The 56,254-nt window shown below is 72.9% G+C and carries 51 protein-coding genes (1 of these 51 cut by a window edge); 32 read left to right on the top strand and 19 right to left on the bottom strand.

The features are described from left to right. From ABZW11_RS33165 to ABZW11_RS33130, 8 genes are all read left to right on the top strand, one after another. Nucleotides 1–284, top strand: partial view of a PLP-dependent aminotransferase family protein gene (locus tag ABZW11_RS33165; RefSeq protein ID WP_355425782.1) — the end only. Its footprint begins 1,060 nt before the window's first position; only the last 284 of its 1,344 coding nucleotides appear in the window; its start codon lies beyond the left edge, outside the window; it ends in the stop codon at nt 282–284. A gap of 52 nt (nt 285–336) precedes the next feature. Then, a complete protein-coding gene (dpgA, locus tag ABZW11_RS33160) occupies nt 337–1,479 on the top strand; it encodes a 3,5-dihydroxyphenylacetyl-CoA synthase DpgA (protein WP_355425779.1) in 1,143 nt (380 codons plus the stop codon). A gap of 14 nt (nt 1,480–1,493) precedes the next feature. Next, nucleotides 1,494–2,138: an enoyl-CoA-hydratase DpgB gene (gene dpgB, locus ABZW11_RS33155; RefSeq protein ID WP_355425776.1), complete on the top strand. Its 645-nt coding sequence runs from the start codon at nt 1,494–1,496 to the stop codon at nt 2,136–2,138. Next, nucleotides 2,135–3,448, top strand: coding sequence for a (3,5-dihydroxyphenyl)acetyl-CoA 1,2-dioxygenase DpgC (dpgC, locus tag ABZW11_RS33150; protein ID WP_355425773.1), 1,314 nt, complete (start codon nt 2,135–2,137; stop codon nt 3,446–3,448). The genes dpgB and dpgC overlap by 4 nt, the downstream gene beginning before the upstream one ends. Beyond that, nucleotides 3,445–4,431: a phytanoyl-CoA dioxygenase family protein gene (locus tag ABZW11_RS33145; RefSeq protein WP_355425770.1), complete on the top strand. Its 987-nt coding sequence runs from the start codon at nt 3,445–3,447 to the stop codon at nt 4,429–4,431. The genes dpgC and ABZW11_RS33145 overlap by 4 nt, the downstream gene beginning before the upstream one ends. A 27-nt stretch (nt 4,432–4,458) precedes the next feature. Further along, the gene (dpgD, locus tag ABZW11_RS33140) at nt 4,459–5,271 is read left to right on the top strand and encodes an enoyl-CoA-hydratase DpgD (protein ID WP_355425767.1); all 813 of its coding nucleotides are present in this window, start codon (nt 4,459–4,461) and stop codon (nt 5,269–5,271) included. 340 nt (nt 5,272–5,611) lie between these two features. Continuing rightward, nucleotides 5,612–6,508, top strand: a complete 897-nt coding sequence (locus ABZW11_RS33135; RefSeq protein WP_355425764.1) for a ParB N-terminal domain-containing protein — start codon at nt 5,612–5,614, stop codon at nt 6,506–6,508. A gap of 483 nt (nt 6,509–6,991) precedes the next feature. After that, nucleotides 6,992–9,208 carry a BTAD domain-containing putative transcriptional regulator gene (locus ABZW11_RS33130; protein WP_355425761.1) on the top strand — a complete coding sequence of 739 codons (2,217 nt, stop codon included), beginning with the start codon at nt 6,992–6,994 and terminating at the stop codon, nt 9,206–9,208. 52 nt (nt 9,209–9,260) lie between these two features. Here ABZW11_RS33130 and dgoD read toward each other — a convergent pair whose 3' ends face one another. Genes dgoD through ABZW11_RS33115 form a run of 3 tightly spaced genes read right to left on the bottom strand, consistent with a single transcriptional unit; the run spans nt 9,261 to nt 12,402 of the window. Continuing rightward, nucleotides 9,261–10,406, bottom strand: coding sequence for a galactonate dehydratase (dgoD, locus tag ABZW11_RS33125; protein ID WP_355425758.1), 1,146 nt, complete (start codon nt 10,404–10,406; stop codon nt 9,261–9,263). A gap of 14 nt (nt 10,407–10,420) precedes the next feature. Further along, entirely contained in the window at nt 10,421–11,158 is a 738-nt protein-coding gene (locus ABZW11_RS33120; RefSeq protein WP_355425756.1) for an SDR family NAD(P)-dependent oxidoreductase, read from the bottom strand. Then, on the bottom strand, nt 11,155–12,402 hold the full coding sequence (locus ABZW11_RS33115) for a cellulase-like family protein (RefSeq protein ID WP_355425753.1): 1,248 nt from the start codon (nt 12,400–12,402) through the stop codon (nt 11,155–11,157). Before ABZW11_RS33115 ends, ABZW11_RS33120 begins: the two co-directional genes overlap by 4 nt. Before the next feature lie 180 nt (nt 12,403–12,582). Here ABZW11_RS33115 and ABZW11_RS33110 point away from each other — a divergent pair, with 180 nt between their 5' ends. After that, a complete protein-coding gene (locus tag ABZW11_RS33110; protein ID WP_355425750.1) occupies nt 12,583–13,293 on the top strand; it encodes a FadR/GntR family transcriptional regulator in 711 nt (236 codons plus the stop codon). A gap of 5 nt (nt 13,294–13,298) precedes the next feature. Here the strand turns inward: ABZW11_RS33110 and ABZW11_RS33105 are convergent, their stop codons facing one another. The 5 genes from ABZW11_RS33105 to ABZW11_RS33085 form a co-directional block, all read right to left on the bottom strand. After that, complete coding sequence (locus tag ABZW11_RS33105; protein ID WP_355425747.1) at nt 13,299–13,937, bottom strand: bifunctional 4-hydroxy-2-oxoglutarate aldolase/2-dehydro-3-deoxy-phosphogluconate aldolase; 639 nt, start codon at nt 13,935–13,937, stop codon at nt 13,299–13,301. After that, entirely contained in the window at nt 13,934–16,276 is a 2,343-nt protein-coding gene (locus ABZW11_RS33100) for a beta-galactosidase (protein WP_355425744.1), read from the bottom strand. Before ABZW11_RS33100 ends, ABZW11_RS33105 begins: the two co-directional genes overlap by 4 nt. Nucleotides 16,277–16,342: 66 nt before the next feature. Next, nucleotides 16,343–16,792 carry a hypothetical protein gene (locus ABZW11_RS33095; protein ID WP_355425741.1) on the bottom strand — a complete coding sequence of 150 codons (450 nt, stop codon included), beginning with the start codon at nt 16,790–16,792 and terminating at the stop codon, nt 16,343–16,345. Between the two features lie 48 nt (nt 16,793–16,840). Next, entirely contained in the window at nt 16,841–17,362 is a 522-nt protein-coding gene (locus ABZW11_RS33090) for a GNAT family N-acetyltransferase (protein WP_355425739.1), read from the bottom strand. Nucleotides 17,363–17,392: 30 nt separating this feature from the next. Then, a complete protein-coding gene (locus tag ABZW11_RS33085; RefSeq protein WP_355425804.1) occupies nt 17,393–17,584 on the bottom strand; it encodes a hypothetical protein in 192 nt (63 codons plus the stop codon). Nucleotides 17,585–17,664: 80 nt separating this feature from the next. On the opposite strand from ABZW11_RS33085, the gene ABZW11_RS33080 reads away from it, so the two are divergent. Next, a complete protein-coding gene (locus ABZW11_RS33080; protein ID WP_355425736.1) occupies nt 17,665–17,958 on the top strand; it encodes an SDR family oxidoreductase in 294 nt (97 codons plus the stop codon). 50 nt (nt 17,959–18,008) lie between these two features. Here ABZW11_RS33080 and ABZW11_RS33075 read toward each other — a convergent pair whose 3' ends face one another. The 7 genes from ABZW11_RS33075 to ABZW11_RS33045 all read right to left on the bottom strand — a co-directional run bounded on the left by ABZW11_RS33075 (nt 18,009) and on the right by ABZW11_RS33045 (nt 25,580). Then, nucleotides 18,009–18,887, bottom strand: a complete 879-nt coding sequence (locus ABZW11_RS33075; RefSeq protein ID WP_355425733.1) for an alpha/beta fold hydrolase — start codon at nt 18,885–18,887, stop codon at nt 18,009–18,011. Between the two features lie 3 nt (nt 18,888–18,890). Then, nucleotides 18,891–21,545, bottom strand: coding sequence for an AAA family ATPase (locus tag ABZW11_RS33070; protein ID WP_355425731.1), 2,655 nt, complete (start codon nt 21,543–21,545; stop codon nt 18,891–18,893). A gap of 24 nt (nt 21,546–21,569) precedes the next feature. Continuing rightward, entirely contained in the window at nt 21,570–21,917 is a 348-nt protein-coding gene (locus ABZW11_RS33065; protein WP_355425728.1) for an MBL fold metallo-hydrolase, read from the bottom strand. Nucleotides 21,918–22,067: 150 nt separating this feature from the next. Next, complete coding sequence (locus tag ABZW11_RS33060) at nt 22,068–22,943, bottom strand: hypothetical protein (protein WP_355425725.1); 876 nt, start codon at nt 22,941–22,943, stop codon at nt 22,068–22,070. 76 nt (nt 22,944–23,019) lie between these two features. After that, complete coding sequence (locus ABZW11_RS33055; RefSeq protein WP_355425722.1) at nt 23,020–24,564, bottom strand: PH domain-containing protein; 1,545 nt, start codon at nt 24,562–24,564, stop codon at nt 23,020–23,022. Beyond that, nucleotides 24,561–25,049, bottom strand: coding sequence for a PH domain-containing protein (locus ABZW11_RS33050; protein ID WP_355425719.1), 489 nt, complete (start codon nt 25,047–25,049; stop codon nt 24,561–24,563). Before ABZW11_RS33050 ends, ABZW11_RS33055 begins: the two co-directional genes overlap by 4 nt. 9 nt (nt 25,050–25,058) lie before the next feature. Then, on the bottom strand, nt 25,059–25,580 hold the full coding sequence (locus ABZW11_RS33045) for a hypothetical protein (protein ID WP_355425717.1): 522 nt from the start codon (nt 25,578–25,580) through the stop codon (nt 25,059–25,061). Between the two features lie 148 nt (nt 25,581–25,728). Here ABZW11_RS33045 and ABZW11_RS33040 point away from each other — a divergent pair, with 148 nt between their 5' ends. The 3 genes from ABZW11_RS33040 to ABZW11_RS33030 are packed head-to-tail and all read left to right on the top strand — an operon-like array spanning nt 25,729 to nt 28,622. Continuing rightward, nucleotides 25,729–26,937 (top strand): sensor histidine kinase, encoded by a 1,209-nt coding sequence (locus tag ABZW11_RS33040; RefSeq protein WP_355425714.1) that lies wholly within the window; start codon nt 25,729–25,731, stop codon nt 26,935–26,937. Further along, nucleotides 26,930–27,559, top strand: a complete 630-nt coding sequence (locus tag ABZW11_RS33035; protein ID WP_355425711.1) for a response regulator transcription factor — start codon at nt 26,930–26,932, stop codon at nt 27,557–27,559. Before ABZW11_RS33040 ends, ABZW11_RS33035 begins: the two co-directional genes overlap by 8 nt. Nucleotides 27,560–27,566: 7 nt before the next feature. Further along, nucleotides 27,567–28,622, top strand: coding sequence for a protein kinase family protein (locus ABZW11_RS33030; protein WP_355425708.1), 1,056 nt, complete (start codon nt 27,567–27,569; stop codon nt 28,620–28,622). A 2-nt stretch (nt 28,623–28,624) separates the two neighbouring features. Here ABZW11_RS33030 and ABZW11_RS33025 read toward each other — a convergent pair whose 3' ends face one another. Both ABZW11_RS33025 and ABZW11_RS33020 read right to left on the bottom strand, forming a co-directional pair. Next, nucleotides 28,625–30,010 carry a sulfatase-like hydrolase/transferase gene (locus tag ABZW11_RS33025; protein WP_355425706.1) on the bottom strand — a complete coding sequence of 462 codons (1,386 nt, stop codon included), beginning with the start codon at nt 30,008–30,010 and terminating at the stop codon, nt 28,625–28,627. A 339-nt stretch (nt 30,011–30,349) separates the two neighbouring features. After that, a complete protein-coding gene (locus ABZW11_RS33020; RefSeq protein WP_355425703.1) occupies nt 30,350–30,601 on the bottom strand; it encodes a YciI family protein in 252 nt (83 codons plus the stop codon). A 176-nt stretch (nt 30,602–30,777) separates the two neighbouring features. Between ABZW11_RS33020 and ABZW11_RS33015 the strand changes: the two genes are divergently transcribed. Continuing rightward, nucleotides 30,778–34,302, top strand: a complete 3,525-nt coding sequence (locus ABZW11_RS33015) for a WD40 repeat domain-containing serine/threonine protein kinase (protein WP_355425700.1) — start codon at nt 30,778–30,780, stop codon at nt 34,300–34,302. On the opposite strand, the gene ABZW11_RS33010 is transcribed toward ABZW11_RS33015, so the two are convergent. Then, nucleotides 34,299–35,486 carry a helix-turn-helix domain-containing protein gene (locus ABZW11_RS33010; protein WP_355425697.1) on the bottom strand — a complete coding sequence of 396 codons (1,188 nt, stop codon included), beginning with the start codon at nt 35,484–35,486 and terminating at the stop codon, nt 34,299–34,301. The two genes, ABZW11_RS33015 and ABZW11_RS33010, sit on opposite strands and share 4 nt — an antisense overlap. A 421-nt stretch (nt 35,487–35,907) precedes the next feature. Between ABZW11_RS33010 and ABZW11_RS33005 the strand changes: the two genes are divergently transcribed. The 14 genes from ABZW11_RS33005 (at nt 35,908) to ABZW11_RS32940 (ending at nt 50,707) form a co-directional block, all read left to right on the top strand. Then, nucleotides 35,908–36,945 carry a hypothetical protein gene (locus ABZW11_RS33005; protein WP_355425694.1) on the top strand — a complete coding sequence of 346 codons (1,038 nt, stop codon included), beginning with the start codon at nt 35,908–35,910 and terminating at the stop codon, nt 36,943–36,945. A gap of 15 nt (nt 36,946–36,960) precedes the next feature. Continuing rightward, a complete protein-coding gene (locus ABZW11_RS33000; protein WP_355425691.1) occupies nt 36,961–38,673 on the top strand; it encodes a transcriptional regulator in 1,713 nt (570 codons plus the stop codon). Further along, nucleotides 38,660–39,559, top strand: a complete 900-nt coding sequence (locus ABZW11_RS32995; protein ID WP_355425688.1) for an aminoglycoside phosphotransferase family protein — start codon at nt 38,660–38,662, stop codon at nt 39,557–39,559. The genes ABZW11_RS33000 and ABZW11_RS32995 overlap by 14 nt, the downstream gene beginning before the upstream one ends. 222 nt (nt 39,560–39,781) lie before the next feature. Then, nucleotides 39,782–40,729 (top strand): ABC transporter ATP-binding protein, encoded by a 948-nt coding sequence (locus ABZW11_RS32990; RefSeq protein ID WP_355425685.1) that lies wholly within the window; start codon nt 39,782–39,784, stop codon nt 40,727–40,729. Between the two features lie 2 nt (nt 40,730–40,731). Beyond that, complete coding sequence (locus ABZW11_RS32985) at nt 40,732–41,544, top strand: ABC transporter permease (protein WP_355425682.1); 813 nt, start codon at nt 40,732–40,734, stop codon at nt 41,542–41,544. Between the two features lies 1 nt (nt 41,545). Next, complete coding sequence (locus tag ABZW11_RS32980) at nt 41,546–42,649, top strand: YcaO-like family protein (RefSeq protein WP_355425679.1); 1,104 nt, start codon at nt 41,546–41,548, stop codon at nt 42,647–42,649. Continuing rightward, nucleotides 42,649–43,935: a TfuA domain-containing protein gene (locus ABZW11_RS32975; RefSeq protein ID WP_355425676.1), complete on the top strand. Its 1,287-nt coding sequence runs from the start codon at nt 42,649–42,651 to the stop codon at nt 43,933–43,935. Before ABZW11_RS32980 ends, ABZW11_RS32975 begins: the two co-directional genes overlap by 1 nt. Next, entirely contained in the window at nt 43,932–45,104 is a 1,173-nt protein-coding gene (locus tag ABZW11_RS32970) for a cytochrome P450 (RefSeq protein WP_355425673.1), read from the top strand. Before ABZW11_RS32975 ends, ABZW11_RS32970 begins: the two co-directional genes overlap by 4 nt. 89 nt (nt 45,105–45,193) lie before the next feature. Then, nucleotides 45,194–45,460 carry a StsA-related sactipeptide RiPP gene (locus ABZW11_RS32965; RefSeq protein ID WP_355425671.1) on the top strand — a complete coding sequence of 89 codons (267 nt, stop codon included), beginning with the start codon at nt 45,194–45,196 and terminating at the stop codon, nt 45,458–45,460. Between the two features lie 117 nt (nt 45,461–45,577). Then, on the top strand, nt 45,578–45,847 hold the full coding sequence (locus tag ABZW11_RS32960) for a StsA-related sactipeptide RiPP (RefSeq protein ID WP_355425668.1): 270 nt from the start codon (nt 45,578–45,580) through the stop codon (nt 45,845–45,847). 65 nt (nt 45,848–45,912) lie between these two features. Next, on the top strand, nt 45,913–47,379 hold the full coding sequence (stsB, locus tag ABZW11_RS32955; RefSeq protein WP_355425665.1) for a StsB family radical SAM/SPASM domain sactipeptide maturase: 1,467 nt from the start codon (nt 45,913–45,915) through the stop codon (nt 47,377–47,379). 21 nt (nt 47,380–47,400) lie between these two features. Then, nucleotides 47,401–47,679, top strand: a complete 279-nt coding sequence (locus ABZW11_RS32950) for a PqqD family protein (RefSeq protein ID WP_355425662.1) — start codon at nt 47,401–47,403, stop codon at nt 47,677–47,679. Then, nucleotides 47,676–48,878 carry an FAD-dependent monooxygenase gene (locus ABZW11_RS32945; RefSeq protein ID WP_355425659.1) on the top strand — a complete coding sequence of 401 codons (1,203 nt, stop codon included), beginning with the start codon at nt 47,676–47,678 and terminating at the stop codon, nt 48,876–48,878. The genes ABZW11_RS32950 and ABZW11_RS32945 overlap by 4 nt, the downstream gene beginning before the upstream one ends. Further along, nucleotides 48,875–50,707: a S9 family peptidase gene (locus tag ABZW11_RS32940; RefSeq protein WP_355425656.1), complete on the top strand. Its 1,833-nt coding sequence runs from the start codon at nt 48,875–48,877 to the stop codon at nt 50,705–50,707. The genes ABZW11_RS32945 and ABZW11_RS32940 overlap by 4 nt, the downstream gene beginning before the upstream one ends. A 6-nt stretch (nt 50,708–50,713) precedes the next feature. On the opposite strand, the gene ABZW11_RS32935 is transcribed toward ABZW11_RS32940, so the two are convergent. Further along, the gene (locus tag ABZW11_RS32935) at nt 50,714–50,953 is read right to left on the bottom strand and encodes a LuxR C-terminal-related transcriptional regulator (RefSeq protein ID WP_355425654.1); all 240 of its coding nucleotides are present in this window, start codon (nt 50,951–50,953) and stop codon (nt 50,714–50,716) included. Nucleotides 50,954–51,172: 219 nt separating this feature from the next. Between ABZW11_RS32935 and ABZW11_RS32930 the strand changes: the two genes are divergently transcribed. Genes ABZW11_RS32930 through ABZW11_RS32915 form a run of 4 tightly spaced genes read left to right on the top strand, consistent with a single transcriptional unit; the run spans nt 51,173 to nt 56,088 of the window. Continuing rightward, the gene (locus ABZW11_RS32930; RefSeq protein ID WP_355425651.1) at nt 51,173–51,367 is read left to right on the top strand and encodes an aroma-sacti cluster domain-containing protein; all 195 of its coding nucleotides are present in this window, start codon (nt 51,173–51,175) and stop codon (nt 51,365–51,367) included. Continuing rightward, nucleotides 51,364–54,471 carry an AAA family ATPase gene (locus ABZW11_RS32925; RefSeq protein ID WP_355425648.1) on the top strand — a complete coding sequence of 1,036 codons (3,108 nt, stop codon included), beginning with the start codon at nt 51,364–51,366 and terminating at the stop codon, nt 54,469–54,471. The genes ABZW11_RS32930 and ABZW11_RS32925 overlap by 4 nt, the downstream gene beginning before the upstream one ends. Beyond that, on the top strand, nt 54,468–55,472 hold the full coding sequence (locus tag ABZW11_RS32920) for a S8 family serine peptidase (protein ID WP_355425646.1): 1,005 nt from the start codon (nt 54,468–54,470) through the stop codon (nt 55,470–55,472). Before ABZW11_RS32925 ends, ABZW11_RS32920 begins: the two co-directional genes overlap by 4 nt. Next, complete coding sequence (locus ABZW11_RS32915) at nt 55,459–56,088, top strand: GAF domain-containing protein (RefSeq protein ID WP_355425643.1); 630 nt, start codon at nt 55,459–55,461, stop codon at nt 56,086–56,088. Before ABZW11_RS32920 ends, ABZW11_RS32915 begins: the two co-directional genes overlap by 14 nt. Nucleotides 56,089–56,254: the final 166 nt, after the last annotated feature.

Raw genomic sequence — 56,254 nt, 5'->3', positions numbered from 1 at the left:
AGGCGGAACGCGCCGCGCTCGGCGTGCGCTGGAACCGGCCGGGCGGCGGCTTCTTCCTCGCGATGCGGGTGCCGTTCCACGCCGGCAACGCGGCGCTGGCCCGCTCCGCCGAACACTTCGGCGTCATCTGGACGCCGATGTCCTACTTCTACCCGCTGGGCGGCGGCGACCGGGCACTCCGGCTGTCCATCAGCTACCTCAGCGACACCGAGATCACCGAAGGCGTCGCCAGACTGGCGCGCTTCATCAGGGCCGAGGCGAAGGAAGGGAGAGCGGCATGTTGACCGTCGTGCGACGGATCAGAAGCAAGACCCGCATGTGGGGGTGGACCTACCGATGACCATGACGCTGTCCGAGGCCGTCCTCGCCCCGCCGCGAACGTGGCAGGCGGCGGCCCCCGCCAGGATCGCCGGCGTCGGCACCGCGGTGCCCGCGACGTCGTACACGCAGCGGGAACTGCTCGACCTGCTCCACGTCACCTCGCCGAAGGTGCGCTCGCTCTTCCTCAACAGCGCGATCGAGCGCCGCCACCTCGTCCTGCCCCCGGCCGGGACCGACGGCGAGCGGCGGCCCGAGGCGCAGGGCGAGCTGCTCGCCAAGCACAAGCGCAACGCGCTCGACATGGGCGGCAGGGCCGTGCGGGCGTGCCTCGACGACGCGGGCTTCCGGCTGGATGACGTCGCCTACCTGTGCTGCGTCACCACGACCGGCTTTCTGAGCCCCGGGCTGAGCGCGTACCTCATCGACGCGCTGGGCCTCGACCCCTCCTGCGGCCGGGCGGACATCGTCGGCATGGGCTGCAACGCCGGCCTCAACGGGCTCGGCGCGGTCACCTCCTGGGCCGTGGCCCACCCCGGCAAGCTCGCCGTGATGGTGTGCGCCGAGGCCTGTTCGGCGGCGTACGTCATGGACGCGACCATGCGCACCGCCGTGGTCAACAGCCTCTTCGGCGACGGCGCCGCCGCCATAGCGCTCGTCGCCGACCCCCCAGAAGGAGGGCACGAGAACGGGCAGGGAGATGGGGGCGGGCCCGCGGCGGGGCCGCGGGTGCTGTCGACCGCCAGCCTCCTCATCACCGACGCCATCGCCGCGATGCGCTACGACTGGGACGACGACCAGGGCAGGTTCAGCTTCTACATCGACCCCGACGTGCCGTACGTGGTGGGCGCGCACGCCGAGCAGGTCGTCGACCGCCTGCTCACCCCCGCCGGCCTCCGCCGCGAGGACGTCAGCCACTGGCTGGTGCACTCGGGCGGCAAGAAGGTGATCGACGCGGTCCGCGTCAACCTCGGCCTCACCCGCCACGACGTCCGGCACACCCGCTCGGTCCTGCGCGACTACGGCAACCTGTCCAGCGGGTCGTTCCTGTTCTCCTACGAGCGGCTGCTGCGCGAGGGCGTCGTCAGAGCGGGCGACCACGGCGTGATGATGACCATGGGGCCGGGCTCCACCATCGAGACGGCGCTGATCCAATGGTGAGCCCCGGGCCCGCGATGCTGCGGATAGACGGCGCCAGGCCGCTGACGCCCGACGTGGTCGCCGAGGTCAACGCCGCCTGCGACGCGGCCGTGCAGCACGGGAAGCTCGTCGTGCACGTGACCGGCGCCCCCGGCGACGGCTGGCTGAGCGGCGTCACCGTCGCTCTGGTCAGCAAGTGGGAGCGGGCGCTGCGCGCGCTGGAACGCCTGCCCCTGCCCACCCTCGCGATCGCCCGCGGCGACTGCGGCGGCCTCGCCCTCGACGCCTTCCTGGCCGCCGACCACCGCGTCGCGATCGGCAGGCCGCGCCTCGTCCTGCCCGTGAGCGCGGGAGCGACCTGGCCCGGCATGGCGCTCTACCGGCTCGCCCAGCACGGCGGCGGCGCGGCGGCCGTCCGCCGGGCGGCGCTCTTCGGCACCCCGATCGGCCTGGAGGACGCGCTGGCCGCGCACCTCATCGACGCGGTCGCCGCCGACGAGGAGGAGGCGGTGGCCGTGGCGGGCCGGTACGGCGCCGGCATCGCCGGCCCCGAGCTGGCCATCAGACGCCAGCTGCTCTTCGAGGCCCCCACCGTCGGCTTCGAGGAGGCGCTCGGCGTGCACCTGTCGGCCTGCGAGCGAGCCCTGCGGCGCACGGCCGCGGAAGGGAGCACTTCATGACAGCGGCTCTGGAGGAGGACCGCGCCGCCCTGGCACGGGCCGCCGAGCAGGAGGAACGCGTCCTGTCGGGGCTGCCTGAGCCCGCCGACCGCTCGCCCGAGCAGCGCGCCGCCGCGACTGCGGCCATCGACGGCGCCCGCGACGTCCGCTGCGCCTTCCTCGACGCCCACGCCGAGGAGGTCTACGACGAGCTCACCGCCGGCCGTACCCGCCGCCCGCGGCTGCCCGAGCTGGCCGCGGCCGCCGCGGCCGCCTTCCCCGGGCTGGTGCCCGGCCCTGACCGGCTGGCCCGTGAGCAGGCCAGGCAGCAGCAGGACAAAGAAGGCCACGAGATCGACATCGGCATCTTCTTCAACCGGGTGCTGCACGCGCCGCGCGCCGGCGGCCACCTGCTCGGCACGATGCTGCGGCCCACGCCCCGCGCGCTCGGCCTGCTGGCGGAGTTCACCAGGACCGGCACCGCGGACCTCGGCTCCGTACGCATGGAGCGCAGGGACGGCGTGGCCCGGCTCACCATGTGCCGCGACGACTGCCTGAACGCGGAGGACAACCGGCAGGTCGAGGACATGGAGACGGCGGTGGACCTGGCGCTGCTGGACCCCGGCGTCGAGGCCGGCCTGCTGCGCGGCGGCGAGATGACCCACCACCGCTACCGGGGCAGGCGCGTCTTCAGCGCGGGCATCAACCTCAAGGCCCTGCACAACGGCACGATCTCGCTGGTCGACTTCCTGCTGCGGCGCGAGCTCGGCTACATCCACAAGCTGCTGCGCGGGCTGGTCACCGACGAGGGCCCGGCCTGGCGGGCACAGCCGATCCAGAAGCCGTGGGTGGCCGCCGTGGACACCTTCGCCATCGGCGGCGGCACGCAGCTCCTGCTGGTCTTCGACCACGTGGTCGCCGCGTCGGACGCCTACCTCAGCCTGCCCGCCGCCCAGGAGGGCATCATCCCCGGAGCCTCCGCGCTCCGGCTCACCCGGCACACCGGCCCCCGGCCGGCCCGCCAGATCATCCTGGCCGGGCGGCGCATCCCGGCCGACGAGGCGCAGGCCATGGGCCTGATCGACGAGGTGCACGACACAGACGCCCTCGACCTGGCCATCGAGGGCGCGCTCCAGCGGCTGCGCGGCGCCGCCGTGGTCGCCAACCGCAGGATGCTCAACCTCACCGAGGAGCCGCTCGAGGCGTTCCGCCGCTACATGGCCGACTTCGCCCTGCACCAGGCGCTCCGCCTCTACAGCTCCGACGTGATCACCAAGGTCAGCCGTTTCACCACCGCAAGCTCGCCCACCAGTGAGAGGCCCCAGAGATGATCGAACTGACTCCCAAAGAGTCCCTGGCCAAGAACGGCTTCGCGGGTCCCTTCCCCCGCTTCGCCTCGGAAGAGACGATCACGCAGCTGCGGAGCTTCTTCGCCGCCCTGCTCGACGACGCCCCGCAGCACCCGCTCTACGGTCGCTACTCCGTCCGCGACTGGCACCTCGTGGACGAGACCGTACGCTCCGTCATGAGCGCCCCCGAGCTGGTGCAGACCGTGCAGGAGGTCACCGGCGCCGACTCGCTCATCCTGTGGCGCTCCAAGCTCTTCGAGAAGTTCCCCGGCGACGGCCCCATCGACTGGCACCAGGAGTACGGCTACTTCGACGGCGAGGAGATCGGCGGCCACCGCCCCGCGCTGTTCCCGATGAACCCGGCCGGCGAATGGGACTGGACGGTCTGGATGGCCCTGACCGACGTCTCCGAGGACGACGGCGTCATGGAGTTCGTCAAGGGCTCGCAGCGCAGCTCGTACCCGAAGCGGATGGTCAAGCTGGTCGAGTCCGGCGCGTACGTGAACCCGCGCAACCGCATCAGCACCAAGGAGGAGCTGCTGACCCGCGCGGCCAACAACAGCGTGCTGCTCGACATCGACACCCGCAACGTCTTCAGGGACGTCGACCCCGACAAGTACACCCTCGACGAGCTGTTCGACCGGCTCGACGCCTTCTGCGACGACCTGCTCGCGGTCGTCACCGAGCCGTTCGAGGTGAAGCCGGGCGACACCCAGACGATGCCGATGAAGGCCGGCGAGTACGTCATCTTCAGCGAGCGCTGCATGCACCGCTCGCGCGGCTCCCTGCCTGACGCCACGACCAGGCTCGCGCTCAACGCCCGCTACACGCTGGGCGACACCTGGGTATACCCGCAGCGCGTGACCGGCGACACCTACGACGGGTCGAACCTCGACATCAGCGGCCACCGCTGCGTGCCCGTGGCCGGGACCAGGTTCAACCCGAACAACGTCTACCTCGGATGATCCACCCCCGAAGCGGACGGGACGGTCATGAGCGCCGCAGAGGATGACCGTCCCCGCGTCCGCTACGAGAAGAAGGACCACGTCGCCTACGTCACGCTCGACCGGCCCCACGTGCTCAACGCGATGGACCTGCGCATGCACGAGGAGCTGGCGGCGATCTGGGACGACGTCGAGGCGGATCCGTCCGTCCGCGTGGCGGTGCTCACGGGAGCGGGCGAGCGCGCCTTCTCCGTCGGGCAGGACCTGAAGGAACGGGCCAGGCTGAACGCGGGGGGAGCGCCGCCCACCACCTTCGGCAGCCGCGACCAGCCCGGCTGGCCCCGGCTCACCGAGCGCTTCGCCTTCGCCAAGCCGGTGCTCGCGCGCGTCGACGGGTACGCGCTCGGCGGCGGCTTCGAGCTGGCGCTCGCCTGCGACGTCATCGTCGCATCGGAGCGGGCGGAGTTCGGCCTGCCCGAGGCCAGGCTCGGGCTCGTGCCCGGCGCGGGCGGGGCGTTCCGCCTGGCCAGGCAGCTGCCGCTGAAGCAGGCCATGGGACACCTGCTGACCGGCCGCCGCATGAGCGCGGCCACGGCCGAGCGGTTCGGGCTGGTCAACGAGGTCGTCGCGAGCGAGCGGCTGGACGAGTGCGTCGCCGGGTGGACGCGCGACCTGGCGCGCAGCGCCCCGCTGTCGGTCAGGGCGATCAAGGAGGCGGTGCTCGCCTCGCTCGACATGCCGCTGGAGCGGGCGTTCGCGACGCGCTACGTCTGGGAGGAACGACGGTTGCGCGGCAGGGACCTCGTCGAGGGCCCCAAGGCGTTCGCCGAGAAGCGGGAGCCCGTCTGGAGCGATGACTGACTGATCAACGCCACGCCGGCGCCACGCTCGCGCCACGGCCGTGTATGACCATGAGGACTGACCAGCAGAGGGGCCTCCAGAACCGGCGGGAAGGCGAGGTCAGGCCACATGGCCGGCCGAGCCGTCCGTCATCGCGGGTGTGGACGGGGTGGGGGCGTCCCGATGCCATGCTGCAAACCGGGAGGCATGGGTGGTTCGTGTGAACGCCGCATCGCAAGCGCGGCGGAGGATCAGATCGATCGATGTGCAGACGGAACGACCACGGGTCGTCTCCGTGCCCATCCTGACGTTGCAGCTGGGAGAGTCACCACGCCTGAAAGGCGAGGACAAGGCGCACATCATGCGCCTGGCGGAGACCGAGCAGCCGCTGCCGCCCATCATCGTGGACCGGCACACCATGCGGGTGATCGACGGGGTCCACCGCCTCATGGCCGCCTCCCTGCGCGGCCAGGAGACCATCGACGTCGAGTTCTTCGACGGCAGCCCGGAGGACGCGTTCCTCCTCGCCGTCCAGTCGAACGTGAAGCACGGGCTGCCGCTGTCGCAGGCCGACCGGCGGGCCGCCGCGCTGCGCATCCTCATGACGCATCCGCGCATGTCCGACCGGGCGATCGCGGAGTCGACGGGACTGGGCACCAAGGCGGTGGCGGAGCTGCGGCGCTCGAACGACGCCGTGCCGCAGCTGAACGCCAGGATCGGTAAGGACGGCAAGGTCCGGCCCCTCAGCAGCAGGGAGGGGCGGCTGCGGGTGGCGGCGTTGCTGGCCGAGCATCCCGAGGCGTCCTTACGCCACATCGCCAGAGTGGCCGGTGTGTCCGCCGCGACCGCGATGGACGTCCGCAAGCGGCTGGAGCGCGGTGAGGAGCCCGTCCCGCCCCAGCAGGCCGCCGGCGGTGGCGGGCGCTGGCCCAAGCAGGCCGCGCAGGAGACCGTATGGCCGGGGCCGCCGCCGGGCCTCGCGTTGCAGAAGCTGCTGCGTGACCCCTCGCTGCGGCACAACGAGAAGGGCCGTCAGCTGCTGCGCCTGCTGCAGGAGAACGTCAGCGGCGCGAGCCACATGCACGATGTGGTGGCCGCGGTGCCGTCGCATTGCCTGTCGCTCATCATGCAGGTCGCCTGGCAGAACTCGGAGATGTGGCGGGAGGTGGCCTTGGAGCTGGAGAAACGGTCGAAGGTGACCGACCCGTTCACCAAGCAGAAGGCCGGCGACGCGCCCGAGCGGCGGCTGGCGCAGTAGTCTGGCCAGGCCCGATAACCGGCTCGCAGCGCGGGTGGAGGGGCCCGTGTTTCCGCGAGTCAGGGCCGTGCGGGTCCTCGCCCATATGCGGCCCACATTTTCGCCACACTTTCCGCGTACCCTTTGATTCAATTCTCTACTTCTTTCCCGGGCGGCTCCTGATCGGCGGTGTCCGCTCTCATCCTGGGCTCTTGACACCGCTTCGGCGCTTCTTGCGCAGTTCGCTGTTGCACTCGCCCGCTTCATGGAGTAAGGCCAGAAAACGTCAGAGTGACGATCGGTGGAGTTTCCCTACGGCGCTTTCCGATACGTGAAGAAAACTTGTAGTATCTGCACTTGCAGAACAGCTGACATGTCTTTGCAGCCGCTGTCGTGCGTCCACGGCGACGGTGCGCACGGCGATATCCTCACGGGAGAGCGTCACTGGAGGTCTGCATGCGGTTCGGGGTGCTCGGTCACTTGGAAGTGTCTGTGGACCACGAAGTGATCAAGATACCCTCGGCGCGTCAGCGCATCACCCTGGCCGCGTTGCTGACCAGGCCGAATCAGGTCATCTCCGCCGACGAGCTGGCCGAGATCGTCTGGGACGGCACCCCCTCGGCAGGAGCGCGCACCACCCTGCGCTCCTACGTCATGCGCCTGCGGCGCTCCATCGGGCCCGTCGCGGGCACCCGCATCGGCACCAGAGAGCCCGGCTACTACATCGAGCTCACCGACCACGAGCTCGACCTGCGCCTGTTCGACCAGCACTTCCAGCACGGCCGCCAGGCCGAGCGCATGGGCAGATGGCAGGAGTGCGTCCAGGAGATGTCGGCCGCGCTCGAGCTGTGGCGCGGCGACCCGCTCAGCGACATCCCCGCCCAATCGCTGCTGCGGGCCGAGGTGCCCCGCCTGATGGAGATCCGGCTCCAGGCCCTCGAGTCCCGCATCGACGCGCTGCTCCACCTGGGCCGCCACGACGACGTGATCCACGAGCTGGTCGAGCTGGTCATGGCCAACCCGCTGCGCGAGCACTTCTGCGCCCAGCTCATGCTGGCGCTCTACCGCGCCGGCCGCCAGGCCGAGGCGCTCGACACCTACGGTGCCGCCCGCCAGCGGCTGGTCGCCGAGCTCGGCATCGAACCGTCGGGCGAGGTCCAGGCCCTGCACCAGCGCATCCTCGCCAGCGACCCGCTGCTGATGCCCCCGCCGCAGCCTCTGCGGCTCGACGAAGCAGGGCCCGCGCCGGCCGCCGAGCCGGCCCCCGCGCCTCCGGCCGGCCCCGCGAGCGTGCCCGTCCCGCGCCAGCTCCCGCCCACCATGAGGGACTTCACCGGCCGCGGAAAAGAGCTCGACGAGATCGCCGGCATCCTCAAGTGCGCCGACCGCGCCGCCGTGCCCATCGTGCACGTGCACGGCCCGCCCGGCGTCGGCAAGACCTCGCTCGCCGTGCTGGCCGCGCACCGGGTGGCCGACGCCTTCCCCGACGGGCAGCTCTTCATCCCGGGCACCCGCGAGGACGGCACCGCCCGCGAGCCGGAGGAGACGGTGCACGAGCTGCTGCGGACCCTCGGCGTGGCGCAGGAGGCCATCCCCCACACGCTCAGCGACGGCGCCGCCCTGTTCCGCTCGATCCTGGCGGGCAAGCGCATGCTCGTCCTCATCGACGACGCGCAGGACAGCGAGCAGATCCTGCCCCTGTTACCCGGCGCCTCCGGATGCGTGGCCGTCGTGACGAGCCGCAGGCAGAACATCCACCTGCCCGGCGCCCACCTGTTCGAGCTGCAGCCGTTCGACATGGACGAGTCCCTGCACCTGCTCCGCAAGATCATCGGCGGCGCGCGGGTCGGCGCGGAGCAGCGCGCCGCAGAACGCATCGCCCACGCGTGCGAGGGCATCCCGCTCACCCTGCGGATCATCGGCGACCGCCTCGCGACCCGGGTGACGTGGTCACTGTCCTACGCGGCCGACATGCTGACGCCAAGCTCCACTCTCGTCACCCACGTCGGCCGCGACCCGCACCTGCGCGCCACCGTCGCCGGCAGCTACGCCACGCTCGACCCCGAGCTGCAGCGCGCCTTCCGCTACCTGGCCCTGGCCGGTCCGCACGACTTCTCCGAGTGGACGGCCTGCGTCCTGCTCCGCAGGGTCGGCACCGAGCACCTGGTCGAGGCGCTGCGGGACCGCTCGCTGCTCCAGGACGCGGGCTCGTCGCCGCAGGGCCGGCCCCGCTACCGGATGCTCAACCTGTTCCGCCACTATGCCCTCGACCTGCTGGCCGAGGACCCGGAATACCCCGCCGCGCTGCGGCACGTGCTCACGTTATGGGCCGAACTCGCCGAGCTGGCCCGCTCCCGCCTGCCCGCCGGCACGTACGGCGCCGACGACCGCCCGCCCGCGCCGCCGTCACCGAGCGGCGACCCGGTCGTCCGCGCGATCGCGACGCTGGTGCGCCGCGATCCCGGCGGCTGGCTCGACCGCGAGTGGCCGCTGCTGATGGAGGCCGTCGACCTCGGCATCGGCGGCGGCCTGCCCGACCACGCCGTGCGGCTCGCCGCCCGGCTGCACCCGCACCTGGCGCGGCACCACCCGCAGCAGGCGCGCGAGCTGTGGCGGCGCTTCACCTCCGTGCCCGAACAGCTGATCAGGCAGGAGGCGCTCTTCCACAGCGCCCGCCTGTGGACGTCCCGCGACGCCGACGCGGTCCGGCCGTCGGCGTAGCCCGCCCCGGTCGCCGGCGTACGGACGATCACCTGGCCGCCGGTGCGGGAGATCACCACTCGGCGAACGAGCCGTCGGGGTGGCGCCACAGCGGGCTGCGCCAGCGGTGGCCCTGCAGCGCCGCGCGCTCCACCGCGGCCTCGTCGATCTCGATGCCGAGCCCGGGCCGTTCCGTGCGGGTCGCGTAGCCGCCGGGGAAGGTCAGCGGGGCCGGGTCGACGAGGTAGTCCAGCACGTCGTTGCCCTGGTTGTAGTGGATGCCGACGCTCTGCTCCTGGATGAGGAAGTTGGGCACGGCGAAGGCCAGCTGCAGGCTGGAGGCCAGCGAGATCGGGCCCAGCGGGCAGTGCGGGGCCATGCTGACGTCGTACGTCTCCGCCATCGCGGCGATCCGGCGGACCTCCGAGATCCCGCCGGCGTGGCTCACGTCCGGCTGCGCGACCGCGATGCCGTGCCCGATGACGTCGCGGAAGTCCCACCGGGAGAACAGCCGCTCGCCGGTGGCGAGCGGGATCGACGTGCCGGCGGCCAGCGCGGCGAGGTTGCGCGAATGCTCGGGCAGCACCGCCTCCTCCACGAACAGCGGCAGGTACGGCTCGAGCAGCGGCAGCAGCCGCCTGGCCATCGCCGTGCTGGCCCGGCCGTGCAGGTCCACCACCAGGTCGTGATCGTCGCCGATGGCCTCGCGCACGGCGGCGACCCGCTGCACGACCTCCATCGTGCGGGCCGGGGTGTCGATGGCGGTCAGCTCGCCCGAGCCGTTCATCTTCACGGCGGTGAATCCGGCCTCGATCTGCGCCTTGGCCTGCTCGGCGACCTCGGCGGGCCGGTCGCCGCCGATCCAGGCGTACATGCGGGCCTTCTCGCGCACAGGACCGCCCAGCAGCCGGTGCACGGGCAGCCCGGCGGACTTGCCGGCGATGTCCCACAACGCCTGGTCGATCCCGGCGACCGCGCTGGACAGCACGGGACCGCCCCGGTAGAAGCCGCCCTTGGTGAGGACCTGCCAGTGGTCCTCGATGCGCAGCGGGTCCTGGCCGATCAGGTGGTCGGCCAGCTCGGCGACGGCGGCGCGGACGGTCTCCGCCCGGCCCTCGACGATCGGCTCGCCCCAGCCGGTGATGCCCTCGTCGGTGCGGATCCGCAGGAACAGCCAGCGTGGCGTGACGAGGAAGGTGTCCAGAGAGACGATCTTCATGCAGGTTTCCCGTCCTAGGAGGAAGTGGTGGAGACGCTCCAGCCGCCGTCGACGTTGAGGCAGGCTCCGGTGATGAACGAGGCGTCGGGCGAGGCGAGGAAGGCGACGGCCGCGGCCACCTCGTCCGGCGTGCCGAACCGGCCCGCCGGGGTCTCGGCGATGGTCGCGTCGCGGCCCGCCTGGTCGATGTCGTCCCAGGCGGGGCTCATGATCGGGCCGGGCACGACGGCGTTGACGCGGACGCGGGGCGCGTACTCGACGGCGAGCTGCCTGGTCAGCGACTGCAGCCCGCCCTTGGCGGCGGCGTACGGCGCGCAGCCCGGGATGCCGGTCCGGGCGTGCACCGACGAGGTGATCACCAGCGCGCCCGCGCTCTCCGCCAGCAGCGGGCAGAACGTGCGCGCCGCCAGGTAGGCCGCCTTGAGCGAGACGTCGATCTGCAGGTCCCAGTCCGCCTCGGGCATCTCGTGGGCCGGCCGGGCCGGCACGACCCGGCCCGGCCCGTTGGCGTGCAGCACGTCCAGGCGGCCGAACCGCTCGCGCACCTCCTCAAGGGCGTTCGCCCAGCCGGCGGCGGAGGCCACGTCCAGGTGCAGGAAGGCGGCGCGCTCGCCGATCGACGCGGCCACCTCGCGGCCCCGCTCGTCGGCGACGTCCGCCACCAGCACCCGCGCGCCCTCGGCGGCCAGGCGGCGGGCGGTGGCCGCGCCGATGCCCGACGCGGCGCCGGTGACCAGGGCGGTCCTGCTCATCGTCCCTCCGTGAAGAACCGGTTGGCGGTGACCTGCAGCTCCACGTCGTCCCACATCGGGTGCTGCGGGGCCGCGTTGGAGCAGACCACCGTGCCCCACGCGCCGAGCCGGCGGGCGTGGCGGACCGCCTCCAGGCAGATCTCCGAGCCCACCGGGCCCTCCTCGAACGTGCCGCGCAGCGGGGTGTAGCCGACCCAGCCCTCGCCGAAGACCAGCGGCAGCTCGCGGGCGGCGGCCCAGTCGGCGGCCACCTCCATCCACAGGCGCAGCTTCTCGGCCATGCCGTGACGGTAGGTGGCGTACCGGTCGTACAGCCAGCGGTCGAACAGGGCCGGGTCGCACCAGTCGTGCAGGTACACCTCACGCGGCGGCACCACCGTGGCCGCGCCGCGCCACTCCTCCTCCGGATGCCAGTCCGCGAGGTCGGGCGCGCCGGGGCGGAGCAGCTCGCGGCGGGCGCGCTCCTGCGGGAACGGCACGCTCGGGTCGCGCAGCGCGAACGCCTCGATCAGCTCGTCCAGCACGCCGTAGACGTAGGGGTGGAAGACGGCGACGTCCACGTTGGCGGGGATGCCGCGCATCTCGCCGTGCGGCACGCCCGCGTAGTTCACGGTCGCCGGCACGTCGGGGTGCCGGGACCTGAACACCTCAAGAGCCTTCTCCAGGTACGGCCGCAGCCCGAGCACCGGGGACTCGCCCGGCGCGAGCACCTCGGTGAGCCAGGTGGCCTGGATCTCGTTGTGCAGTTCGACGAACGCGATCTGCTCGGCCAGCCCGTGCCCGGCCACGAAGTCCACCAGGCCGGCGAGCGCCTCGGCCAGCGCGGTCGCCCGCCGCTCGGCCGGCACCGCGCGCAGCGCCTCGTACCAGGCGGGGTCGGCCAGGAAACCGGAGCTCTGCTGGTATTCCCAGGAGGAGACGATCACCCGGCAGCCGTGCCGCCTGGCAGCCTCGAACAACCTCAGCAGGTGGGCGCGGCCGTCCAGGGTGGACGGCTCGCGCACGTCGTACCAGCGGGTGCCGAGGCCGTAGCCGCGGCCGAACGGGGCGAACGTCAGCGCCGAGGTGTCCAGCCCCGACCCGAACAGCAGGTACGGCATCGCGCAGATCCGCACGGTGTCGTACCCGCGCGCCACCGCCTCGTCGAAGGCGCGGTCGAGGTCCTCGAACGGCTCGCCTGGGCCGGTCCTGGCATACCAGGAGAAGTCCCAGAGCGTGATGGTCAAAGTGGACAACTCGCTCATCGTCGACTCCTTCGTGGGGGGTGTGAGGCGCCCGCATGCGGAACTTCGTCTCGCAGGATGCACTCAGACTTCCCTGAAGTCAATAAAAAGTACGATTATTTTTTACACTAGTATGCTTAGAGGCGATATCGGTGATCTTGGGGGCGGTGGCCTGGAGTGCGGGCGTGGCATGATTCCGCCATGACGGAGATCGGGAGGTCCGGCGCCCACGACCGGGTGGTCAGCAGTCTCGGCACGGCCATCGTCAACGGCGAGCTCGTCCCCGACGACGACCTCGACGTGGTGGCGCTGCAGGAGCGGTTCTCGGTGAGCAGGACGGCGGTGCGCGAGGCGCTGCGCGTCCTGGCCGCCAAGGGCCTGGTGGGGGCCAGGCCGCGGCGCGGCACCTTCGTCGCGCCCCGCGAGCAGTGGGCGCTGCTCGACGCCGACGTGCTGCGCTGGCGCTTCGCCGACCGCGTGGACGAGACGTTCCTCGACGAGCTGGGCGAGGTGCGGCTGACCGTCGAGCCCGCCGTGGCCCGCATGGCGGCGCTGCGCCGCACCGACCGCGACCTCGCCGACCTGGAGGACGCGCTGGCGGCCATGCGAGCGGCGGCGGGGCGGCCGGCCGTCGATCACGTCGAGGCCGACCTGGCCTTCCACCACGCCCTCCTGCGGGCCGCGCACAACGAGCTGATGGCCCAGATGGCCACCGCCATCGAGGCGGGCCTGCGGCTGCGCGACCAGTTCGTGCACGCCACGCTCACCAGCGAGTCCGCCGACAAGCACGCCGAGGTCCTGCTCGCCGTACGCAGGCAGCGCGCCAAGGCGGCCGAGACCGCGATGCGCGCCCTCATCGAACGCTCGATCGCCGACGTCGACCTCGCCAAGAAGGTCCACGGTTCAAGGTGACCGGCTCAGCCGTCCGCGCCGCCGCGGGCGATCACGTCGATCAGGCGCTTCGCGCGCGACGCCAGGGCCTCCATGTCGCCGTCGGCGCAGGCGTCGCCGAGCAGCGGGGAGCCCATGCCGACGGCTCGGGCGCCGGCCCGCAGGTAGGCGGGGACGTCGTCGATGCCGATGCCGCCCGTGGGCACCAGGGGGATGTGCGGGAGCGGGGCGCGGACGTCCTTGATGTAGGCGGGGCCGCCCGCCGCGCCCGCCGGGAAGACCTTGACCAGGGCGGCGCCCTGTGACCACGCCTGGACGATCTCCGTCGGCGTGAACGCCCCCGGCAGGACCGGCACGCCGAGCCGCCGTCCTTCGGCGATCACCTCGGGGAGCACGGCGGGCGTGATGAGGTAGCCGGCGCCCGCGTCCACGGCACGGCGCGCCGAGTCCGCGTCGAGGACGGTGCCGGCCCCGACCGCCACCCCCGGCAGCCCGGCCGCCCGCCGGATCGCCGCCTCCGCGCCGGGCGTCGGCATGGTGACCTCCATCGCCCGCACCCCGGCGCCGGCCAGCGTCTCCAGCGCGGCGTCGAGGTGGCGCGCCTCGGCGGCCCTGATGATGGCGATGACGGGCAGCGTGGCCAGCGCATCGTCCAGCTTTGTCATGATTCCTCCTGGGTGAGCACCGTACGAGGCACGGGGACGAGGGTGACCGAGCGCAGTTCCAGCACGGAGCCGCCCGGATACGCGGCAGGCCGCACCTGCGGCGAGACGAACACGGGGGCGTCCGCGCGCAGCGGCAGCAGCCGTACCTCGATGCCGTGCTCGAGCACCTCCTCGCGGAAGCGGCGCAGCCCGATCTCCCACGCGGGTCCGTACCAGAACCGGTCGGCCACCAAACGGCCGCCGACGTAGGCGCGGCCCACGTCGCCGGTCCAGTCGAGCCGCAGCAGCACCTCGTCCTCGCCTGCGAACGCCTCGGCCGGGACGGTGACACGATAGACGGCGGCCTGCTCGAAGTCGGCGTCGGCAGGCGCGGAGGCCCGCCCCGACGCGGGGTCGATCACCGGCTCCCTGGCCGGACCGGCCTGCCGAACCTCCTCCACCTTCACCTCGGGCACCTCGACGGCGGCCACAGCGGGCAGCAGCCCGAACACGCCGTCGGTCCGGGGAGCGCCGTCCGGCGCGGGAAAGACCCGCACGTCCGAGGAGCCCGCGCCGTACACCACCAGCCGGTCGTCCTCGATCACCACCGGCCGCTCGCTCAGCACCAGCCGCCGCGCACCCCAGAGCCGGCCCGCCGCCGCGTCCAGCGCGGTGGCGGCGTCCAGCACCAGGACGGCCGCGCGGTCACCGGAGACGTCCCGGATCCGCAGCAGGCAGCCGGTGCCCGGCGTGAGATCGGTGATAACGAGCCGGTCGCCGTCGCGCGACACCGTCGCGGGCCCCTCGACCTCGGTGACGGTGGCGGCGTCGAAGACCAGCTCCACCGGGATGCCGGCGGTCTGGAAGAACACGTGGACGCCCGCGTCCACCACGCCCATGGGCTGCGCGGTGGCCGTGAGCAGCGTGGCGCCGCCGACCGGCCGGGCGAGCGGCCACACGAAGTGGGCGCCGGACGGCACCGTCACCGGCACACGCGGGACGACGAGCTCACGACCGTCCAGCTCGACCGCGAACTGCACGTCCTCATGGGCGGGCAGCGTCTCGACGGGCTGGTGATCGTTGACGAACAGGAAGCCGGAGCGGCCGTCGGAGCGTACGCACCAGCGCAGGGTGTCCCGGTCTGCCGGGTCATCGGGCGCGTCCTGCGGCATGACCAGCGTCATGGTGGCGAGGCCGGGCCCGTCACTCGCCAGCCACAGGTGCTGCCGCCGCAGGTGCCGGAACGACTCGCGGAACTGGCCGTACTCGCCGAGCGGCGCCTGGAAGTCGTAGCTGACGACCGGGCAGTCGTTCGGGTAGCCGGTGGCGTGCGACTCCTGCAGCGTGGACAGCGCGCCGATCTTCTGGGACGCCCCGTGGTACATGTAGTACCCCTGCCACACCGAGCCGCTGCCCAGCTTGACCAGGCCGAGCGCGGCGATGTCGGCCGCCTCGACGATCGGCCTGCGGTGGTAGGAGGTGTACATGCCGCCGCCCAGCTCGCAGGTGGCGAACGGGTAGCGCGCCAGGTGGCTCTCGTCGGAGCAGGTCACCTCGGTCGTCCGCAGGTCGGCGCCGATGGAGTCGTCGTCGCGGCCCGGCCCGAAGAAGTAGTGGGCCCTGCTCTGCCGCGGCCAGCCGTCGTGCGCGGTGTCCCACGCGGCCTCGGAGTACCCGCCGAACAGCGGGATCAGCTCGTCCGCCGGAAGCTGCGCGTGCCCCCACCCGGTGGCGGTCCACAGCGGCGCGTCGATGCCCGCCTCCCGCGCCATGCGCTTGAGCGTGACGAGATGGCCGGGCTGGTCGTACAGCTCGTTCTCCACCTGCACCGCCACCACCGGCCCGCCGTGCTCGCGGGTCAGCCCGGACAACTGAGCGCCGATCTGCCGGAACAGCGGCCGCACGAGGCCGAGGTAGCGGGGATCATCGGTACGCGGCACGCAGTCGGCCTCCAGCACCCAGTCGGGGAACCCGCCGTTGCGCGACTCGCCGTGCCCCCAGGGCCCGATCCGCACCACCACGTCCAGCTTCAGGCCGGCGCACGTGCGCACGAACCGCCGCAGATCCCGGTCGCCGCTCCAGTCGAAGACGCCGCGCCGCTCCTCGTGCAGGTTCCAGAAGACGTACGTGGAGACCACCGTCACCCCGCCCGCCCGCACCTTCAGCAGCTCCTCCCGCCACTCGGCCGCCGGGTAGCGCCCGTAGTGGAACTCGCCCATAATCGGGAACCACGGCACGCCGCCCCTGCTCAGGTGGCGGGAGTTCACGGTGATCGCGCCGGGCGCACCGGGCGGATCACCCAGCCGCAGATGGCCTTCGAGCGGCGGGGGAGTCTCGCCCGGGACACCGATTCGTCGCACAGCCGCACCTTTCCTCAGGGTCGTACAACCGCCGTACGGTCCCACGACTGAGCGAAAAAAATACTACTAGTCGGGGCGGGCAGGCACGACGCCGGTGCGCGCGACCTCGCCCAGCCAGGCCGGCGACGGCTTCGGCCGGCGGGCGAACGTCTCCCGATCCCACGCCACCAGCCCGAACGTCGGCTCGTAGCTGCCCCGCTCGTAGGTGTCCAGCAGCGACCAGTACAGGCAGCCGCGCACGTCCCTGCACGACATCAAGATCTTCGACAACGACGTGCACGACGTGGCGGGCGACAAGGCGAGGAGACCTACTCCGGCAGCGCCGGCACACCCTGTTCCAGGAGAACGAGGCCGCCGACGGATGGGACGCCGCCAGTAGGCGACGGGTTTGTACGACAGGACGAGCTGGTCGTACGCGCTCAGTCCACCGGCCCGCGCGGCGGCCGGCCCGGAGACGGCCAGGGCTGTCGACATCGCCTTGAGGGCGGCCCAGAGGCCGGAACTCATTCGTCTCATGCGCCCGCACCCTAGGGACCGCCGGTATGGGGTGGTATGCCGTACCGCTCAGGTGGGCAGGTTCTTCGCGTAGATCCAGTCCAGGCCGTCCTCGCCGGGGACGTCGAGGTGTCCGGCGCGGGCCAGGCCGGCGCGCGTCGCCACCCGCTGGGAGGCCGTGTTCGCCGGGCGGACGCGGGCGATGACGGGGAGGTCGGGTACGCGTTCCGTCACCCACTCCACCACCGCTGTCACGGCCTCGCTCGCCACTCCGTGGCCCCACGACGCGGCCTCGAAGCGGTAGAAGAGGTTGAGCACGGCCATGCCGCCGAGCTCCATGAGCTTGGTGCCGCAGAAGCCCAGCGGGTGGTCCGCGTCGCGGCGGCGCACCACCCAGTAGCCGTAGCCGTACCGATGCCAGTGGGCGTCCCAGCGCTTGAAGAGCTCCACCGCCTCAGCGCGCCCGGACAGGGCGTCGGACGGGTTGTGCAGGCAGGTGGCCGGGTCGCTGTGGACGGCGAAGATCGCATCGACGTCGTCCGGCACCGGGGGTCGCAGCGACAGGCGGGCGGTCAGCAATTCCTCGCGCATATGGTGATCGTAGGGGCAGGCTTTGGGGTCCTATGGGGCGGGGGCGTCGTCGCCGAAGACGGCCGCGAGCGCCCTGCCGATAAGGCCGGGCAGGTCGGCACGCCCGTCCTCCTCGGCCCAGCGCACCAGCGCCGTGTGCAGGGCGGCCAGGCAGGCGCCGGCCGCCGCCTGGGCCTGGAACGCCTGGTCGGGGTCGGCGGCCTCGTCGCCCAGGGCGTCGATGATGGCCCGCTGGAGCGCGTACTGGTTGTCCAGGTGCCTGGCCCGCAGCGCGGGCCAACCCCGCGCAGACGTCCTTCGCCATGACCAAGGGCGCGATCGAGACGATGAGCCTGACCCTGGCCAACGAGCTCGGCGCCAGGGGCATCACGGTGAACGCGGTCGCCCCCGGCGCCACCAGAACGCCCGCCAACGGCGCCGTCTTCGAGGCGCCCGGCCTGGCCGACGTCATCGCGGGATCGACGGCGCTCGGCCGTCTCGGCGACGCCGGCGACGTGGCGGACGTGGTCGCGTTCCTCGCCTCCGACGCCGCCCGCTGGATCACCGGCCAGGTCATCGACGCCAGCGGCGGCCTGTTCCTGGGCCCGCGCACCTGACGCGGGCCCGCTCAGCCGCCGCCCTCCCGTTCGCGGCGGCTGGACCCGCGTCACCCGGCCGTGTGGGTGAGGATGGCGGCGGCCAGTTCCTCGTGCATATCGGGCGGCAGGGTGTGGCCCATGCCGGGCACGATCATCAGGCGTGCGCCGGGGATCTGGTCGGCGATGATCGCGCTGTGACCGGGCTTGGCGGGTTCGTGGCTGCCTTCGACGACCAGGGTGCGGGCCTTGATCTGGTGGAGCACGCCCACCGGCTCGAAGTCGGGTTTTGCGGCGGCGGCCAGCCGGTGGTTGACCACGGCGGACAGGTCGCGGGCCCGGTCGTAGATGCGTTCTTGGAGGCGGCGTGCGGCGTCCTCGTCGAAGGGCAGGGCCGTGCCGTGCAGGACGCGCTGTTCGGCGATCATGAGGTCGATCCGCGCGCGCCGGTCGGTGGGCGGTGGGGTGGTGATCAGGGTGCGGAAGAACGCCACGAACTCGGGCGTGGGCTCTGGCAGGCCGCCCTCGGGCTGGGGCTCGCCCATGAGCGCCCGCATGATCACCGTACCTTCGCCGCCGCCGAGCGGGGAGGAGCCGATGACGGTCAGCGAACGCACCCGCTCGGGCGCTTCGACGGCGATGTACTGGCCGAGCAGGCCGCCTGCGGAGTGGCAGACCAGGTGGGCGCTGTCGAGGCCGTGGGCGTCCATCACGCGGTAGACGTCGTCCTTGATGTCGTCCCAGGTGTAGGGCGTCTTCTCGAAGTCGACGGTGTCGGACATGCCGGTGTCGCGGTGGTCGTAGCGGATGACCCGGCGGCCTCCGGCGGTCAGCAGGCCGACGAACTCGTCGGGCCACAGCACGCCCTGCGACATCGAGCCCATGATCAGCAAAATCGGCTCGTCGGTGGCGGCGCCGAACTCTTCACTCCAGATGTTCACGTTCTGCATGACTCACAGCCTGCCGTCGCCGGTGACGGGTGCCTTCCGTAGGACTACTAGCCGCGCGAGGTCAGTACGCGAGCTGATGCCCAGCTTCGGATACATCTTGTACAGGTGGTACTCGACCGTACGCGGGCTCAGGAAGAGCCGGGCGGCGATCTCCTTGCTGGACAACCCTTCGGCGACCAGGCCCGCGATGCGCAGCTCCTGCGGCGTCAGCACGTCGAGCACGTCGGCGGGCGGGGCCTGCCCGCTCTCGCCGGCCGCCCGCAGCTCCTCCTGCGCCCGCCGCGCCCACGGCCGCGCGCCCGCCTGCTCGAAGGTCTCCCACGCCGCCCGCAGATGAGCCCGCGCCTCGCCGGGCCGCTGCGACCTGCGCAGCCGCTCGCCCAGCAGCAGCGCCGTCCTGGCCGACTCGAACGGGTTGGTGTGCAGCCGCAGCGCCTCGGCGAAGGCGTCGGACGACCCCTCGACCAGGCCGCGGCAGCGGGCCAGCAGGGCGTGCGACTCGGGCGTGGCGGCGTTCGCCGACCACCGCTCGTACGCGGCCAGCGTCGCCCGCGCGCCCTCCTCGTCACCCGCGCCCACGGCGGCCTCGATCCGGTCAGGGGTGGACCGCGACACCACGGTGGGATGCCCGGCCCCCGGCCCCGCCGCGACGACGGCCAGGAAGCGGTCGTGCGCCGCCGCGTACCGGCCGAGGCACAGGTCGAGCAGCGCCAGCGCGTACGACGCCACCCCTGCGCGCATCCCCACCCGGTGCGGGATCGCGATGGCCAGCGCCGCGCGGGCCTGCCGCTCGCAGTCCTCCTCCTCGCCGCGCAGCGCCGCCACCGCCGCCAGGTTGGCGAGGTGGGCGGCGACCGTGTTCGTGTACCCGGCCTCGCGCGCCAGCTCAAGGCCCTCCTCGGAGAGCGCCTGGCTGCGCGCCAGCCGGCCGGCGATCCGCTCCGCCGTCGCGACGAACTCCAGCACGACCGGCAGCTGCCCGCTCATCCCCGACACCCTGGCCACCCGCCCGGCCCGCTCGGCCATCTCGGCGGCCAGGTCGTTCTCGCCCAGGTAGCTGGCCGCGGCCGCGGCCCACAGGTGCTCGGCCGCGTCCTCCAGCTCGCCGGCGTGGGACAGCGCCCGCCGCAGCAGGCCAGGGCCCTCGGCGTCGCCGTCCAGCGTGAGGCCGACCCCGGCCACCGTGTCGCGCAGGAACCCCTCGGGGTGCGCCGCCGCCCGCCGGCCCAGCGCGATGATGGCCGCCGTGTCGCCGACGTACGAGGCCGCCTCGGCGGCGTCGGCCAGCATGTCCAGGGTGTCGCCCGCCGCCAGGATGCGTACGGCCTCGGCGGCGTCGCCCGAGTTCAGCTCGAACCGGCCGCGCAGCCGGGCGACCTCCATCGCCAGGCCCACGTCCTCGCCGGCGCGTTCGCGCGCCTCGGCGAGCAGCGACTGCGCCTGGCCAGGGCGTCCGCCGAGCCAGGCGGCGACGGCGGCGTCCTTCAGCCGTACGGCACGGGTCCTGGGCTCGGGGGTCAGCTCGGCGGCCCTGGCCAGGGCCATGGCGGCGGCGCCGTACCCGCCGCGCTCGCGTGCCCGGTCGGCGGCGGCCACCAGCGCGGCGGCGACCTGCTCGTCCTGGCCCAGCGCGGCGCCCGCGAGGTGCCAGGCGCGGCGGTCGTCGGAGGCCAGCTCCGCCAGCACGGCGTGCACCCGGCGGACGTCGGCGGGAGAGGCCGCCTCGTGGATCGCGGAGCGGACGAGCGGATGGCGGAACCGCACGGTCGCGCCCGCCACCTCCGCCAGCCCGGACTCCTCCAGCTCGGCCAGCGCCCGTCCGCCCGCCAGCCGCTCGGCGGCGCTCAGCACCAGGGGAAGATCGGCCTCCACGGCGGCGACCAGGCCGATCAGCCTGGCGGCAGGCGACAGGGACGCGACCTGGTCGCCGAAGAGGCGGGCGCCGCCGGGCAGCGGGTCGGGCAGCGGCTCGTCCCCGGCGCGCTGCGCGGGCGTCAGCCGGGCGACGATCTCGTGCAGGGCGAGCGGGTTCGCGCCGGTCAGCGTCACGAGCTCGCGCCGCACGCGGGCGGACAGCTCAGAGTGGCGGTCCCGCAGCAGCTCGTCCGCGGCGGGCTCGGGCAGCCCCCGTACGTCCAGCGTCCGCGGCACCCCCTTCACCGGCGCGTCGCCGCGTACGGCGAGCAGCATCGCGACGCGTTCCGTCGCCAGCCGCCTGGCGGCGAACAGCAGCGCGTCGGCCGAGGCCCGGTCGATCCACTGGAAGTCGTCGATCACGCAGATCAGCCCGTCGGGCGCGGCCGCCTCCGCCAGCAGCGACAGCACCCCGGCGCCCACCAGGAAGCGGTCGCCGCCGCCCGGCTCAAGCCCCAGGGCCGCGCCGACGGCGAGCCGCTGCGGCTCGGGCAGCGCGCCGAGCGACCCGATCACCGGCCACAGCACCTGGTGCAGCGCCGCGAACGCGAGGTCGGACTCCGACTCGACGCCCGTGGTGCGCAGCACCCGCATCGCGCCGCCGCGCGCGGCCGTCGCGTCGAGCAGGGCGGTCTTGCCCGTCCCCGCCGCGCCCCGGACGACCACCGCGCCGCCTGAGCCGTCGCGCGCCCGCGCGATCACCTCGTCGAGCGCGCTGACCTCCGCCGTTCTTCCGTAGAGCACGGAAGGACACTGTAGAGGCGTCCGTCACGCGGGGGAGAACGCGGCCCACTCGACGATGGCGAAGCCGTCACCGTCCTTGCGCGCCTCGGCGGCGCCGTGCCCCGGCCAGTGCGCGGGGAAGACCAGCTCGTGCCGGTCGGCGGCGCGCTCGAGGTAGGCGCGGCGGGTCTTGGCGGCGAGCGGCGGGTCGTCGCAGAAGCAGCTGTTCCACTGGGGGTTGAGCACCTGGACGGGACTGTGCAGCAGGTCGCCCACGAAGACGGCGCGGTCGCCGCCCGAGCGCAGGGTGAGGACGGACGAGCCGGGGGTGTGCCCCGTCGCGGGCTCCAGCAGCAGGTTGCCGTCGATGCGGTGGCCGCCCTCCCAGAGCACCGCCTGTCCTCCATGCTGATCGCGTCATAGCCGAGCTCCTCAAGCCGCCGCGCCATCGAGACATCGGGCACGCCGGTCGGCGTCATGGGCAAGCCGGTGCTGATCCGCATCATGATCCTCCTGTGCGTCGTCGCGGACCACGCTAGAAGCTCAACGGAGCTTGAGGTCAACCGCCGAGCGGCGCCGATACGTCCCCACCAGCACGGCCAGCAGGGCCAGGCCCGTCGCCATGGCGGTGACGTGCTCGATCAGCGCCACCCCGAGGTGCTCCACCGGCTGGTAGAGGCCGGGCACCAGCAGCCACGCCAGCTTCCACGCCGCCCATGAGAACAGCGACCCCGACGTGATGAAGCCCAGCGTCATGGGCGGCCAGAGCCGGCTGCTCCGGCGGCGCAGCGCCCACAGGCTCCAGCCGGCGCACGCCGCGCCGAGTGCGCTGTTGGCGAGGAGGAGCCGCGCGTTGAGGTCCGGCGTCTGGGCGAGGCCGGCGGTTCCGCCCGCGGCCCAGTAGGCCCACAGCGCCGCGAGCGCCGCCACCGGCGGCAAGATCCACCAGGTACGGCGCTCCGCCGCGTCGCGGCCCACCCGGCCCGTGAACGCCCGGTGCCAGCGTTCGCGCACGTAGAGCGGCAGGCCCACGACCAGGGCCACCGCCATCCCGGTGAACGCCACACCGATGAGCGCCGTCTCGGCCGACGGCTCGTCCGCCGGTTCCGGCGCGCTCGGCACCAGCAGGGCGGCGGCGGCCACGTACGGGAGCATGGACACGAGCAGGCCACCGGCGACCCACACGACCGGCAGCACCAGCCGGCCGGGCAGCCGCATGCCCCAGGGCTGCGCCACCGCCAGCCCCAGCCCGACGCCGGCCAGAGCCATCACCACCGTGACCGCGTTGAGCAGCACCCACTCGGCCGTGCCCCGCACCAGCTCCTGCACGATCCAGCTCACCTTGACCAGCAGGTACGGGCACATCGCCGCCGCGGCGGCGAACCCGGCGGCCCGGCGCACCGTGATTTGTCCACGCATGACCGCGATGCTCCCGGCCCGGTCCCTGCCGATCATCCCCCGGGCGAGCCGGGCGGCTCCCCTCCAAGGGGGAGGCTCACCGAGGTCCTTCGACGAACGGGGCCAGCAGGGCGGGCACGGCGGCGTCCGCCAGCTTCAGGCCCTGGTCGACGGAGACGTCCCTGACCTTGTAGACGCCGTCGCCCGCCGCGGTGGTCGCGCCCAGGGTGAGCAGGCCGTTGCGGCGCTGGAACGGCGAGCGGGTGATCGTCCAGCCGATGATCCCGTCCTGCCGGAGCACGACGGTGCGCCGGGCGAACGTCCCGTACGCCATGACCAGGTGGCGGCCGCGCATCCCGTGGCCGAGCGTGCGGTAGGCGTCCCAGGCGAAGGCCGTCAGCACCGCCGCCAGCGCCAGGCCGGTGATCCAGCCGGCGGTGACGAACGCCTGGCCCAGCCACAGCCCGAGCCCGGCGAGCACCCCGGCCACGAGGGCCGCCGCGATCAGCGCCCGGTTGACCCGCCTGCGCAGCGCCGCACGAGGATGCGACGCCAGCCCCACCCGGCCGAGCAGCCCTTCACCCGCGATCGGCGTCAGCCCTTCGGCCGCGATCGGCCCGGACCGCCCCCCATCCGCGATCGGCGTCAGCCCTTCGGCCGCCAGCACCTGGCCGGCGACCCTGAGGGCCGCCGCGCGGGGGAGTGGTGGGGTCAGGAGGCGGCGCCGGCGGTTCTCGTCCCTGTCGCCCAGGCCGCTGGTGACGGCGTCCAGCTTCGCGCCGCCGGCCCAGCGCAGCGGGATCGGCTCCACCAGCTCCACCCCGCGCAGCCGGCTCTCCTCCATGCTCACCGACCGGGTCGCCAGCAGCCCGCGGCGCACCCGCAGGACGCCGCCCTCCGCGCGCCGCAGCTCGTACCCGCTCCAGTTCTCGATGAAGGTGAGCGTCGAGCAGGCCGCGCCGAGGGCGATGAGGGCGAGCGCGGCCAGCAGGAGGCCATACCAGGGCGGGACGGAGCCGAAGCGGCGCACGAGGTCCTGCACGACGCCCAGCGAGAGCGGGTCGATCTTCATCTGGTGCAGGGTGCGGTAGACGCCGCCCGCCGCGGCGAGGACGGCGCCGACGCCCCAGACGGTGAGCGGCGCGTACCGCAGCCAGGAGCGGTCCAGCTCGCAGAGCAGCCCGTCGTCCGCCGTGACAGGACCCGTCGCGCGCCACCCCAGGATCAGGCGGCGCAGGTCGGCGGCGTCCGCCGCGGTCAGGCCGTCGAGCCGGAGCCCGCGGCCCTGGTCGCCGGTGTCGATCCTGAGCGTGGCCAGGCCGAGCAGGCGCTGCAGGGGGCTCGCGGTCACGTCGACGCTGCGCACCCGGTGCGGCGGTACCGAGTGGCGGCTGCGGAAGAGCAGGCCGGAGCTGAGCTCGAGCCGTTCCGCGGTGAGGTGGTAGCGGGTGGTCAGCAGCCGCGACAGCGCGAACCCGCCGACGACCAGGCAGGTCAGGAACACCGAGCCGAGGGTGATGAGCACCTGGAGGTTCGGCTCACGCACGAGCAGCAACAGGGCGAGCGGCGCGGCCGGCGCGCCCAGGCTGACGACGATCAGCCGGCCGCTCAGCCGCCCGCGCCGGAGCGTGGTGGCGGTCATGCGGCGTCCCCGGGAACGGCGTGGGTGCGGCTCGTCAGATACGCCACCAGTTCGTCGCCCACCTCGCGGTCGAGCCCCTTGATCCGCACGGCCGACGACGAGGCGGTGGTCACGCTCACCCCCGACAGCCCGAACAGCTGTTGCAACGGCCCGCGCAGCGTGTCCACGGTCTGCACCCGTGACAGGGGCACGACCCGCCACTGCTGCCAGAGCCACCCGGAAGCAGAGTAGACGGCCTCACCGGTGACCTCCCACCGGTGCACCCGGTAGCGCCAGTACGGCATCACGGCCACGTACAGCAGGCCAGGCACGAGGGAGACGAGCGTGAACCACAGGAACAGCTCGCGGGTCGGCGGGATGCTCGCCCACAGGATCCCGAACGTGAGCGGCAGCGGAAGGGCGAACACCGCGGCCTGCGCGCTCCACCAGCCGATCGACCGGCGGGCGACGCGGTTGCGCGGCGGCCGGAGCCTGAGGTCGTTCATGACTCTCCTTCAGCGGACGGCGGTCATCGGGGCCGCGTTGAGCCTGCGCGTCTTGGCCAGCAGGACGCCGGTGCGCGCCAGCACCATGGCCAGCGACATGAACACGAACGTGTTGGCGTAGGTGTCGGGCCCGCTGATCCGGTAGTCGATGGAGAAGCGGACGAGCTCCTCGGCGAACCAGTGCTCGGCCCCGTACGCGAACACCACCCGCCCGGCCGACAGCACGATCCACACCAGCGCGTACCCGAGGCCGCCGACGGTGTAGAGCTCGCCGGACCCGCTCCGGTGCGCGGGCAGCAGCGCGGCGGCGGCCAGGCCGCAGATCAGCCCCGTGCCGATCCCCACGAGTTGCAGCGACAGGTCGTTCCCCTGCGTCGGAAAGGAATGGACGAAGATGCCGATGACGACGGCCACGGCGATCACCGAGCGCGCCATCCGCATGACGGTGACGCGGCGTCGGCCCAGGTCGGTGGCCAGAATGATGATCAGGATGGTTCCGCTCGCGATGAGGGCGGCGAGAAACTGACTCATGGGGGTGGATTCTCCGAATCACTGGATTTCTGCGTTTTTCGCGTTTTCAACGCTAGAAATCCGGCGCCGGCGCCGAGACGACCGAACGGCTGGTCCGGATGTCAACCGATCGATGGACACGGACCTGACCCGTGGTACGACTGGTGTGATGCGCGCACAAACCGAGACGAACGAACAGCAGAGCGTGCAGACCGAGCCAAAGGTCGGCTGGTTCGGTCTGTGGGACGCCTTCTTCGCCGTCTCCTACCTGGTCACGTCCATGCTGCTGGTCATCTCGGGCGACGCGGGCCCCGACCAGGCGCTCGCGATCGGCGCGCTGACGCTCATGGTCCCCTGGTACGCCTGGCTCGGCCGCCGCCCGATGATCGACAAGACGTACGGGCCGCGGAACCTGGTGTTCGCGGCCGGGCTGGTGCTGCTGTTCTGCCTCACCACGGCGTTCGGCCTCATCGGCGCGTTCGCGCTGTTCGCCGTGGCGCCGATGCTGATCATGAGCCTGCCGATGGCGTGGGCCGTCGGCCTGCTCGTGGTCGTCAACCTCGTCCCGCTGGTGATCGTCTGGTCCGGCGGCGGCGACGTCTGGGGCGTGGCGGCGTTCCCGCCGCTGAGCTTCGCCCTGTCGGTCCTGCTCGGGGTGTGGATCAAGCGGGTCACCCAGCAGAGCAAGGAACGCGCCCGGCTCATCGAGGAGCTGCGGCGCAGCAGGGAACGCGTGGCCAGGCTGTCGCACGAGGCCGGCATCGCGGCCGAGCGCGAACGCCTGGCCAGGGAGATCCACGACACCCTGGCCCAGGGCCTGACCAGCATCATCAGCCTGATCCAGGCCGCCGAGACCAAGCTGCACGACGAGCCGGGCCAGGCGGCCGGCCACCTGTCGAGGGCCGGGCAGGTGGCCAAGGACTCGCTCGCCGAGGCACGCGACTTCGTCGCCGCCCGCACGCCGCCCACGCTGCGCGGCGGGTCGCTGGTGCAGGCCGTCCGCCGCCACGCCGACGGCCTGGCCACCGAGACCGGCCTCGGCGTGCGCACCTCCGTGCACGGCGAGGAGAGGCCGCTGCCGATGCCGGTCAACGTCGTCCTGCTGCGGGCGGCGCAGGAGGCCATCGCGAACGTCCGCAAGCACGCCGGGCAGGCCCGCTGCGTGGACGTGGCGGTCACGTTCGAGCCGGACGCCGTACGCCTGCTCGTCCGCGACGACGGCGCCGGCTTCGACCCGGGCGGCACCGGCGGCGGCTACGGACTGGACGGCATGCGCGCCCGCGTGGCGGAGATCGGCGGAACGGTGACGATCGGCAGCGGCCCGGGCGCGGGCACCACGGTCGAGGTCACCATCCCCCTGGAGGCGGCGCGTGCCTGACGAACAGCCGATCAAGGTCCTGCTGGCCGACGACCATCCGGTGGTCCGCGAGGGTCTCATGGCGATGCTGGAGTCCGCGGGCGGCATCACCGTCGTCGGCGAGGCCGGGTCGGGGGAGGAGGCGGTCGTCCAGGCGGGCGTGCTGCGTCCCGACGTCATCCTGCTCGACCTGCGCATGGGCGGCATGGACGGCGTGGACGCCACCCGCGAGATCCTGCGCAGGCTGCCGGGCAGCAAGGTCGTCATCGTCACCACGTACGAGGACGACACCGACATCCTCCGCGCGGTGGAGGCGGGCGCGGCCGGCTACCTGCTGAAGGGCAGCTCGCGGCAGGAGCTGATCGGCGCGGTCCAGGGCGCGGCCCGGGGCGAGACCGTGCTCACGCCGTCGCTCGCGGGCAAGCTCTTCCGCGCGCGGACACCCGTGCAGCCGGTGCTGTCGGAGCGCGAGTGCGCGGTGCTGCGGCTGGTCGGGCAGGGGCTGACCAACGCCGAGATCGGCGGGGAGCTGTTCATCAGCGAGGCGACGGTGAAGACGTACCTGCTGCGGTGCTTCAAGAAGCTCGGCGTCTCCGACCGTACGGCGGCGGTCATGACCGCGATGGAACGCGGCCTGCTCTAGGGTGATCATGGTGATGGAATCCCGCCTGGCCCGCCACCGAGACGTCTCGGCCGCCCTGGCCCGTTACGACGACCGGCGGCTCGCCGCGTTACTGGAGCGCGAGGCCGTGCCGCTCGGCACCGGCATCGGCGGGGTGTCCGCACGGCTGGAGGCCGGCGGCACCTCCGTCTTCGTCAAACGCGTCCCCCTCACCGAGCTGGACCTGCGCCATCCGCACTCCACGGCCAACCTGTCCGGGCTGCCGCCCTTCTGCCAGTACGGCATCGGCGGGCCCGGCTTCGGCGCCTGGCGCGAGCTGGCCGCCCACACGATGACCACCGAATGGGTGCTGACCGGCCGCTTCCCCGGCTTCCCGCTGCTGCACCACTGGCGGGTGCTGCCCGACCCCGAGCCGCTCCCGCTGTACGAGGAGCTGGCCGACATCGAGCGCGTCGTCACGTTCTGGGAAGGCGCGCCGGGCGTGCGCCGCCGCCTGGAGGCGCTGGCGGAGGCGCCGGCGCGGCTGACGCTCTTCATGGAGTACTTCCCCTCGAACCTGGACCGCTGGATGGCGGAGCGGGTACGCGCCGGCGACGCCGACCGCGCCGCCGCCGTCGCGGACCGGAGGCTGCGCGAGACCGTGTCGTTCATGAACGCGGCCGGCCTCCTCCACTTCGACGCCCACTTCGAGAACGTCCTCACCGACGGGCACGACTTCTACCTGAGCGACTTCGGGCTGGCCGTGTCGTCCGCGTTCGACCTGTCGGCCGAGGAGCGGGCCTTCTACGAGCGGCACCGCACCTACGACCGCACCTACACGCTGGCGTACCTGGTGAACTGGCTGACCCGCACCATCCACGGCGGCGGCTGGGCGGAAGGGCGCGCGCGGATACGGCGATGGGCGTCGGGGGAGCCGGTGACCGGCGTGCCCGGCGGCGTCGAGGAACTGGTGACACGGGACAGCCCGCTGGTCACCGTCCTCAACGACTTCTACTACGAACTGCAGACCGAGCGCAGGACGACGCCGTACCCGCTGGAGCAGATCCGCCAGGTCGCCGACCGGCTCGCCCTGCCCATCGACTGACGTCAGCCCGTGGGATAGTCCTCCAGCTCGGCGTCGATCGCGTCCCAGGCGGCGCTGAGCTGCGCGAGGAGGTCATGCTCGTGGGCGGCGCGGTTGGCCCGTTCGCGGGGGTCGGCGGTCACGTCGTACAGCAGGTGCCGGGTCTGCTGGTCCTGGACGCGCAGGTACTTCCACTTCCCCCGGCGCAGCGCGCCCGCGCGTCGCATGCGCCAGAACAGGTCACGCTCCGGGGGCTGCGCGCCGTCCAGGAGGTAGGGGATGAGGCTGTGGCCGTCGAGGGGGTAGCGCGCGTCCGGCTCGACGCCGGCGGCCTCCAGGAGCGTCGCCGTCCAGTCCTGCGTGACGACCGGGACGTCGCTCACCTGGCCGCCGCCGATGGCGGCGGGCCAGCGGACGATGGTCGGCACGCGGATGCCGCCCTCGTTGAGCTGCCCCTTCGAGCCGGTCAGCGGCCACAGGTAGGACCAGCGCTCGCCGCCGTTGTCGCTGGAGAAGACGACCAGGGTGTCGTCCTGCCTGCCGCTGTCGGCCAGCGCCCGCAGCACCTGGCCGATGCCGGCGTCCATCGCCTCGACCATCGTCCGGTACGTCCCCAGCGAGCCGCCGTCGTTGTGCGCCAGGATCTGCCCCTGCTCCTGGCCCTCGGTGATGCGGCGGGTGAGGTCGTCGCTGACGGCCCGGTCGTCGGGGCCCTCCCACGGCCAGTGCGGGGCGGTGTAGTTGAGGTTGAGCAGCCACGGGCCTTCGCTGTGGTCCCTGATGAAGGCCGCCGCCCGGTCCGACACCGTCCGCGTGTAGTACTCCAGCGACTCCGCCGGCACCTCGCCTTCGTACAGGTCCGTCTCGCCGTTCCCGCTGATCTTGGAGAAGTAGTCGATGGCGCCGCCCATGTTGCCGAAGAACGTGTCCCAGCCCGACTTGACCGGGCCGTAGTCCGGCAGGAAGCCGCAGTGCCACTTGCCGAACATGGCGGTGGCGTACCCGGCCTGCTTGAGCAGCGAGGCCAGCGTCGGATGATCGACCGGCAGGCCGACGCCCGCGCCGGGGCCGGGAATCGGCTCCAGCAGGCCCGCCTCCAGACGGCCCGGGTAGCGGCCGGTGTAGAGCGCGAGCCGGGTCGGCGAGCAGACCGCCGAGGCGGCGTACCCGTGGGTGAAGCGCACGCCCTGGCCCGCCAGCGCGTCCAGGTGCGGCGTGCGGATCTCCGGCGCGCCGTAACAGCCGAGATCCGCCCAGCCCAGGTCGTCGGCGAAGATGAACAGAATGTTGGGGCGCGAGGGGCGTTCGGGAAGCCGGGCGGCACGGAACGGCCGCTCCCGCACCGCCGCGGGCGCCGCGAACGCCGCCGCCCCCGCCGCCAGAACCCCTCTCCTGCTGAGGCCACGCATGGAACCGTCCTTTCTCCGGGTAACGGTCCCGACTCTGACCCCGACGCTGTTTCCTCGCCGTTACCGCCCCTCCGCCGCGCTGTCCGCCGCGCTGTCCGCCGCGCTGTCCGCCGCGCTGTCCGCCGCGCTGTCCGCCGCGCGGGCGAGCAGGGCGCGGCGTTCCGCGTCGGTGTGGGCGACGGCGGCGGCCTGGCAGCCACCGGTGCACGGCGCTGACCAGCGCCTCCTGCGCGCAGTCCTCGGCCAGCGTCCAGTCGCCGGTGACCCGGATGAGCGTGGCGACGATGCGCGGGTACGCCTCGGCCGCCACGCTCTCCAGGGTCGTCACAGGCCGGGCCGTCACAGGTCCATGAACGGGCGCAGCTCCAGCCGGCCCTCCCTGGCCATCGGATGCGCACGGGCGACCTCGATCGCCTCGTCCAGATCGGCGCATTCGAGCAGGTCGAAGCCCACGATCATCTCCTTGGTCTCGGTGAAGGGCCCGTCGGTGAGAATCAGCTCACCGTCGCGCACCCGGACGGTGGTCGCCGCCGAGTCCGGCGCCAGCGCCGACCCCTGCAGCCGCCGCCCGCGCGCGTCGTTCTCGGCCACCCATGCCTCGATGTCCGGCAGGTTCTCCCTGTCGGTGTCGGGCTGGGGTCGTCGCAGACGAACATCATGTACTTCATCACATGCTCCTCGGATCGTGGTTCACCCTAGTGACGAACGGGATCCGCCTTTCCGGACCACGTCGGAACCATGTCGGCCGGGCGAACATCTAACACGCCGTGGAAACACTCAGCTCCGGGGATCCGCAGCGCATCGGGGACTACTGGATCGCCGGACGGCTCGGCTCGGGGGGCCAGGGCGTCGTCTACGACGCCTACGACGGCGACGGGCGGCGGGTCGCGCTCAAGGTCCTGCACGCCGTCGACAGCCAGGCGAGCCGCGACAGGTTCGCCAAGGAGGCGACGGCGGCGCGGCGGGTGGCGTCGTTCTGCACGGCGCGGGTGCTGGCCTCGGACATGTCGGGCGCGCGGCCGTACATCGTCAGCGAGTACGTCCCCGGCCCGAGCCTGCGCCAGGTGGTCGAGCGGGGCCGCAGGTTCACCGGCGACGACCTGCACAGGCTCGCCACCGCCGTCGCCACCGCGCTCACCGCCGTGCACGAGGCCGGGGTGATCCACCGCGACCTGAAGCCGGACAACGTGCTGATCAGCGCCGACGGCCCGCGCGTGATCGACTTCGGCATCGCGCGTACCCAGGACATGTCGCTCACCAAGACCGGCGAGGTGGCGGGCACGCCCACGTACATGGCGCCCGAGATCTTCACCGGGCAGCGCGCGGGCGCGGCGGCCGACGTGTTCGCGTGGGGCGCGATCATGGTGTTCGCCGCGACGGGCGAGGACCCGTTCAGGGCCGACAACCTCGGCGGCGTCATGCACCGCGTGCTGTCGCACCACCCCGACCTGCGCGCGCTGCCGCCCCGGCTGGCCTCGCTGGTCTCCGCCGCGCTCGACAAGGACCCGGCGGCCCGCCCCGCCGCGCGCGACCTGCTGCTCGCCCTGGTCAGCGGCGGGGCCACGGGCATCGAGGGGCTGCTGAAGGCGGGCAGCAGCGCGGCCAGAGGCGTGCACGTACCCGAGCAGGCCGATCCGGCGCTCGGCACGATCGCCGAGGACGCCTTCGGCGCGCTCACCCCCGACGAGCGGGAGCTGGCCGCCGGGATCTTCCTCCGCCTGGTGACGGTGACCGACGACGGCCACGAGACCGTACGCCAGGCGCTGAAGCAGGACCTGCTCGCCGGCCGCTCGGAACGCGAGGTCAGGGCCATCGAGCACATCCTGCACGCCTTCTCCTACCTGGTGACGCAGCAGGACGACGCCGTACGCCTGTCGCGCCCCGCGCTGCTGCGCGCCTGGCCGCGCCTGCGCCTGTGGGTGGACGGCGACCGCGACGGTCTCGCCGTGCTGGCCCGCATCAGCGACGCCGCCCGCCATTGGGACGACAACGGCCGCAAGGACGGCGACCTGCTCCAGGGCACCCGCCTGGACCAGGCGCTGACCTGGGCCGCCACCGGACGCCGGCACATCACCCTCACCCCGCGCGAACGCGACTTCCTGGCCGCCGGCACCGGCCTGGCCAGGCGGCGGGTGCGCCGCAGGCGGCTGACCACGGCGGCGCTGGCCGGGCTGCTGGTGGTGGCGCTCGCGGCGGGCGGCCTCGCCGTGCTGCAGGGCAGGCTGGTGGCCGAGCAGAGCCGCGTGGTGGCCACGCAGCGCGACCAGGCCGTCGGACGGCAGGTCGCGGCGGAGGCCGACCGGCTGCGCACGACCGACCCTGCCACGGCGATGCTGCTCAGCGTGGCCGGCTGGCGGCTCGCCCCCGGCGCCGGCACGCGGCGCAGCCTGACGTCCTCGCTGACCATGCCGGAGAGCGCCGTCTTCCGCGACCCAGGCGCGAAGGGCGTCTCGGCCACGGCGTCGTCGGCGAGCGGCCGGGTCCGGGCCATCGCGGGTGAGGACGGCGTACGCGTCTATGACGTCCCCACCGAGCGGCAGTCCGCGTTCTGGCGCTGGCCCGGCGGCATGAACGCGCTGCCCACGGCGGCGGCGCTCAGCCCGAGCGGGCGGACGCTGGTCGTCGTCAGCCGGCAGACCGCCTCCGCCTGGGACACCGCGACGGGCAGGAAGCTGCGCGAGCACCGCGTCGGCGAGGGCAGCCCCGGCGTGCACGTCGTCTTCGGCGGGCACGAGAGCCTGGCCGCGATCATGCGCGAGAACACCCTGGAGCTCCTGTGGGACACCAGGACCGGCGCGTCCTCCACGCCGCGGCTGCAGGCCGACCACGCGCCGGCGATCGCGCCGTCCGGCGCCTACATCGCCGGGGTGGAGACGAACCAGGGCGGGCTGAAGGTGATCCGCCTGCCCGGCCTCACCGTGGACACCCGCCTGCCGAAGAGGTGCGGGTCGGTGGTGACGTTCACGCCCGACAGCAGGCGGCTGCTCTGCGCGAACGGCGACGTCGAGGCGTGGGACCTCGCGTCCGGGACCAAGGTGCCGGACGCGGACCGGCCGTTCTGGCAGGCGTCGGCCGCCAAGGACCTGCCGGGAGCCCGCCTGCGCCTCAGCGCCGACGGCCGCCGCCTGCTCGGCGTCGAGGGACGGACCCTGCACCTCTGGGACGCCGCCACCGGCGACGAGCTGGCCGTCTACCACGCCGAGGGCGAGCCCGAGGACGCCTGGCCGGAACGCGACGGCCGCACCGTCCGCTACCTGCTCGACAGCTCGACCATCACCGCCGACCTCGGCTCCCGGCTCTCCTCCGTCCGGCTCCCCGGCGGCCACCAGGTCACCGCCTTCGCCCAGGACGGCCGCCTGGCCGCCACGGCCAGGGACGGGGGAGCGCTCCGCGTCTGGGACACCCGCCGCCTCGGCCCGCCGCTGTCCGGCAGCGAGGGCGCGTCGGGTGCGTTGTTCGACCCGGTGGGAAGAAGGCTGGCCGCCGAAGGCACGGACTCCTCGGCCGCCCTCTGGGACGTCACCACCGGCCGCCGCCTCTGGCGCCACGTGCTGCCCGGCTCGCAGGGCGTCCTGTCCAAGACCTTCACCCCCGACGGCACCCGGCTGGTGCTGTCGCTCACGGAGCAGAGCCAGCGCGACGCCCGCAACGAGCTGGTCGTCCTCGCCGCCGACACCGGCCGCCCGCTGGCCCGCCACCGCCTCGCCACCGCCACGGGCACGATCGTCCCCACCCCGGACGGCACGGCGGTGGTGACGGCCGCGGGCACGGTCTACGACCTCGCCACCGGCAAGCCGGCCGGCCCCGGCTTCAACCGCTCGGGCCAGGTCGTCGCGGTCAGCCCCGCCGCGCCGCTGCTCGCCCTCGGCGCACGGACGGTCGAGCTCTGGGACCTCACCAAGGGCTCAGAGCTGACCCCCGCACTCCGCGTGGCCAGCGACGCCCAGGTGGAGGCGATGCGCTTCAGCCACGACGGCTCCCTGCTGGCCCTGATCGGGAGATCCATCGGCGAGACCTTCAACGACGTCTACACCGTCCAGCTCTGGGACGTCGCCACCCGCGAACGCCTCGCCTCCTTCCCGATCGACATCCTCGACCGGCTCGCCTTCACCAAGGACGACCAGACCCTGTACGTCTCGGGCAACCACTCGGCCACGATCACCCGCATCCCGATCGGACCGGAGGGCGTCGCCCGGGAGGTGTGCGACCGCGCGGGCCGCACGCTGAACCCTCAGGAATGGCAGCGCTACCTGAAGGACGTGCCGTACCGGGACGTCTGCCGCGCCATCTAGGGGCGGTCGTGCCAGGCCTCGGCGAGGATGCGGGTGACGGCGGTGCTCAGGACGCGGACGCCGCGCGTCGAGCCGGGCTCGATGCCGACCAGCTCGCGCACCCGCCGCAGCCGGTAGTCCAGGGTGCGGGGGTGGACGCGGAGGGCCACGGCGGTGCGCATGCGGTTCATGTCGTTGCGGTAGTAGCAGTCGAGCGTGGTCACCAGGTCGGGGCCGCTCGCCAGCCGCCAGGTCAGCTCGCGCAGCCACTGGTCGACCTGCGGCAGCTGGGCCGCCCCCAGCTCCACGAACACGTCGGCCACCCCGTACACCTGGGACGGGATCCGTTCCACCGGCGCCGCCTGGCAGACGCGGCGGGCCAGCGCGACCGGGTCGGCCAGGGCGCGCACCCGGCCCGGGGCCGCCCCGACCGAGCAGGGGCCGCACAGCTCGGCGACGACGCGTGCCACCGACAGCGCCCGTGACCGCGCGGGCGCCTGCCCGTCGATCGGGTCGGCGCCGTCGCACGGCACCAGCGCCACGAACTCGTCCGGCTCGTGCCAGGTCAGCGGCAGGAAGTGGTCGGTCAGCAGGGTCTTGACGACCTCGTCGCGGCACCGCTCTTCTGGCGGGCCCGCGGCGACGCGGGCGACCGTCACCAGGTAGTGGTCGGGTAGCGGCAGGTCGAGCTCGCCGGCCAGCTGCGCGGCGGCGGGCTCACCGGTGACGAGCAGGCCGGCGAGCATCTGGATCCTGGCCGCGACCGGCAGGAAGCGCTCCTGGCCCTTGAGGAAACCGTAGGTGTAGGCGTCCTGCGCGGTGAGGCCGTGGCAGGCGACCCAGCCGAGCATGCACATCACGTCGGAGAGGTCGTTGGGGCCTGCCGCCTCGTGGATCTCGCGCAGCGTCAGGTTGGCGTGCAGGAGCAGGACCTGCCGCTGGGACGCCAGCGAGACGCCCACCTCGCCGCGCGTCGCCCCGACCGAGGACATGTACGCGTGATCCTGCTCGGTGAACGGCTGCTCGTCGGCGGCCAGCTCGATGGTGCGGCGGCGGAGGTTGACCGCGAAGTCGAGCATCGCGGCCGAGCCCCGCGCCTCGGCGGCCACGCTCCGATAGTCGGCGAGCTCGTTCGTGTACAACTCGACCGCCCGTCGCGCGTTGGCGTCCAGACGGCGGCGTAAAGCGTGGAACAGGCTGCCCATTTCTCGCCTTCCTCGACGGCCGACTCAATGGGTTTACTTGACCGGCGGTAATCGCGCAAGATGACAAAGCCCGGAATGGCGTCACGCCGCGTATTTCTGAAGAGACAACAAGTGAATGGCCTTGTCACTTGTGACAAGCCGCTGGGCGGCGGCCAGGCGAGGATCATCACAGCTCACGATGACAGGCGGGCGCCCTGCTGAGAGCCTGTCCGCAGGCGGGCCGCCCGTCCTGACCGCGGTCGGGACGCGTTGTTTGTTACGTCCATTTCACCGCTTTAAGGGCGGTCGTTCGTTGGAGGATGACCGTGGCGCATTCGCCGCAGAAACCGCCGCCGGCATTCACGCTCGGCGGGCGAACAATTACGGGGAGAAAGTGTTAGGCCACGGCGGCGGGCCGCCCTGTTCGGCGCCTCCGGTCACCGTGGACCTGCGAGCGCCGTCGCCCGCCGCCGTCCGGTGGCTGCCGGAGGAGGAGTGCGCGTCGCGGGTCGTGCTCGCCGACCGCGCGGCCAGAGGCGAGTTCGCCGCGCTGCAGGCCGTGCTGCACCGGCTCGGCGTGCCCACCGTACGCTTCGACGCCGCCCAGGCGGACGGCGGGAGGGACCCGCTGACGATCTCCCTCGACGACGGGCTCGTCACCCTCGAAGGGCGCTCCTTCCGTCCGACCGTCGTGTGGGCGCGCGGCCCGATGCCCAGAGCGATCCCGGACGGGTACGCGGGTTCGCTGATCGGCGCCGACTCCTGGTCAGCGCTGGTCGGCCAGCTCGCCGCGCTCGCCCCCGCCGGTCTCCCTGGCGGCGACCGCGCGGGCCGCCTGGCGCAGCTGGCCGGGGCGGCGGCGGCCGGCGTGCGCACGCCGCGCACGATCGTCACCACCGACCCCCGCACCGCCGAGGCGTTGAAAGGGGACAGGCTGGTGGTGAAGGTGCTGGACGAGCACTTCGTCGAGGCCGTGCCCGGCCGCCTGGTGGGCCTGCTCGCCGAGGTCGTCGGCCGCGAGACCCTCATGCGCCGCCGACCGCCCGGTTTCCCGGTGATCGTGCAGGAGTACGTCGAGCACGACCTCGAACTGCGCGTCTACTACCTGGACGGCGACCTCCACGCCTTCGCCGTCACCAAGCCGTCGCCCGACGCGCCCTGGCGGAACCCGGCCGCCGTGTCGGTCCGGGGCATGCCGGTCCCGCCGCGCGCCGCCGAGGTGGTGGAGCGGCTCGCGCGGGGCTGGGGGCTCACGTACGGCGCCTTCGACCTGCTGCTCACCCCGGAGGACGTCGTCTTCCTGGAGGTCAACGCGGACGGCGACTGGCGCTGGTTCGAGACCAAGGCCGGCACCCGCGCGCTCACGAACGCCGCCGCCGCGATGGTCATGACCCTGCACGCGAACGTGCAGCGCGCGGCCGCCCCGCCGCCGATCGGCGACGTGCTCGACTTCCTCGTGCTGGGCAGCGAGACATGGTGACGTCGGGGGAGGCGCATGAGCCTGTACTGCTCGATCCTCGGCCCGCTCCAGGTCCTGGTGGACGGGCACGACGCCGTCATCGGCGCGCGCAAGCAGCGGCTGCTGCTCGCGCTGCTGCTGTGCCGGGCGAACGCGGTCGTCCCGGCCGCCGAACTGATCGACGCGCTGTGGGGAGAGACGCCGCCGCGTACGGCCAGGAAGAACCTGCAGGTCTACGTCTCCGCGTTACGCAAGCTCACCGGTGACCGGATCGGCTTCCACGGCTGGGGGTACCGCTTCAGCGCCACCCCCGGTGAGCTCGACCTGCTGCGCTTCAAGGAGCTGGCCAGAGCGGGACGCGGCGCCATCCACGGCGGGAAGCCGGCGACGGCCGCCGAGCTGCTCGGTGAGGCGGTCGGCCTGTGGCGGGAGCAGCCGCTGACCGAGTTCGCGCACGTGCCCCGGGTGGCGCGGGAGGTGGCCGGGTTCACCGACCTGTTCCTGTCGGTCCACGAGGACTGGGCCGAGCTGGAGATCGAGCTCGGCCACCACGTCGAGGCCCTGGCCGGCCTGGACGTCCTGGCCGCGCGCTTCCCCGCCCGCGAGCGGATCGCCGCGGCGCGGATGACGGCGCTGGCCCGCTGCGGGCGGGCGTCCGAGGCCCTGGCGCACTTCGAGGAGCTGCGCAGGCGCCTCGCGAGCGAGCTGGGCATCGACCCGAGCCCGGTGCTCAAGCGCCTCTACCAGGACATCCTCACCGGTACGGTCGCCCGCCCCGCGCCCGCCGTACGCACGACCGACCAGCTCCCACGGGACATCGGCGACTTCGTCGGCAGGAAACCGGAGATCCACCGCATCCTGCACGAACCCGCCGCCGTCACCCTGATCACCGGCGAACCCGGCATCGGCAAGACCGCGCTCGCCGTCCACGTCGCGCACGCCCTGGCCCCCGGCTACCCCGACGGCGCCCTGATGGTCCCGCTCGGGGGAGGGGGAGCGCACGACGTCCAGCACGAGATCCTCGAGTCCGTGGGGGTGAGCACCGCCGGGGTGCACGACGCGGACGTGCTGGCCTCGGTGTGGCGGTCCTGGCTGGCCGGGCGCCGCGTGCTGCTCGTCCTCGACGACGCCCCCGACGAGCCGAGCGTGCGCAGGCTGCTGCCCGGCTCCGGCGACAGCCGGGTGCTGGTCACCAGCAGGAGCCGGCTGAGCGGGCTGGAGTCGGTGGCGCGCGTCGGGCTGGGCGAGCTCTCGGACGCCGAGGGCCTCGCGTTCCTGGCCGCGCAGCTCGGCCGCGAGCGTACGCTCGCCGGCCGGGCCGCGCTCACCGCCCTCTTCGACAGGTACGGGCGCTCCCCGCTGACGCTGCGCCTGCTCGGGGGCCGGTTCGCGCGGCTGCCGCACGTACCGCTGCGGGTGCTCGCCGAGCGGCTGACGCGGGCCGGGAACGTGCTGGACGAGTTCACCGCCGGTGACGTGTCGCTGCGGGCGCGGTTCGAGGAGTGCTACCGGGGTGCGGCGTTCGCCGCGCTGGGGGCGCTGCACGGGCCGCCGTTCAGCCATGAGGAGCTGGTGGCGGCGCTGGGCGAGCGGGTCATCGAGGCGCTGCTGGAGGCGAACGTGCTGCGGATGCCCGAGATCGACCAGGCGGCGGAGGTCGCCGCGCACGCGCTGACGTACACGATGTCCCCTCTTGCTCATCTTTACGCCGCCGAACTCAGTAGGGTGGCGTCGCATGACCGACGCTGAGATCGAGATCACCGCCGAGCTGGTCCGCGACCTGCTGCGCGACCAGCACCCGGATCTCGCCGGGCTGCCCGTCCGCGAGGTGACGGGCGGGTGGGGCAACCAGATGTGGCGGCTCGGGGACGACCTGGCCGTACGCGTGCAGCGCATGGACACCACCCCGGAGCCCCAGCTCAAGGAACGGCGGTGGCTGCCCGAGCTGGCCCCGGCCCTGCCGCTCCCCATCCCGGTCCCGGTGCGGGCGGGCGAGCCGTCCGAGCGCTTCCCCAAGCACTGGACCGTGATGACGTGGGTGCACGGCGAGCCCCTCGACCTCGGCACGATCACCCGCGGCACCGACGCGGCCGACACGCTGGCCCGCTTCCTCCGTGCCCTGCACGTCCAGGCCCCCGCGGACGCGCCGACCTCGACCGACCGCGGCGCCCACCCCAGAGACTGCACGGGCGGCTTCGAGAGCTGGCTCAAGGAGGCCGACGCGCTCGACGACATCGCCGCCGACGTCCGCGCCGTCTGGGACGACGCCGTCACCGCCGGTGAGTGGACGGGCCCGCCGATGTGGGTGCACGGCGACCTCCACCCGGCGAACGTCGTCGTCGCGGACGGCACGCTCGCCGGCATCGTCGACTTCGGCGACGTGTTCGCCGGTGACCCGGCCTGGGACCTCATCGCCGCCTGGCTGCTGCTCCCCGCCGGCACCGCCGACCGCTTCTTCGACACCTACGCCCGAGCCGACGAGGCGACGATCCGCCGCGCGAGGGGCCTGGCCGCCCTGAAGTCCCTCTTCCTCATCCTCATGGGCCAGAACGGCGACCGCGGCCTCCCCGGCGGCAAACCCCACTGGGGCCCGCTGGGCCACGCGGCACTGGAACGGGTCCTCAAGGGCGTCTGAGCCAGAGCGCGGCGGTCTCGGCCACGCTGACGGTCAAGGCCGACGCCCGGGTCTCAAGGCCGACGCCCGGGTCGCCGGGCCGCGGCGTACGACCGTGGCCCGGCACCGCCTGTCACGCCGACGATCGTGTGAAACGCCCACATTCGTGGGGTTTCTCGCCCGTGCGTAGCGCGCCGATACTCGACACGACAACGCGACCCCAACCAACGAGAGGTGGCGGGTATGGCCGTGTCGGGCGACGTGGTGACGGCCGAGGCGCTGACCAAACGGTATCGGCGCATGGAGACGCCGGCCGTGGACGACGTGTCGTTCGAGATCGCGCGGGGCGAGACGATCGGGCTGCTCGGCCCGAACGGCGCAGGGAAGACGACGCTGATCAAGATGATCTGCGGGGTCACCACGCCCACCTCAGGACGGGTCCAGGTGTTCGACGCCGACCCCGTGCGCCAGCCGGTGGCCGCCAAGAGCGGCATCGGAGCCATGCACCAGACCGCCCCGTTCGACGAGATGCTGCCCGCACTGGACAACCTGCGCATCTCAGCCCGGTTCCGTGGCGTCCGGTGGCGCGACGTACGGCCGTGGGCGCTGGAGCTGGCCGAGTTCCTCGGCGTGGCCAAGGCGCTGCCGCAGCTGTGCTTCCAGCTGTCCGGCGGGCAGCGGCAGCGGCTGCAGCTCGTCCGCGCCCTCATCACGCTGCCCAAGCTGCTCATCCTGGACGAGCCGTCGGCCGGCCTCGACGTGGCGGGCCGCCACCAGATCGAGCGGTTCGTGACCTGGCTGCGCGAGGAGCACGGCGTGACCGTGCTGTGGACCAGCCACCACATCGACGAGCTGGAACGCAACAGCCAGCGGGTGATGGTCATCGACCGGGGGCGGGTGCTGCGCTTCGCCAAGCCGCGCGAGCTGGTGGAGGAGTTCGGCTCGGTGCACCTGCGGGTGACCCTGGCCGACGCCGCGGCGGGCGGCGCCCTGGTGGCGTGGGCGGGCAACGCCGGGCTGACCGCCACGGCCGAGGACACCGAGGTGCGCATCGAGGGCCCGCGCGCCAAGGAGATGCTGCCCGAGCTGACCCGGCACTGCCAGGACCACGACATCGCGATCAGCGGCGTCTCGACCGCGCTGGACTCGCTGGAGACGGTCTTCCTCCGCATGACCGAGAACGAGGGCTGACCATGGCCGCCGACCTCACCTTCACCACCGCGCCGCCCACCGTGGCCCCGAGGGCCGCCGACCTGTTCGCGGTGATCTACCGCGAGTACGCGCTGCTGGCCCGCAACCGCATCAACCTCATCCTCAGCCTGGCGCCGATGCTGGTGTACCTGCTGCTGGTGAACACCTCGCTGAGCAACCTGGTCGGCAGCATCTCCTACCGGGGCGAACAGCTGCCGTTCGCGGTCTTCCTGCTGCCGATGGTGCTGGCGATGTCGATCGTCAGCGCGTCAGGCACCTCGGGGGTGGCGCTGTTCCAGGAGGAGCTGAGCGGGGTGGCGACCCAGCTGTGGTCGTACCCGATGCGCCGTTCCCGGTTCCTGCTCGGCAAGCTGCTGGCCGGGGTGTCGCTGGTGCTGGGCCAGAGCCTGCTGGCGCTGGGCGTCGCGGTCGTCATCTTCGACCTGCCCTTCGGGGCGGAGGGCTGGGCCGGGCTGCTGGTGGCGCTGACGCTGGCCGCGATCGCGTTCAACGGGCTCTACCTGGCCGCGGCCATCACGATCACCGACTTCCAGACGTTCATGGTGGGGTCGAACGTGTCGATCCTGGTGCTGGTGTTCAGCGCGCCGTCGATGTACACGGTCGACCAGATGCCCGTGGTGCTGCAGTGGATCGCGATGGTCAACCCGCTGACGTACGCGATCAACGGGATGCGGGACGCGGCGCTGTTCGGGTTCGCGGACGCGTGGGTGAACCTGCTGGTGCTGGCGGTGATCGCGGTGGTCACGTACGCGGTGGCCGGCCGGGCGCTGCTCAACCGGGCACGGAATCTCTGACATGCTGATATCTGACGCCAAAGTACGGCTCCCCGGCACCGACCGGGCCCGCGACCCGGCGGCCACGCTGGCGATGGCGCGGCGGGCGGCCCGCGCGGTCGGGGTCACCCGGGTCGCCGACATCACCAGGCTCGACACCGTGGGCATCCCGACGTTCCAGGCGATCCGCCCCGCGTCCCGCACGCTCGCCGTCTCCCAGGGCAAGGGGGTCACCCCCGACCTGGCCAGGCTGTCGGCGATCATGGAGTCCATCGAGCTGTGGCACGTCGAACAACCCCTGCCGCCGGACGTCACCGCGCCCCCGCGTGACTGCCGGCTCGGCTACGACGTCCACGCCCTCGTCCCCGCCACGCCGAGCCTGCTGCACGACGGCCTGCCGCTGGACTGGCTGGCGGGCACCTCGCTGGAGGACGGCTCGCCCACGCTGGTGCCGCGCGACGCCGTGGCGCTGACGCTGGAACGCGGCACCGGCTGGAGCCCGCCGCTGTTCCTCGCCTCCAGCAACGGCCTGGCCGGCGGGAACACGCGGACGGAAGCGATTCTGCACGCCCTGTACGAGGTGATCGAGCGGGACGCGGTCACCGCCGCGGGCCCGACCGGCGGGGTCCGCGTCGATCCTGGCACGTCGGGGTCGCCGATCGTGGACGAGCTGTGCGCCACGCTGGCGCGGGCCCGCGTACGGCTGGAGGTCAGGCACCTGCCGTCGCCGACCGGGCTGCCGTGCTTCCTGGCCAGGGTCAGCTGCGACGACTACCCACCGGCGTTCTTCGGGTTCGGCTGCCACCTCAGCTCGGAGATCGCGCTCACCCGGGCGATCACCGAGGCGGCGCAGGCGCGGCTGGCGTACGTGTCAGGCGCCCGTGACGACCTGCGCGCCGACTTCCACGACGGCGTCGCCCGGCGGGAGAGCTCCGAGCCGTCGCACGACGTCCCCCTCATGCGCGCGCACGACACCCTGGCCGAGGACCTGGAGGACGCGGTCAAGCGGGCCGCCGCGGCGTTCGGCCACCCGCCCCTCGTCGTCGACCTGACCCGCGAGGAGATCGGCGTCCCCGTCGTCAAGGTGGTGGCGCCGGGCGCCCGCGTCTCCCCGGAGGTGCTGTGATGAGCCACGTCGTCTACGCGGGCCCGACCATCTCCGCCGGCGAGATCCGCACCGCACTTCCCGGCGCGCGGGTCAGGCCGCCCGTCGCCCGCAACGACCTGTTCGCCGAGACCTGGACGCCGGGGGACACCGCGGTCATCATCGACGGCTACTATCGCGAACGCCTCTCCGTGGGACACAAGGAGATCCTCTGGCTGCTCGGGCAGGGCGTCCGCGTCATCGGCGCGGCCAGCATGGGCGCGCTGCGCGCGGCCGAGCTGAGCCCGTACGGCATGCGCGGCGTCGGCACGGTCTTCCACCTGTACGCGGGCGGCGAGATCGACGGCGACGACGAGGTGGCGGTGCTGCACGGCCCCGCCGAGGCGGGCTACCCGGCGGGCACGGTCGCGATGGTCAACCTGCGGCACGGCTGCCACGAGGGGGCCCGGACCGGCCTGGTCCCCCAGGAGGCGGCCGAGCGGATCCTGGCGGCGGCCAAGGCCCGCCCGTTCACCCATCGGACCTGGCACGAGCTGGCCGAGGACGTACCGGACGATCAGGACGCCCTCCACACGCTCAGAAGCAAGATCGCGGCCGGCGACTGGGACCTCAAGCATCTGGACGCTGTGGAGGCCCTGAACAGAGCCCGCGACGAGGACCCGGCACCCACCCGCCCCGACGACACGGCGCTGACCGGAATCACCCACAACGAGGCGCTGAAGTGGGGATCGCGGCGCGAGTACGCACCAGGACGCTGGATGTCCGACCTCGACGTGCTGACGGCGGCGCGCCTCTTCGACGACGGCTACCCCGCCCTGCACGAGCAGGCACTGACGACCCTGCTGGCCGGCTTCGCCGCCGCGCGCGGCCTGAGCCTGGAGCACCACGCCCGCACCACGCTCGGCGTGGCGGAGGGGCTGCCCGAGGAACTGGCGGCCTGGCTCACCGAGGAGGAACGCGCGGCGCTGCCGTCGAAGGAGCAGCTCAAGCTGGTCATGGTACGGGTCTGGCCGCTCTGGAAATCGGCGGACTGGCGCCCGGCCGTCATGGCGCGGCTCCGCGACACCGGCCGCTGGGACCGATGGACCGACGTGGTCGCACGCGCCGACGAGGTCGCCGAGCAGCACAGGGGACGGCTCGTCGTCCCGCCGCCCGAGCTGTGCGGCCGGCTGTTCCTGCGCCACTGGCCCGGCACTCCGCCCCGGGTCGCGATGGCCCGCCGCGGCTTCCTCGGCGTCGAGGACCTCGGGCACGCGGCCGCCCGCTTCTTCGCCCTGGACGTGAAGACCCCCGGCGGAGCACGGTGACGACCGCGCCGCCGCGGCGACTCGACCCGGCAGCGCACGCCGCGGACCCGCACCCGGCGCTGCACGCGATGCGGGCGCAGGAACCGGTGTACCGGCACGTCGAGCCCGCGACCGGCCGCGTGTTCTGGTACCTGACCAGGTACGACGACGTACGCCGCGCCCTCGCGGACCCGCTGCTGGGCCGCCAGATCGACCGGCTGCCCCCTGAGCCGGCCGCACGGCACCGCGCCTGGGACCGCGACCCGCTGCCGATGGTCCGCAGGAGCGTGGTCAACCTGGACCCGCCCGACCACACCCGGCTGCGCCGCCTGCTGGCGCCCGCGTTCACCGCACGGGCGGTGGCCGCACTCGAACCACGCATCGAACGCCACGTCGCCGACCTGGTCGAGCGCATGAACGGCCACGAGGAGACCGACCTGATCCAGGCGCTGGCCCTGCCCCTGCCCACCCTGATCATGGCCGAGCTGCTCGCCATCCCACGTCGGGACCTCCCCTTGCTGCGCCGCTGGAGCGACGGCATCCTGCGCGGCAGGGATCGGCGGCACGGCATGGAGTACATCGCGTACCTGCAACGGACGCTCACCGAGCGGCGCGCCCACCCCGGCGACGACCTCATCTCGCAGCTCATCGAGGGTGACCTCAGCCGGGCCGAGCTGCTGTCCAGCGTGTTCCAGCTCCTGCTGGCCGGCGACGAGACCACCGCCAACGCGATCGGCAACGGCCTGCTCGCCCTGCTGCGCCACCCCGGCCAGGCGGCGCGGCTGCGTGCCGGCCCGGAGCTGATCGACGCGGCCGTGGAGGAGATGCTGCGCTTCGACGGCCCCGTGGGGCACGCCAGGCCGCTGTACGCGCTGGCCGACGTGGACATCGGCGGCACCACGATCCCGCTCGGCGACACCGTGCTGCCGATGCTCGTGGCGGCGAACCGCGACCCGGAGGTGTTCGAGCGGCCGGACGCGTTCGACGTGGCCCGCGCCCCGAACCGGCACCTGGGTTTCGGCCACGGCATCCATTTCTGTCCCGGCGCCGCGCTGGCCCGCGTGCAATTGCGCGCCGTCGTGTGCGCGTTGTTCCGTCGCCATCCCGGCATCACCTTGTCCGCCACCGATCTGGAATGGACGCCCGACCTTTTCGTCCGCGGCGTCCGCCGGCTGCCCGTACGGCTGTGAACCCACATTCATGGGGTTGCCCGCCCGACATATGACCGGGCGATACTCGACGTGAAAGGCAGTTCTCCCGAAAAGAGAGGTGGAAAGGCATGACCTTCGACGCGAAGGAAGCGTTGCGTACGGCCGGAATTCTGACCGGTTCCGAGGCGCCGGAATTGACGCAGGCATTCAGCGTCCTGTCCCGCGAGGAAGTGGACATGCTGGTGTCGCTCAAGAGTAAGATTCCCGCCGCGCTGCCGGAGGTGCTGGCGCACTCCATCGGCGGCTGGACCACCCCCGAGGCGACGCAGCAGAACTTCGAGCCGGGCATGCTCTGCGCGTGCGGCCTCTGGTCCGGGTCGGGAAAGTCCCACTAGCCGGCCGGCGAGCTCGCAGGCGCGGGCCACCCACATTCATGGGGTTGCCCGCCCGACATATGACCGGGCGATACTCGACGTGAAAGGCAGTTCCCCCGAAAAGAGAGGTGGAAAGGCATGACCTTCGACGCGAAGGAAGCGTTGCGTACGGCCGGAATTCTGACCGGTTCCGAGGCGCCGGAATTGACGCAGGCATTCAGCGTCCTGTCCCGCGAGGAAGTGGACATGCTGGTGTCGCTCAAGGGCAGGGTTCCCGCCGCGCTGCCGGAGGTGCTGGCGCACTCCATCGGCGGCTGGACCACCCCCGAGGCGACGCAGCAGAACTTCGAGCCGGGCATGCTCTGCGCGTGCGGCCTCTGGTCCGGGTCGGGACAGAACGCCCAGTAGCCGGCCGACGAGCTCGCAGGTGCGGGCGGCCGCACCTGCGAGCCGACGCGACACAAGGAGTGGACATGCCCGGGAAGCTGACAGCGAACCGTGCCCTGTTCGAGGTGCCGGACGGGCTGACGTATTTCGCACGCGCCGGAGAATATCTGGTGGTCAATCCACACGCCGGTGGCCGATGCGTGCTCGACGAGCGGGAATTCGGCGTTCTACAGGCCCTGGCCAGAACCGGCGAAGCGCTCGAAACCACCAGGGAGACCGAGCGCACGCTCGCCAAACTGATTCTGAGCTGGGTCGTCTATTACAACGGCAACCATCCGAAGATCAAGCTGACCGAACCCGCGTTGCAGACGGTCTATTACGCCATCACCGACGGCTGCAACCTGCGCTGCCCCTATTGCTACGCCTCTTCGGAGAAATGCCTGCCGGGCGAGCTCGACACCGCCGAATCCCTCGACCTGGTCTCGCGCATCGCCGACGTCGGCACCGGGCTCCTGGTGTTCACCGGCGGCGAGCCGATGCTGCGCAAGGACCTGTTCCAGATCGTGGAGCACGCCAACGACCGTGGCCTGAGGTGCAACATCATCACCAACGCCACGATGATCAGGACGCCGGCGCAGGCCGCCAGGTTCGCCGAGCTGTTCGGCAACGTCACGGTCAGCATGGACGGCGGCACCGCCGAGACCCACGACCGCACCAGGGGCGCGGGAGCGTTCGACAAGACGTACCGGGCACTGAAGCTGCTCAACGACGCCGGCGTGGCGCCGAGCATCAACCACATCGTCACCTCGGAGAACGTGCACCACCTGGAGGACTTCGCGACCTTCATGGAAGGGCTCCAGGTCAACTCGATCCGGCTGATGTACCACAACAACCTGGGCCGCGGCATCACCGACGAGTACGACTTCGGCTGGGCCGACCACCTGCGCATCCAGCAGCTCGTGTGGACCGTGCCGGTCGCGGGGAAACTGCGCCCGCTCGGCCCCAAGCCCATCTCGCCCTGCTCGATCAAGGGCAACTGCGGCATGGGCGGCAGCGAGATCTACATCAACTCCCTGGGCGACGTGTACCCGTGCAAGCTGGTCACCGGCCGCGAGCACTTCGCCGGCAACGTCAGGCGGCAGTCGCTGGAGGACATCTTCGCCACGCCCGTGCTGCGCGGCATGCGGACGAGCACCGTCTTCGGCGGCGAGTACCACGCCGACTGCGAGCGCTGCTACATCAAGGCCACCTGCGGCGGCGGCTGCCGCGCCGCGCACATGGCCGAGTCGGGTGACGCCCGCAGGAACAGCCGCCACCTGTGCCGCATCCTGCGGCACGGCGTCGTCACCCAGATGTGGCAGGAGGCCGGCGTCGACCCCCGCGAGATCGCCGCGCACGACACCGAGATGACCACGCCGCGCCTGGTCGCCACCGGCGAGGTGCACGCGGTGTACGAGGACTGGAAGACGTTCGTCCCCGTCTCGCTGCCCAAGCCCGAGCCGCCCGCGCGGGCCCGGGTCGGCGAGCTGCTCCCGATAACCCCCGTCCGATGACAAGACAGCAGGAGGTGGCGCGTGTCGCTCCGCATCAGTGACGCCGTGGTGTGGCAGGAGACGGGCGAGGGCATCTCGCTCTACCACACCGAGACAGGGGACTTCCGCACCCTGAACGAGACGGGCTCCAAGATCTGGCTCGCCGTCGCGGGCGGCGGCGAGGCCCAGCCGGTCGCCTCGGCCCTGTCCCGCGAGTTCGCCGGCACCGACCCGGCCCTGATCAAGCGCATCGTGGCGGACGTGCACGCCTTCATCGGCACGATGATGGACCAGGGCCTGTTCGAGGAGAGCCCGGCGTGACCCGCGCGGTGGTCCTCGGCGGCGGCTTCGCGGGCGTGCTGGCCGCCGCGGTGCTGGCCCGGCACGCGGACGACGTGCTGCTCGTCGAGGGCGACCGCTACCCGTCAGTCCCGCTGTCCCGGCGCGGGCTGCCGCAGGCGCACCACAGCCACGTGCTGGTCACCGGCGGCGCGCGGGCGCTGGAGGAACTGCTGCCCGGCACGCTCAAGGCCCTGTACGCCCGGGGCGCGCACCGCCGTGACCTGACCGGCGACGCGCTGATCCTCAGCGCCGACGGCTGGTTCGCCCGGCACGACACCGGCGCGTACCTGATCTCGTGCACCCGCGCCCTGCTGGACCACGTCGTACGCCGCCGGGCCCTGCGCGGAATCACCGTGTGGCCGGACACCGTCGCGCTGGGCCTGACCGGCGACGCCGGCCGCGTCACCGGCGTGACCGTCGGCCGCGCGGGCGGCCCGCCGCAGACCGTGGAGGCCGATCTCGTCGTGGACGCGACGGGCCGCCGCTCGAAGGCCCCGAGCTGGCTGGCCGGGCTCGGGGCGCCGCGGATCGAGGAGACGGTGATCGCCTCGGAGCTGGCGTACGCGACCCGCCTCTACCGGGCGCCCGCCGGGCGCGCCGCCGCCACACCGGCGATCATGATCCACCCGCACCCGGACGGCCCCGCGCGGGGGGCCACGCTGTTCCCCATCGAGGACGGCCGCTGGGTCGTCACCCTGACCGGCGACCCGCCCATGAAGGAGCCCGGTTTCACCGCGTTCGCCCGCAACCTGCGCAGCCCGCTCGTCGGGGAGCTGATGGCCGCGGCCACGCCGCTCGGCCGCATCCGCCCGTACCGCGACACCGCCGACAGGCGGCGCTTCTTCGAACGCGCGCCCCTGCCGGAAGGGGTGCTCGCGATCGGCGACGCGGTCGTCGCGGTCAACCCGGTCCACTCCCACGGCATGTCGATCGCCGCGCTCACCGCGCTCCGCCTGGACCGCGAGCTGGCCGGGCACGGCGGCGTCAAACCCTGCCGCACCCCCGAGCTCCAGGCCGCCGTGGCCGAGGTGGCGGACCCGTCGTGGCGGATGGCCGTCGGCCAGGGCGGCGCCCCGCGGCACACCCTGCTGAGCCGGGCCGCGCTGACCAGCCACCAGCTCGCGACCCGGATCTTCCGCGCCCAGACCCTGATCGCCGAGCAGGAGAGCACGCCATGACCCGCCTGATCCCGCGCAGCCTGCTGTTCGGCAACCCCGCCTACCTGGCCCCCGCGCTGTCACCGGACGGCACCAGGCTGCGCTTCCTCGCCCCCGACGACGGCGTGCTCAACGTCTGGGCAGGCCCGGCCGATGCCCCGGACCAGGCCAGGCCCGTCACCAAGGACCGCGGGCGGGGCATCAGGTCGGCCGGGTTCTGCCACGACGACCGCACGCTCTACTACCTGCAGGACCGGGACGGCGACGAGAGCTGGCGGCTCTACCTCGTCGATCTCGACACCGGCGCCGAGCGCTGCGTCACCCCGTTCGAGGGCGTGCAGGCCCGCGTGCTCGCGCACAACGGCTCACGACCCGGCACGATGCTGATCGGCCTGAACAAGGACCGGCCCGAGCTGCACGACGTCTACCGCCTCGACCTGGCGACCGGCGACCTCATCAAGATCGCCGACAATCCCGGGTACCTGAGCTGGGAGATCGACCCCGGCCTGCGCATCCGCGGCGGAACCACCATGAACCAGGACGGCACCCTCACCATCCACCTGACCAGGCCAGGGGTGAACGAGCCCACGCCGTGGCTGGAGGTGCCGCGCGAGGACGCCGTGGGCACCCGCGTCGCCGGCTACTCCCGCGACGGCGAGACCGTCCACCTGCTCTCGTCCATCGGCGCGAACGCCACCCGCCTGTACGCCGTGGACGCCGCCACCGGCCGGCGCACCCTCCTCGCCGCCGACCCCGTCCACGACGCCAAGGCCCTGGAGGTGGACCCGATCCACCGCCGCCCGCAGGCCGTGGTGTTCGGCCGCGACCGCGACGAGCGCCTGTTCCTCGACGACGGCTACGCGCGGGCCGTCACCCGGTTGAGCGAGCGGCTCGCGGAGCTGGGCGTGCACGGCGAGCTCGACATCGACCGCTCCGAGCGCGGCGACCGCACATGGGTCGTGACCGTGGTCGCCTGCGACGCGCCGGTCCGCTACTACGTCTACGACCGGCACGAGGACCGCCTGCGCTTCCTCTTCTCCCACCAGCCCGAGCTGGAGCGCCACCGGCTCGCCGAGATGGAGCCGTTCGTGTTCGACGCCCGCGACGGCGTCGAGGTGCACGGCTACGTGACCTGGCCGCCCGGCGCCGAACGCCGCGCCCTGCCGGCCGTGGTGAACGTGCACGGCGGCCCCTGGTGGCGTAACTCCTGGTGCTTCGACGAGGAGGCCCAGCTGCTCGCCAACCGCGGCTACGCCTGCATCCAGGTGAACTTCCGCGGCTCCGTGGGCTACGGCAAACACTTCCACAACCTGGGCGCCAAGCAGTGGGGCGCGGCGATGCAGACGGACCTGCTGGACGCGGTCTCGTACCTCGCCGCCCGTGGCGCCGTGGACCCGGCCAGGGTCGCGATCATGGGTTGCTCGTACGGCGGATACGCGGCCCTGGCCGGCGCGGCCTTCACTCCCGGCGCGTACGCCTGCGCCATCGACCTGTGCGGCCCGTCCAACCTCATCACCCTCCTGGAGGGCGGCGCCGCCTACCGGCGCACCGTGGACACCTTCATGCACGCCCACGTGGGCGACCCCGCGACCGAGCGCGACCTGCTGTGGGAGCGCTCGCCGCTGTCCAGGGCCGCCGACATCACGATCCCGCTGCTGATCGTGCAGGGCGCGAACGACGTACGGGTGCCCCGCCAGGAGGCCGAGCAGATCGTCGCGGCGCTGCGCGCGAGCGGCGTGCCGCACGAGTACCTGCTGTTCGAGAACGAGGGCCACGGGCTGCTCAGGCCGGAGAACAGGGAGACGTACTACGCCGCCGTCGAACGCTTCCTCGCCGAGCACCTGGCATAGAACCGGTTACGAGCACGCCGGCGGCCAGACGCCGACGTGCAGCAGCTCGTGGGCGTAGCAGTACGCCACCAGCTGGCTGCGGTTGCTGCACGCGAAGCGGTCGAGCAGCTTGCCGATCCGCTCGGCCACGGTGTACCTGCTCAGGCGCATCTCCCGCGCGATCCGCGTCGTCGTGTACCCGGTGGCGAGCATGACGATCAGCTGCCGGTCACGATCATTGATCAGGTCATCGGAAACAAGGGCCATGGAAGTCTCCGGACGGCTCGCATCGACCGCGGGCGCCCCGGACGAGAGCGCCTCCGACCTCGAACGCTAGGAGAGCCCGGTTGCGTACCGGTATGGCCCGGCCATGGCTTCGGTTAGCCGGAACGGCCGCCATGGCGCGGGTATGCCGCCGCCATACCGGCGCGAAACCGGCCGGACATAGCGTGCAGATCAGTGCCCACCTGCCCGGGAGGTTGACCGATGGACAGCGAGAAGCCTTTCGACGCGCTGGCCACGCTGCGTGCCGCAGGACACCCCGTCGACCTGCTGAACGAGCGGCAGCGGCAGGTGTTCGCCGAGCTGGGCAGGCCCGAGGTCGAGCTGCTCAACTCGATCAAGACCCGGCTGGACGCGGCGGCCGGCGAGGTCGAGGGCCAGGACCTCAAGCTCGTATGAGCACGAGGGCCGCCCGCCCCGCCCGCCGGCGCGTGGTCGTCGTGTTCGTCGACCTGGTCGGCTCGACCGAGCTCGCCGAGCGGCTCGACCCCGAGCTGCTGCGCAGCGTACTCGACCGCTACCACCGCGCCTGCACCGCGGGCATCGCCGAGCACGGCGGCGTGGTCGAGAAGTACATCGGCGACGCCATCATGGCCGTGTTCGGGGTCCCGGCCAGCAGAGAGGACGACGCGCTGCGTGCCGTACGCGCCGCGCACGCCGCACTCGGCCGGGTCCGCCGGCTCAGCGACGACCTCGCGCCCACCCACGGCATCCGGCTGGAGGTGCACTGCGGAATCGCGGCGGGGGAGGCGATGGTGATCGACCTGCCCGGCGCCGACCTGCGCGTCACCGGCGACACCGTCAACACCGCCGCCCGGCTGCAGTCGGCGGCCGGCGCCGGCGACATCCTCATGGGGGACGAGGTGGCCCGCATGGTCCGCGCGTACGCCCAGGTGGAGCCGGTACCGCCGCTGCGGCTCAAGGGCAAGCGCGCTCCCGTGCGGGCCTGGCGGCTGCTCTCGCTGGGCGCGCCGGGCGCCGCCCGCGCGGACGACCAGGCGCCGCTGATCGGCCGCGAGGAGGAGGCGCGGCAGCTCAGGCAGGCGTACGGGCGGGCCGCCCGCGACCGCCGGTGCTGCGTGGTCACGCTGCTCGGGCTGCCCGGCATCGGCAAGTCCCGGCTGGTGCGCGACTTCACCGGAGGGCTGCCCGCGCAGACGCCGGTGCTCGTGGGGCGGTGCCCGTCGTACGGGGCCGGCATCACCTACCGGCCCATCGCGGAGATGCTCGAAGCGCTCAACGGCGACTGGCCGCTCGTCGCGCCCGAGCTGGAGCCGGCGAGCGTACGGGCCCTGCACGGCCTCGCCGCCACCGACGGCACCTCGGGGGTGGAGGAGATCGCGCGGGCCGTACGCGGCCTGTTCGAGGCCCTGGCCCGGCGCCGGCCCCTGGTGGTGATCTGGGAGGACCTGCACTGGGCCGAACCCACCCTGCTCGACCTCATCGAGCAACTGGCGGCCCGGCTGATCGACGTGCCCGTGCTGCTCGTCTGCGTGGCCCGGCCCGAACTGCTCGACCTGCGGCCCACCTGGGGCGGCGGGATGGCGTGCGCGTACGCGCTGGAACTCGGCCCCCTCGACCCCGGCGAGATGCGCGCGCTGGTCGCCTGCCTCGCACCGCCTTCTGGTGAGGTGGTCGCCCACGGTGCCGACCCCCTGCTCGACCGGGTGGCGGAGGGCGCCGACGGCAACCCGCTCTTCGCCGAGCTGATGCTGGAGACGCTGGCCGAGGAGGGCGCCGACGCGCCGCTGCCGCCCACCGTCCAGGCGCTCATCGCGGCCCGCCTCGACCGGCTGGGGGACGGGGAGCGCGACGTGCTCGAACGCGCCGCGACCATCGGCCAGGTCTTCACCCGCGACCGCCTCACGGTGTTGCTCCCCGGCTCCTTCGACGCGGACGAGGCGTTGTGGAGCCTGGTGCGACAGCGGATGATCCGCCGCGCGGAGCTGCCCGGCTCCTACCAGTTCACCCAAACTCTGGCCAGGGAAACTGTGTACGCGATGACCCGCAAGGAGCTGAGAGCCACCTGGCACCTCACCCTCGCCGACCACCTGACACCTCATTGCCCGGAGAACCCCTCGCCCGCCTCCGTGCAGGACCGCTCGCCTGCCTCCCTGGAGGACCGGGAGCCGCGCCATCCACCGGCCGGCTCCTTCGACGAGCCGGCGCAAGGGGACCTCGCGCACCACCTGGAGACGGCGTGCCTGCTCAAGCGCGAGGTCCAGCCGGACGACCCGCTGCTGCCCGCGCTCACCGTACGGGCCGCCCGCGCGCTCATCGGGGCGGGCACCCACGCCGCCCACCGCAAGGACCTGCCCGCCGCGCTCGCCCTGCTGGAGCGCGGACGCGAGCTGCTGCCGCCGGGCGACCCCGAGCACCGGCGGCTCGCCGTACGGATCTGCGACGCCGCCCTGGCACGCGGCGACGGCGAGCGGGCGTTCGCGGCGGTCGAAGCCGCCGAGTGGATGCTGCCCGGCGACCGGCGTACCGGCCTGACCTGCGCGATCCAGCGCGAGGCGCTGAGCCTGCGCTTCGGCCTCGCCCACCCCGCGCTGGACCCGCTGCGCGACCTGCTCACCGCCGAGCCGGACGACGACCTGAGCTGGTGCCGCTTCCACGAGCTGGAAGCGCTCACCCACCTGGGGGAGGGCCGCTTCGGCGCCGCGGAGGCGGCCCTGCGCGCGGGCCTGGACCGGGCCCGCTCCCTCGGCGACCGCTACGAGGAGAACCGGCTGCTCAGCGGGGTCTGCGAGCTGGCCCAATGGTCGCCCACCCCGATCCCGGAGGGCCTGGCCCTGTGCACCGAGCTCTCCGCCAGGTTCGCGGACGACCGAGCCCTGCTCGTCCCAGTACTGATCACCCAGGCGCGGTTGCTGGCCCTCGCAGGGCGGATAGGTGCGGCCCGCACCGTCCTCGCCACCGCGACCCGCCACGCCACCGACCTCCACCTCGACCTCGCCGCCACGGCGGTCACCCAGGTGAGCGGCCTGGTGGAATCCCTCGACGCCCACCCCCGCGCCGCCGCCAGCCGCTTCCGCCAGGCCGCCACCGCCCTCCGCACCGCCGGCCACCCAGGCCCCGCCGCCACCCTGGACATCTACGCGGCACGCGAGCTGATACGCCAGGGCCGGCACAGCGAGGCCACGCAGACCCTGGAACGGGTGGCGGCCGCGGGTGCGCGTGATGGCCCACCGGCCGCCGGTGTGCGGTTGCAGGCGCGGGGCCAGTTGATGTCGCTGGCATTGCGCGCCCGCCTGGCCTCGCTCGAAGGCGACCACGACCGCGCCGTCACGCTGGCCGCCCAGGCGGCGGAACGTCTCGACCACACCGACGACCCGTGCCTGCGCGGCGACGTACTGGCCGAACTCGCCGACGCCTACCGCACGGCGAACCACCCGACCGAGGCGGATGCGGCCACCGACCGAGCCCGGCGCGCCTACGCGGCCAAAGGCGCCGCCTGGCCGAGGAACCGCGGCACCGGACGCGGAGAGGCGGCCCGATGAGCACGACCGCAACCGGCACGACGCCCCCGCCGCCGTGGCGCAGAGCCCGCCCCACCTCCTTCCCCGGCATGCCCGCCTGGGGCCAGGCCACCTCCCGGCTGGGCGTGGAGGCGTTCGAGGTGAGCCGCCAAGGGGAGATCGACCGCGAGTGGGCCTGGGGCGGCTCGGACGGTTCCGGCGTCCGGGTCTGCGTGATCGACACAGGAGTGGACGGCACCCACCCCCTGGTGGGCGACCTGGCCCGATCCCTGGTGGTCGTCCAGGGCGCGGCCCGTACGGACGAGGTGAGCGCCGACACGGCGATGACCGCGGCCACCGCGCACACCACCGCGCACACCACCGCGCACACCACCATCGGCACCGGACCACCGCGAGCAGAGGAGGCCGCCGTCATCGACTGCGAGCCGACCGACCCGGCAGGTCACGGGACGGCCTGTGCGGGCATCATCCGTTCGATCGCACCCGCGGCCGAGCTCACCTCGGTCAGGGTGCTGACCGACGGCCGGTCGGGCAGCGGGGCGGCGCTGCTGGCGGGCCTGGGCTGGGCGGTGGACGAGGGCTTCGACGTGATCAACCTGAGCCTGTCCACCACCCGCAAGGAGTTCCAGGGCCCGCTGCAGGAGCTGGCCGACCGCGCGTACTTCCGCCGCACCATGCTGGTGGCCGCCGCGCACAACATGCCGGTGGTCAGCTACCCGTGGACGTTCTCCTCCGTCATCTCGGTGGCCAGCCACGACGAGAACGACCCCCTGACGTACTACTACAACCCGGCACCGCCGGCCGAGTTCCACGCCCGTGGGGTGCGGGTCCCGGTCGCCTGGCCGCGCGGCAGGCGCATCCGCAGCACGGGCAACAGCTTCGCCGCCCCCCACATCACCGGCATCTGCGCCCTCATCCTGAGCAAACACCCCTGGCTGACACCGTTCCAGCTCAAGTCGGTGCTCTTCCTGGCCGCGAACAACGTCACAGAAGACCCTGGAGGCATCAATGGCCGTACGTGACCCGCTGCCACCCGGCGACGTCGAGCTCACCGAGCGCCGGCTGCTGATGTCCGTGGTCGAGGTGGCCAGGCACGTCTTCGACTCCGCCGCCGCCTCGATCTTCCTCATCGACGGCGACACCGGCGAGCTGATCTTCACCGCCGTCTCGGGCAAGGGCGAGGGACACCTGCTGGGCACGCGCTTCCCGCAGGGGACGGGGATCGCGGGCTGGGTGGCGGCGAGCGGCCAGCCGATGATCGCCGACGACGTTGAGGAGGTCGCGTACTTCGCCCGCTACGCCGCCGAGGCCACCGGCTACGTCCCGAGCAGCATCATGGCGGCCCCGCTGATCCGGTACGAGGAGTGCATCGGCGTCCTGGAGGTGCTGGACCGCTCGGACGCCCTGCGCGGCGAACTCGCCGACGTGGACCTGCTGTCCCTGCTCGCCACCCAGGCCGCCTGCGGCCTGGAGCTGCTGCTGCGCTGGCGCCACACGCACGCCGCCGCGGCCGCCTCGCGCGGCGACGACCTCCCTACGATGCTGGAACGCATCGCCTCCCGCATCCTGTCGGGCGGCGGCACACCCAACCCCACCGCGCTCAACCTGCTCGTCGCCGCCGACGAACTCCTCGCCTGAAGCGCTGTCGGACCGGTTGCCCGACCCGCCGGCCGATCAGGCGCCACCGGCGGCTACCTGTGGTGAGCGGGCCCGTGGTAGTGCGGCAGGTCGAGCGGCGGCACAGGGAAGCCACCGGCCGTCGGCTCCTCGGACAGTTCCTCGAACTCGGCCTCCACCTGCGCCT

The sequence above is a fragment of the Nonomuraea sp. NPDC004580 genome (assembly GCF_040609855.1).
In the GTDB taxonomy this organism is placed as follows: domain Bacteria; phylum Actinomycetota; class Actinomycetes; order Streptosporangiales; family Streptosporangiaceae; genus Nonomuraea; species Nonomuraea salmonea.
The sequence above is the reverse complement of the archived record's forward strand: the minus strand, read 5'-3'. Positions and strand labels throughout refer to the sequence as shown.

What these genes read in the sequence shown, in the direction of transcription:
- dpgA (WP_355425779.1), top strand. Translation starts at nt 337, where the DNA reads ATGACCATGACGCTGTCCGAGGCCGTCCTCGCCCCGCCGCGAACGTGG.
- dpgB (WP_355425776.1), top strand. Translation starts at nt 1,494, where the DNA reads ATGCTGCGGATAGACGGCGCCAGGCCGCTGACGCCCGACGTGGTCGCC.
- dpgC (WP_355425773.1), top strand. Translation starts at nt 2,135, where the DNA reads ATGACAGCGGCTCTGGAGGAGGACCGCGCCGCCCTGGCACGGGCCGCC.
- ABZW11_RS33145 (WP_355425770.1), top strand. Translation starts at nt 3,445, where the DNA reads ATGATCGAACTGACTCCCAAAGAGTCCCTGGCCAAGAACGGCTTCGCG.
- dpgD (WP_355425767.1), top strand. Translation starts at nt 4,459, where the DNA reads ATGAGCGCCGCAGAGGATGACCGTCCCCGCGTCCGCTACGAGAAGAAG.
- ABZW11_RS33135 (WP_355425764.1), top strand. Translation starts at nt 5,612, where the DNA reads ATGCGCCTGGCGGAGACCGAGCAGCCGCTGCCGCCCATCATCGTGGAC.
- dgoD (WP_355425758.1), bottom strand. Translation starts at nt 10,406, where the DNA reads ATGAAGATCGTCTCTCTGGACACCTTCCTCGTCACGCCACGCTGGCTG.
- ABZW11_RS33120 (WP_355425756.1), bottom strand. Translation starts at nt 11,158, where the DNA reads ATGAGCAGGACCGCCCTGGTCACCGGCGCCGCGTCGGGCATCGGCGCG.
- ABZW11_RS33115 (WP_355425753.1), bottom strand. Translation starts at nt 12,402, where the DNA reads ATGAGCGAGTTGTCCACTTTGACCATCACGCTCTGGGACTTCTCCTGG.
- ABZW11_RS33110 (WP_355425750.1), top strand. Translation starts at nt 12,583, where the DNA reads ATGACGGAGATCGGGAGGTCCGGCGCCCACGACCGGGTGGTCAGCAGT.
- ABZW11_RS33105 (WP_355425747.1), bottom strand. Translation starts at nt 13,937, where the DNA reads ATGACAAAGCTGGACGATGCGCTGGCCACGCTGCCCGTCATCGCCATC.
- ABZW11_RS33095 (WP_355425741.1), bottom strand. Translation starts at nt 16,792, where the DNA reads ATGAGACGAATGAGTTCCGGCCTCTGGGCCGCCCTCAAGGCGATGTCG.
- ABZW11_RS33090 (WP_355425739.1), bottom strand. Translation starts at nt 17,362, where the DNA reads ATGCGCGAGGAATTGCTGACCGCCCGCCTGTCGCTGCGACCCCCGGTG.
- ABZW11_RS33080 (WP_355425736.1), top strand. Translation starts at nt 17,665, where the DNA reads ATGACCAAGGGCGCGATCGAGACGATGAGCCTGACCCTGGCCAACGAG.
- ABZW11_RS33075 (WP_355425733.1), bottom strand. Translation starts at nt 18,887, where the DNA reads ATGCAGAACGTGAACATCTGGAGTGAAGAGTTCGGCGCCGCCACCGAC.
- ABZW11_RS33060 (WP_355425725.1), bottom strand. Translation starts at nt 22,943, where the DNA reads ATGCGTGGACAAATCACGGTGCGCCGGGCCGCCGGGTTCGCCGCCGCG.
- ABZW11_RS33055 (WP_355425722.1), bottom strand. Translation starts at nt 24,564, where the DNA reads ATGACCGCCACCACGCTCCGGCGCGGGCGGCTGAGCGGCCGGCTGATC.
- ABZW11_RS33050 (WP_355425719.1), bottom strand. Translation starts at nt 25,049, where the DNA reads ATGAACGACCTCAGGCTCCGGCCGCCGCGCAACCGCGTCGCCCGCCGG.
- ABZW11_RS33045 (WP_355425717.1), bottom strand. Translation starts at nt 25,580, where the DNA reads ATGAGTCAGTTTCTCGCCGCCCTCATCGCGAGCGGAACCATCCTGATC.
- ABZW11_RS33040 (WP_355425714.1), top strand. Translation starts at nt 25,729, where the DNA reads ATGCGCGCACAAACCGAGACGAACGAACAGCAGAGCGTGCAGACCGAG.
- ABZW11_RS33030 (WP_355425708.1), top strand. Translation starts at nt 27,567, where the DNA reads ATGGTGATGGAATCCCGCCTGGCCCGCCACCGAGACGTCTCGGCCGCC.
- ABZW11_RS33025 (WP_355425706.1), bottom strand. Translation starts at nt 30,010, where the DNA reads ATGCGTGGCCTCAGCAGGAGAGGGGTTCTGGCGGCGGGGGCGGCGGCG.
- ABZW11_RS33010 (WP_355425697.1), bottom strand. Translation starts at nt 35,486, where the DNA reads ATGGGCAGCCTGTTCCACGCTTTACGCCGCCGTCTGGACGCCAACGCG.
- ABZW11_RS33000 (WP_355425691.1), top strand. Translation starts at nt 36,961, where the DNA reads ATGAGCCTGTACTGCTCGATCCTCGGCCCGCTCCAGGTCCTGGTGGAC.
- ABZW11_RS32995 (WP_355425688.1), top strand. Translation starts at nt 38,660, where the DNA reads ATGACCGACGCTGAGATCGAGATCACCGCCGAGCTGGTCCGCGACCTG.
- ABZW11_RS32990 (WP_355425685.1), top strand. Translation starts at nt 39,782, where the DNA reads ATGGCCGTGTCGGGCGACGTGGTGACGGCCGAGGCGCTGACCAAACGG.
- ABZW11_RS32985 (WP_355425682.1), top strand. Translation starts at nt 40,732, where the DNA reads ATGGCCGCCGACCTCACCTTCACCACCGCGCCGCCCACCGTGGCCCCG.
- ABZW11_RS32980 (WP_355425679.1), top strand. Translation starts at nt 41,546, where the DNA reads ATGCTGATATCTGACGCCAAAGTACGGCTCCCCGGCACCGACCGGGCC.
- ABZW11_RS32975 (WP_355425676.1), top strand. Translation starts at nt 42,649, where the DNA reads ATGAGCCACGTCGTCTACGCGGGCCCGACCATCTCCGCCGGCGAGATC.
- ABZW11_RS32965 (WP_355425671.1), top strand. Translation starts at nt 45,194, where the DNA reads ATGACCTTCGACGCGAAGGAAGCGTTGCGTACGGCCGGAATTCTGACC.
- ABZW11_RS32960 (WP_355425668.1), top strand. Translation starts at nt 45,578, where the DNA reads ATGACCTTCGACGCGAAGGAAGCGTTGCGTACGGCCGGAATTCTGACC.
- stsB (WP_355425665.1), top strand. Translation starts at nt 45,913, where the DNA reads ATGCCCGGGAAGCTGACAGCGAACCGTGCCCTGTTCGAGGTGCCGGAC.
- ABZW11_RS32940 (WP_355425656.1), top strand. Translation starts at nt 48,875, where the DNA reads ATGACCCGCCTGATCCCGCGCAGCCTGCTGTTCGGCAACCCCGCCTAC.
- ABZW11_RS32935 (WP_355425654.1), bottom strand. Translation starts at nt 50,953, where the DNA reads ATGGCCCTTGTTTCCGATGACCTGATCAATGATCGTGACCGGCAGCTG.
- ABZW11_RS32930 (WP_355425651.1), top strand. Translation starts at nt 51,173, where the DNA reads ATGGACAGCGAGAAGCCTTTCGACGCGCTGGCCACGCTGCGTGCCGCA.
- ABZW11_RS32925 (WP_355425648.1), top strand. Translation starts at nt 51,364, where the DNA reads ATGAGCACGAGGGCCGCCCGCCCCGCCCGCCGGCGCGTGGTCGTCGTG.
- ABZW11_RS32920 (WP_355425646.1), top strand. Translation starts at nt 54,468, where the DNA reads ATGAGCACGACCGCAACCGGCACGACGCCCCCGCCGCCGTGGCGCAGA.
- ABZW11_RS32915 (WP_355425643.1), top strand. Translation starts at nt 55,459, where the DNA reads ATGGCCGTACGTGACCCGCTGCCACCCGGCGACGTCGAGCTCACCGAG.